Genomic DNA, 56400 nt, shown 5'->3' on the forward strand with positions numbered 1-56400 from the left:
ATCTCCAAAATGACCCAGTCTCTCCTGAGCGTCCAACCGTCTCTCCGGCTCGTTTCCCATCCCGTCCCGCGTCGCCGCCGTCCCGTCCGGTGTGTCTCAGCTGCGCCTCAGCGCCGCCGGTGAGGGGGCTTTTACGGTTACCCCCCAATACCCGCAACCCCAAAATCAACAAAATCCAAGAAATCCGCAAAGAAAAATCAAAAATGACGCGATATCAATGTCTTAACCCATGAAGAAACCAGGGAACCAAACCACACCACACATCCCAAAATCACCCAAACCCCAAACTCAAAACACCCAAACAACAACAAAACACACTTACCCACAGACCCAGAGCCCAAAACACAGGAATCAACCCCCGCAAACGCCCCGCATCCTCCTCAGAAACCCACCCGCATGCGCCGAAGCAGAGCAAAAGCCGCAACAGATCCACCGCACACCCGCCGCCAAAACCGCCCGCCAACCGTAATTAAACGCGGTTTCGCAGCGAAACCTATAATCTTAACAACAGGTTAAGCCCTGCCGCAGGGGGCCGGCCACACCCCAAAAAGAAAACACACCCAAAAATCGCGCGGATATACCCACTGCAAACCAAAACTCAGACCTGCTCGTCCAGGACCTTGCGGGCAGCGCGAAAGCATTCCAGCGCCTGGGGCACGCCGCAATAGATGCCGATCACGTGGATGATCGCGCGGATCTCCTCTTTGGTGACGCCGTTGTTGATGGCTCCACGGCAGTGCAGTTCCCATTCATGCATCTTGCCCAGCGCTCCGATCATCGAGAGGTTCATCATTGAGCGTGTCTTTGCATCGATCACCTCATCGCCCCAGCCAAAGCCCCAGCACCAGGCCGTCATGGCGTCCTGAAACGGTCGACTGAAGTCGTCGGCTGCAGCCAGGTTCTTCTCGACATACTCCGCACCGAGGGTTGCTTTCCTCTGCTCCAGCCCCTTCAGGAACAGATCTTCATCAAATGTGCTCATCTCAGCCTCTCCAGTCAGCTATTCGATTTCATCGCGGCAGTCTGGGCCTGCAGGTCCTTGCACAGCCTGCCGCGCGGTTTCACGGCCATACCGGGGCTTAGCCTAGCCGTCAAAAGACGTTTCTGCACCGCTGACGTACCATATGTTCACGAAAACCTGGCCTGCGCGGGTCTGGCGGGTCGGGCGACTGCCGCCACCTGCCCGACCGGCACCCTGCAGCAGGTCGCCGACATAATTGAAAGCAATGCGCTGAAACCGCGCCTGGATGCCGCTTTCCCGCTAGAGCAGCCAGCGCAGAGGCCGGAAGCTTTCCGTGAAAAGATCCCCATTCGGACACATTGAGGCCGCCCCATGAGCAAGACCCTTTTCGATCAAGCACTGACAGCCGCCAAAGCTTATCATGCCGCCCTGCCCGCCGTGGCCGAATTCCAGCCCTGGCCCGATGACATCACCTGGGCCGATCGCGCAGGCAACCAGATCCCCGGCGCGGCCTTGGTGCAATCCGATCCGGGCTTTGCCGCCGATGGTATCCCGGCAGTGGCTGAAGTCCACGCGCTGCAGCAGGCCATCATGGCGCTGGCGCCTTATGCGGAATGGCGCCACACCTATACCGAGGAGGAAGTCGGCCACGACTTCTTGCAGCGCTACGGCTGGTTCGAGCTGGTCGGCCCCACCGGCCATTTTCACTCTCTGCAGACCCGGATGACCATCGGCTACTGGGGGCCGGATCTGACCTACCCCTGGCACCAACATGCGCCGGAGGAGCTGTATGCCATTCTTTCCGGCAGTGCCGATTTCATGGCCAAGGGCGATGAAGACCGCCGACTGGTTCCGGGTGACACCAGAATGCACGGGGCAAACCAGCCGCATGCGATGATCACCCATGAGCATCCGATCCTCTGCTTTGTCTTCTGGCGCGGCGAAGGACTGGCGGATGATCCTGCAATGTCCGCGGACTGAGGCAGGAACTGATCGATGGAAATCACCTGCATCCGCATCTTTTCAGACCAGCCTGCCTAACGCGGCGGCGGCTGGGTTGGTCGACCAAGACCTGCGGGGCGTCAACGTCGCCGACCTGATGCGGCATGGCAGCGGCGCTGTTGATGCGCGCGGGCTGGTGGCATCTCTGATTGCGGACACCTCAGCGTGCCAGTGCCGGCATTTGGTGATGCCGGGCGACTGGCCTGATCTCCCTGATCTCCCTGACCTGCCCTGTCCTGTCTGGCGCGGCCCGGCTGCGGGCGGGCCGAAGTTGGGCAAATTTACCATCAGCAGATCCCTCGGGGCCGGACGCCGTGACGGCTGCAATGCTCTGCCAGAAAACTACGGTCCGGGCATGCGGATGGGCTGCACCGGCCCTGGGTGCTCCCGCAGCTGTGACTGGCTAATTTTTGACTTTTTGGTCAAAATACGCCCACCAATAGGCAAACCTCCCCAACAGGAACCGCAAATATGGAAAAGATCCTCTCTCAGGCTGAATGGATAGACCGCGCCCGCGCAGTGCTGCCCGCCGGCGGCTTTGGCAATTTTGACCCCGGCATCGTCATCCGCGAGGGCAAGGGCTCGCGCGTGTGGGACGAAGACGGCAGGGAGTACATCGACTATCTGATCGGTTCCGGCCCGATGATGCTGGGCCATGGCCACCCGGAGGTCATGGAGGCGGTGCTGGAGCAGCTCCCAAGGGGCATGACCTTCTTTGCCAGCAACGCCCGCGGCATTGCGCTGGCCGAGGAAATCTGCCGCGCCGTGCCCTGCGGCGAGCAGCTGCGATATGTCTCCAGCGGCGGCGAGGCGGACATGTATGCGATCCGGCTGGCGCGGGCCTTCACCGGCCGCACCAAGATTGTCAAATTCGAGGGCGGATATCACGGCATGTCGGCCGAAGCGCAGATGAGCCTGGCCCCTTCGGTGCGGGTGAACTTCCCGCAGGCAGTGCCGGACAGCGCGGGCATCCCCCCGTCGGTTGCGGCTGAGGTGCTGGTCGCGCCATTCAATGACTTTGAATTCATCAAGCAGCTGATGGCGGAGCACGGGCATGAAATTGCAGCAATCATCGCTGAGCCGCTGCAGCGTATCGTGCCGCCGCTGCCGGGTTTCCTGCAATTGCTGCGTGAAGAAACGCAGAAACATGGCAGCCTGCTGATCTTTGACGAAGTGGTGACCGGGTTCCGCTCCACCTATGGCGGCGGCCAGAAATTATATGGTGTGACGCCGGATCTGACCACGCTGGGCAAGGTGATCGGCGGCGGCTTCCCGCTGGCGGCCATTGTGGGACGCGCCGATATCATGCGGCATTTCGACAAGGCTGAGGTGGGCGCCGAGGGCTGGCTGATGCAGCTGGGTACGCTGTCGGGCAATCCGGTAGCGGCAGCTGCCGGGCTCAAGACCCTGGAAGTGCTGCGCCGGGAAGACACCTATGACCGGCTGAACGCCTCTGGGCAGCGGCTGATGCAGGCGACCAGCGCCGCATTGGAGGAGGCCGGCGTGCCGTTCCGGATTGTTGGCGAGCCAGCCTTGTTTGAAGTTGTGTTCACAGATGCAATAGTGCGGGACTACCGGGACACCCAGGCCGGCAATGCGGCGCGCACCAAACGCTATAATGCGGTGCTGCGTGCAGAAGGCATCTTCAAATCACCGGGCAAGACCTACCCAAGCCTTGCGCTGACCGAAGAGGATTTGGAGCAGACAGAGGCAGCGATCAGGAAGGCGGCCGCCGCTTTGGACTAGGCTGCCAACAGATAAGGCAGGCCAGCGGCCTGCCTGTTCCATTTGGGGCAAACTGGTCAGGCCAGTGCGGCCGTCAGGATCAGTTGGACAGCAGCCAGTCTTGGCCAGAAGGGCAGAATTTGCGGCGTAGCTGTTTTGGCTGCTGACTGTCTTTTACAAAGGCTTTGTGCTGCAGCAGCAGGCAGTCTCCTTCCTTGCCGCTGACCTGCACTTCACCATGAGCACCGCTGTCCGGATTGTTCCAGGCGGTCTGTTTGCCAGCCCCTCCGCCGGCCTCAGCCAGCAAGGACTGCTCTGCCTGACGCATCATGTCAGTGTCCTGCGGCGTCAGCCCGGATTTGGCCAGAATGCGGCTGAGCGAGTTGGCTTCGGCAGAAACCGCAACCAAGGCAACCACCGCAGCAGCGGTCAGAATTTGTGAATATCGCATTTGAAAACTCCTGCCTAAATGAAACCGGTTTGCCCCCAGCAGGGCACAAGCCGCAGACGATGTCGATGTCGATGTCGTTGCGCGGAAACATGAGCGCCTTAGCCTGATCAGGTGAACTTCCGGAACAGGCGGGTCATGTCGAACAGCTCATCCAAGCGGTCGTAGCGGTCCTTGGTCTTGTCCCAGCTTTCTTCCTGGGTTGCAGCAATCATTGCTTCCAGCAGCATCATGGTAGAGATATTTGAGTCCCAGGCCGAAGGGATTTCAACCCAGCAATTGAAAGTGTGTTCGGAAACCGAGGCAATCGGGCTGGCCCATTGGTCGGTGATCAGGACAATTTTCACGCCGCGTTCCGACGCCAATTCCGCCAACCTCTGCAGATTGGTTTCATAGCGGCGCACATCGAACATCAAAAGCGTGTCGCCTTCGACCATGTCCAGCACGTAGTGCGGCCATGTCGCGGAAGAGGAGGTCATATGTGTCACCCGCTGCCGGATCGCCTGGAAGTGGGTAAAAGCATAGTCCGCCAAAGCACGGGTAATCCGCCCGCCCACCACATAGAGACGCCCCTCTGTATTGGCGAGCTGATGCACAGCGGCGTCAAACTGAGCGGAATCGATATTGGAAAACGTTTGCTGCAGGTTGTCGGTAACGGCCTGCGAGAATCTGTTCAGCAGGTGGCCTTCCGGTGCCTCTGACGCCCAGTTGTCGCGCCGTTTGATTGGACCGGAAACCTTGGCCTCCAGCTCCTTGAGCAATGCCTGATGGAACTGCGGATAGCCTTTGAAACCAAGCTTCTGCACCATCCGGGCCACGGTGGGGGTCGAAACATCTGCATTGCCGGCCACGATGGTAATCGAAGCCAGGCCGGCTGCGGGGTAGTTCTCCAGAAGCAGATTGGCGAGCTTGCGTTCGGATTGCGTCAGAGACGAATAACTCTCGCGGATCAATTCGCGGACGGTGGCTGGCGGTTTGGTCAACGGAGCATCCCTGCAGTGAACAGATCAGTTTTACGCGGTCCGGCTCTGAAAAGAAAGTTTCAGAAACCCCTGTTCGAAACCGGTCATGAAAATATATTGACACAAATTTCTCTTCATGGAAAGATTTTTCCAAATCGCAGGGAGGCGACATATGCAGAGGGGCGATTCTCACGCTCGGAAGGAGGCAGTGGAGGTGGTGAACCGTGACGGTGCCGGCTCCGTTCTTTTGCTGTGCGAGCATGCCTCCAGCCACATTCCGGCGCGTTACAACGGGCTGGGGCTGCGGGATGAAGACCGGCTGAGCCATGCCGCCTGGGATCCTGGCGCACGGGCTGTTTCATTGCATCTGTCCCAGGCGCTGGATGCGCCGCTGGTGGCAAGCCGGGTGTCGCGGCTGGTTTATGACTGCAACCGCCCGCCCCATGTCGCCAGCGCCATGCCCGACCGGTCTGAACTGGTCGCGGTGCCGGGCAATTTCGGTCTGGATGCAGCTGCGCGGCAGGAAAGGGTGGACACGGTCTATGCCCCGTTTTGCCAGGCTGTGTCGGATATCATTGCGGCCCGCAAGCAGGCGGGGCTGCAAACTGTTCTGGTCACCATGCACAGCTTCACGCCGGTTTTTTTCGGCAAGGAGCGAGAGGTGGAAATCGGCGTCCTGCATGACGAAGATACACGGTTTGCAGATGCCGTGCTGGCAGCAGCGGACGCCCTGCCCCACCGCCAGATCGAGCGCAACAAACCTTATGGGCCGGCCGACGGCGTAACCCATTCGCTGAAAATTCACGGGCTGGCCAACCAGCTGGCCAATGTAATGGTCGAAATCCGCAATGATCTGGTGGCAACGCCGCAAGAAGAAGAAGCCATCGCAGAAGAAATGCTGACATTGCTGCGCCCGGCCCTGGCCGCGCTGGCGGCAGAAAGGGGGCAGGATGCCTAGTATGATCCGGGCCTACGTCCGTGGCATTGACGCGATGAATCGCGTGATCGGCCGCTTTGCCATGTATCTGATCTTTGCGCTCATCGGGGTGCTGCTGTGGTCGTCGGTCTCCAAAACGTTTTTCGACCCGTCGCACTGGACACTGGAGACCGCGCAATTCGTGATGGTGGCCTATTACATTCTGGGTGGTCCCTATTCGATCCAAATGGGATCAAACGTGCGGATGGACCTGTTTTACGGCGCCTGGTCAACCAAAACCAAAGCGCTGGTGGATGCTTTCACCGTGCTGTTCTTGATCAGCTACCTTGTGATCCTGATGTACGGCGCGCTGAGCTCTACCGCCTATTCCCTGGGGTATTTCGGCTTGGAACCCGTGCAGTTCTTTTGGGATCTGCTGAAGACACTGCTGAGCGAAGGCCCCGCCGCCGCCGCTGAGACGCTCGGTTATCTTGAGCGCAGTTCCACCGCCTGGCGACCATTTCTGTGGCCGGTCAAAACCATCCTCTGCTTCGGTGTCTTTCTGATGCTGCTGCAGTGTCTTGCCGAATTATTCCGGGATATTGGTCGTTTGCGCGGAGTGGAAATCTGATGTCCTACGAATGGATCGCCATCGTGATGTTTGCCGGCATGATGCTGATGCTGATGACCGGCCAGCGGGTATTTGGTGCCATTGGCTTTGTCGGCGCTGTCGCGGGCATGCTCTTGTGGGGCACCGGCGGGGTGGAGATCCCGTTCTCTGCCGCCATGAAGCTGATGAAGTGGTATCCGCTGCTGACACTGCCGATGTTCATATTCATGGGCTATGTGCTGTCGGAATCGAAGATCGCAGATGATCTGTACCGGATGTTTCACGTGTGGATGGGACCGGTGAAGGGCGGGCTTGCCATCGGCACGATCGGTCTGATGGTTCTGATCTCAGCCATGAATGGCCTGTCGGTTGCCGGCATGGCCATTGGTGCCACCATCGCGCTGCCAGAGCTTTTGCGGCGCGGCTATGACAAGATCCTGGTGACCGGCACCATTCAGGCGGGGTCCTCGCTTGGCATTCTGGTGCCGCCTTCGGTGGTGCTGGTGCTTTATGCGATGATCGCGCGCCAGCCGGTGGGGCAATTGTGGCTGGCCGGCGTGGTGCCGGGGCTCATGATGGCCAGTATGTTCATCCTCTACATCTATTTGCGCGCCCGCATGCAGCCTGATCTTGGCCCCGCCATGCATCCCGAGGATCTGGCCGAATACGAACGTGTGACCGACCATCCGCTGCGGCTGAACTACATCGTGCTGGGCGCATTGGCGCTGGTGCCGCTGCTGATTAAGGTCGGCATGCTGGAAGCCAAACCCGCGCTTGGCCTGGCGCTGGTGCTTGGTCTGTTGTCTTTCCTGACCCGCAAGAACGCGATGTTCTACAAAGACATCTTCATGAAGGAGAAGTACCGCCTGCTGTTTTCAGGTGTGCTGCCGCTGGCGATCTTTGCCGCGATGATGGTGCCGTTTGTGAACGGCTGGACCTCGCTGGTGGAAAGCTCTGCCATCGGCGCCATGACTGCCTTTGTCGCCGCGGTGCTGAAGGGGCGGATGACCAAAGACGTTTTCGAGACATCAGTGCGCTCGACCCTCGGCATCTCCTGCATGTTCATGTGGATCATCCTGGCCGCCCTTGCCTTTGGCGCCATCTTTGACGGTCTTGGCGCGGTCAAAGCCATCGAGAACCTGTTCACCTCTCGCCTGGGCCTGTCGCCCTGGATGATCCTGATCCTGATGCAGCTGAGCTTCATCGTGATGGGCACTTTCCTGGATGACACCGCGATGCTGGTGATCGTGGCGCCGCTGTATGTGCCGCTGGTGGGCGTACTTGGGTTTGATCTGATCTGGTACGGTGTCCTTTATACGATCACCACCCAGATCGCCTATATGACGCCGCCTTTCGGCTATAACCTGTTCCTGATGCGCGCCATGGCGCCGCCCGAGATCGGGCTGAAGGACATCTATGTCTCGATCATCCCCTTTGCCATGGTGATGGTGCTGGCGCTCGCCCTGATCATGATATTCCCGCAGATCGCCCTGTGGCTGCCGGAATATGTCTACGGAAAATAACCAAGCAAGAGTCCCGCCAAGGGGCCGGAATTTTCAACAAGGAGTGAGAAGAATGACGACAAGACGTAAGTTTCTGCAGTCCGCCGGCGTCGGTGCCATGGCGGCTCCGCTGGCCACACCGGCACTGGCACAATCCACCATCAAATGGCGGATGCAGACCTATGCAGGCGCCGCTCTGGCCGAACATGTTGTGAAACCCGCCATCGACATGTTCAACCAGATTGCAGGCGACCGCATGCAGATCGAGCTGTTCTTTGCCGATCAGCTGGTCCCGACCGGGGAATTGTTCCGCGCCATGCAGCGCGGCACCATCGATGCGGTGCAGTCCGATGATGACTCAATGGCGTCGCCCACCGAAGTCACCGTTTTTGGCGGCTACTTCCCATTCGGTTCACGCTACTCGCTGGACGTTCCGGTGCTGTTCAACCAGTACGGGCTGAACGAGATCTGGGACGCGGAATACTCCAAGGTCGGCGTCAAGCATATCTCTGCCGGCGCCTGGGACCCCTGCCATTTCGCCACCAAGGATCCGATCCGCTCGCTGGAGGATCTGAAAGGCAAACGTGTCTTCACCTTCCCGACCGCGGGCCGTTTCCTTGCGCAGTTCGGGGTGGTGCCGGTCACCCTGCCCTGGGAGGACATTGAAGTCGCGGTACAAACCGGCGAGCTGGACGGCATTGCCTGGTCCGGCATTACCGAAGACTACACCGTCGGCTGGGCCGATGTGACCAACTACTTCCTGACCAACAACATCTCCGGCGCCTGGGCCGGCTCTTTCTTTGCCAACCAGGGTCGCTGGAACGAACTGCCCGAAGACCTGCAGACCCTGTTCCGGGTTTGCTGCGACCAGTCGCATTACTACCGCCAGTGGTGGTACTGGGGCGGCGAGGCAAGCCTGCGTGTCAACGGCCCCAAAATGGAGTTGACCACCATTCCCGACGCAGAATGGGCGCAAGTGGAAGACGCGGCGGTCAAATTCTGGGATGAAATCGCCGCCGAGTCCGAAACCAAAGCAAAGGTTGTCGAGATCTTCAAGAAGTATAACGCTGACATGCAAAAGGCCGGACGCCCGTACCGTTACGGCTAAAAGATCAGTTAAACATGGAGTTTGGCCCGCAGCAGAGCAGGCCAAGCTCCTTACCCAAGGATTTTGCCAGAACTTTTGAGGAAAAGTTTTGCGCGCAACAGACAAAGGGCCGCTTATGCTCTCCTTCGACACTTTAAAGGACCAGGTTGCCGATGGCACCGTTGACACCGTTCTGGTCTGCCTTGTGGACATGCAGGGCCGCCTGATGGGCAAGCGGTTCCATGCCAAGCATTTCGTGGCCGGCGCCTGGGAAGAGACCCATTGCTGCAACTACCTGCTGGCCACCGATCTGGAGATGGCAACGCCGGACGGCTACGCCTCGACCAGCTGGGAAAAGGGCTATGGCGACTATGTGATGAAGCCGGATCTTGCCACCCTGCGCCCGGTGCCATGGCTGGAAGGCACCGTGATGGTCCTGTGCGATGTGCTGGATCATCACACACATGAAGACGTGCCCCACTCACCGCGTGCGGTCCTGAAAAAACAGGTAAACCGGCTGAAAGCCATGGGCTATGACGCGATGTGCGCCACCGAGCTTGAGTTTTTCCTGTTCGAGAAAAGCTTTGATGAAATCCGCCGCTCAGATTTCCGCGATCTGGCGCCGATCTCTGGCTATAACGAGGATTACAGCATCCTGCAGACCTCCCGCGAGGAGCATGTGATGCGCCCGATCCGCAACCACTTGTGGGATGCGGGGCTGCCGATCGAGAACTCCAAAGGCGAGGCGGAGACCGGCCAAGAGGAGCTGAACATCAAATACGCGGCAGCAATGGACACGGCGGAGTATCACACCATTGCCAAACACGCGGTGAAGGAAATCGCACATCAGCAAGGCCACGCCGTGACCTTTCTGCCAAAGTGGAGTCACGAAAAAGTGGGCTCCTCCAGCCATGTGCATCAGTCGCTTTGGCAGGACGGAAAGCCTGCGTTCTATGACGCGAGCGACGCGCTGGGCATGTCTGACCTGATGAAAGGCTATATGGCCGGCCTGCTGAAATACGCTCCCGACTACACCGCCTTCATGGCCCCCTACATCAACAGCTACAAGCGCTTCATGAAAGGGACCTTTGCCCCCACAAGGATCATCTGGTCGGTGGACAACCGCACTGCGGGCTACAGGCTCTGCGGGGATGGAACCAAGTCGATCCGTGTTGAATGCCGCATTCCGGGCTCTGACATGAACCCCTATCTGGCGATGGCGGGCATGCTGGCCGCCGGTATTGCGGGCATTGAGGAAGGGCTGGAGCTGCAGGCGCCCACCCGGGGCGATGTCTATCAGGGTGACACCGGCATGATCCCCGGCACCCTGCGTGATGCGGCGGCGGCGCTGAATGGCTCGGAGATGCTGCGCAGAGCCCTTGGCGATGACGTGGTGGATCACTACGTCCGCGCGGCGGAAGTGGAGATCGAGGATTTCGACCGGGTGGTTACAGACTACGAGATTGCCCGCGGGTTCGAGCGGGCATAACCCGGAGAGCGCCGGGGGCCAGCCCCCGGACCCCCGGAGTATTTTCAGAAAGATGAAGAGGGCACGGCCCTTGCTGAATGGAGTGAATGGCAATGGGCCAGGTATTGAAGTGCATCTCACCGGTTGACGGATCGGTCTTTGCAGAGCGCGCGGTGCTGTCGCGCGCGGACGCCTTTGCAGCAGCAGAGCGGGCCCGGTCCGCGCAAGGCCCCTGGGCGGCACGACCGCTGCAGGAGCGTATTGAGCTGGTCATGGCGGGTGTGGCAGCCGTCGGTGCAATGAACGATGAGATCGTGCCGGAACTGGCACATATGATGGGCCGACCAATACGCTATGGCGGCGAGTTCGGCGGCTTCAATGAGCGCGCAGGCCATATGGCGAAGATCGCGGCAGAGTCGCTGGCGGATATCGAGGTTGGCGAGGACGCCACATTTAAACGCTACATCAAGCGTGTTCCGCATGGCGTGGTCTTTGTGGTGGCGCCCTGGAACTACCCTTATATGACTGCCATCAACACCGTGGCGCCTGCGCTGATTGCCGGCAATACCGTGGTGCTGAAGCATGCGACCCAAACTTTGCTGGTGGGAGAGCGGATGGCACAGGCCTTCCATTCCGCAGGCGTGCCGGTGGATGTGTTCCAGAATGTCTTTTTGGATCACGACACCACTTCGGAACTGATTGCCCACAAGGCGTTCAACTTTGTGAACTTCACCGGTTCAGTGGGCGGCGGTCAGGCGATGGAGCGGGCGGCGGCGGGCACCTTTACCGGGGTCGGCACCGAACTGGGCGGCAAGGATCCGGGCTATGTGATGGAAGACGCCGATCTGGACGCGGCGGTCGACACGCTGATTGACGGCGCCATGTTCAACTCCGGTCAGTGCTGCTGCGGCATCGAGCGGATCTATGTGCATGAGAGCCTGTTTGACGCCTTTCTGGAAAAAGCCATTGCCATCGTCGAAAGCTACAGGCTGGGCAGCCCCCTGGATGCAGAAACCACCATTGGCCCGATGGCCAATGTACGCTTTGCCAATGAAGTGCGCCGCCAGATCGCCGAGGCGGTTGAGGCGGGCGCCGTGGCCCATATCGGGACCTTTCCGGAGGATGACGGCGGCGCTTACCTCACGCCGCAGATCCTGACCAATGTCACCCACGATATGCGGGTGATGCGCGAGGAAAGTTTTGGCCCCGTCGTTGGTATCATGAAGGTCACCTCGGATGAGGACGCCATCCGGCTGATGAATGACAGCGACTTCGGCCTCACGGCCTCGCTCTGGACACGCGACGTTGCGCGGGCGCAGGCCGTGGGCGACCGGATCGAAATCGGCACTGTCTTCATGAACCGCGCCGACTATCTGGATCCGGGCCTGTGCTGGACCGGCTGCAAGGACACCGGGCGCGGCGGCGGCCTGTCGGTCATCGGGTATCACAATCTGACCCGACCGAAGAGCTATCATCTGAAAAAACACACCGGCTGACCGGTTTTCATCTTTCCGGAAATACTCCGGGGGGCTTGCCAGCCTGGCAAGCGGGGGCAGAGCCCCCTCCCCGGGGGCAACCAGGATCAACACAGGAATACCCTTATGTCTCTCACTGGAAACTGGTCCTACCCGACCGCAATCAAATTCGGCGCTGGCCGGATCAATGAACTGGCCGCCGCCTGTGCTGCAGTCGGTATCAAGAAGCCACTCCTGGTCACCGACAAGGGACTGGCCGATTTGCCGGTCACTCAAGGCACCTTGGACATCATGGAAGCCGCAGGTCTGGGGCGCGGCATGTTTTCCGAGGTCGACCCGAACCCGAATGAGAAAAATCTGGACGCCGGCGTTGCCGCCTATAAGGCAGGCGGCCATGACGGGGTGATCGCCTTTGGCGGCGGCTCCGGTCTGGATCTGGGCAAGATGGTTGCCTTTATGTCCGGTCAGACCCGGCCCGTCTGGGACTTTGAAGACATTGGCGACTGGTGGACCCGCGCAGACAGCGATGCAATTGCCCCGATTGTGGCCGTGCCGACCACCGCGGGCACCGGTTCCGAAGTCGGTCGCGCCAGCGTGATCACCGACAGCGTCACCCATCAAAAGAAGATCATCTTCCATCCCAAGGTGCTACCCTCAGTGGTGATCTGCGATCCCGAGCTGACCGTTGGCATGCCCAAATTCATCACCGCAGGCACCGGGCTTGATGCCTTTGCCCATTGTGTCGAGGCTTTCAGCAGCCCGCACTACCATCCGATGTCCCAGGGGATCGCGCTGGAGGGCATGCGGCTGGTCAAGGATTACTTGCCGCGCGCCTATGCCGACGGCACCGATATCGAAGCCCGCGCCCAGATGATGTCCGCCGCCGCCATGGGCGCCACCGCCTTTATGAAAGGGCTTGGCGCCATTCACGCGATGAGCCACCCGATTGGCGCCCATTTCAACACCCACCACGGCACCACCAACGCCGTCTGCATGCCAGCTGTTCTGGAGTTCAACGCCCCGGCAATTGCGGACCGTTTCGATACGGCTGCGGCCTATCTGGGCATAGAAGGCGGATTTGACGGTTTCCGCAGTTTTGTCCAGAACCTGAACGACAGCCTGGGCATCCCGCGCAAACTGTCCGACCTGGGTGTGACGCAAGCGGCAATCCCCGACCTTGTCAAAGGGGCTGTCATCGACCCTTCCTGCGGCGGCAATCCCATTGAGCTGACCGAGGAAAACCTCACGGGGCTGTTCAAGGCAGCCTTGTAAACTCAGGCTGCACCGCCAGGTTTCCACGCTCTCCGCTCAGCGGGGAGCGTTTTTTTTGAAATTGGGGCAGGCTCAGCCGCTGACGTATACCTCGTCCTTGGGGTAATAGAATATCTTCTGATTGTGCAACCGCCCCAAAAGCTCATGAACGCGGCGCAGCGTGTCTTCCTCATTGCTGCCTGCTGCAGGATGGCTTTCCGACAATGTATCTATGGCGGTCTGAAGAGCGGTTTCGATCAATTCCATATCTGCGACGGACAGTTCAAACATGTCATTGTACTGGGGCATCGGGGCTCCTTCTCCGGCTGGCTTGACAGGACTGGCTGTCTACAGGCTGCCCCATGGCGCCTTGCAAAGCCACTGAAAACTGATCTTTCCTGCCCTGCGCTGGCGATGACAGGTGCTGCCCCAATCAGCGGCTGCAGATTACAGTGTCTCGCCCAGACTGATGGCCGGTGTCAGGCGATCGAACACCAGCCCCTCGACACCGCCCGGTTCCCGCGACTTTAGAATGATCTGTGCCGCGCGCGCGCCGATTTCGTGGCGGCAGGCATCTGTGGTCGCCAGAAGCTGCGGCAGCCCTTTCAGGATCTGCAGATTATTAAAACCTGCCAGCGCAATATCACCCGGCACCGAGAGACCCGCAGCCAGGCAATGCATCAGCCCGCCCACGCTCATGACGTCACTGGAATAGTAGATGCAGTCAATCTCCGGGCTGCGTGCCAGCATCTGTGCTGTCAGCTGACGGCCGGTCTGGATCGCGCTTTCGCCGGAGTAATGCTCAATGTCTCCAAGTGTGACGCCCTGCGCCGCCAGCCCATCCGTAAAGCCGTGAAAGCGTTTTCTGGCGCGAAAGTCCTGCGGCATCTTGGTGCCGATGAAGCCGATCTTGCGGTATCCGCGGGACAGGATCTGCTTTGCCATACCGCGGCCGGCCTGCAAATGCGAGATGCCGACGCAGTGGCGCACAGGATCACCATCGACATCCATTACTTCGACCACCGGGCAATCGGCTTGCTGCAGCATCCGCCGGGTTGCGTCCGTGTGTTCCAGCCCGGCCGCAATCAGCCCCGAAGGCCGCCAGCTGAGCATTTCGCGGATGACGCTTTCTTCTTCATCCAGGTCATAGCCAGAGACCCCGACGACCGGCTTCAACGGGCTGTCCCGCAGCACCGCTGAAACGCCCGAGAGAACTTCCGGGAAGACAAAACTGCTCAGAGATGGCACCACCACCGCTACAAGGTTGACCGACTGCGACGACAACGACCCGGCAATCCGGTTCGGCACATAGCCATGCTTGAGGGCGATGCCCTCGATCTTTGCCTTGGTTTTTTCGGACACATCCGGGGCGCCGCGCAATGCGCGGGAAGCGGTCATTTCGCTGACGCCGGCCAGTTTGGCGACATCTTTCAGCAGCAGTTTCTTCGTCATGCTCCCATGCTCCTGCAGATCGCCGGGCGCCGCAAGAGCCGCTCTGCCTGCAAGCGGGTTGATTTTTCATTTCGTTATCGATATCGGTATCGCAACCGTTATCGCTACCGGATATTTGCCGGAGCCACAGCCGGAGATCAGAGATGACCCTGAAGATTGCAATCAACGGATTCGGACGTATCGGGCGCGGGGTGCTGCGGGCCCTGCTGGAAAGCGACGCCAAAGATATCGAAGTGGTCGCCATCAACGACCTGTCGCCCCCGGAAACCCTGGTGCATCTGCTGAAATACGACAGCGTGCACGGGCGGTTGAAAACGCCGGTATTTCTGGCCGATGATGAGATCCGCGTCGGACATCACAGCATCCGGCTGACCGCAATCCGCAACCCTGAGGACCTGCCCTGGCAGGATGTGGACATCGCCTATGAATGTACCGGCCTGTTCACCACCCGCAGCGCGGCGGCGCGGCATTTGGAAAACGGCGCCAAGCGGGTGCTGATCTCGGCCCCTGGCAAGGACGCAGACCGCACAGTGGTTTTTGGCGTCAATCACATGGACCTGACGGCAGGCGACGTCATCGTTTCCAATGCCTCCTGCACCACCAACTGCCTGGCGCCGCTGGCCAAGGTTCTGGACGAGACCTTCGGCATCAAGACCGGCTACATGACCACCATCCACGCCTATACCGGCGATCAGCCCACTCATGACACCAGCCACAAGGATCTCTATCGCGCCCGCGCGGCTTCGCTGTCGATGATCCCCACATCCACCGGAGCGGCACGGGCCATCTCCGAAGTGCTGCCGCATCTGAAAGGCCGGCTGGAAGGCTCTGCCATCCGGGTGCCCACCGCCAATGTCTCAGTGGTGGATCTGAGCTTTGTGCCGCAGAAGACCGCCACGGTTGAGGCTGTCAATGACGCGGTCAAGACGGCGGCCGGGAACGGGCTGGAGGGCATTCTGTCCTATGAGGAAGATCCGCTGGTCTCTGTCGATTTCAACCACGACCCACATTCAAGCTGCTTTGCCGCTGCCCAGACATCCGTCACCGCCGAAGGGCTGGTACGCGTTGTCAGCTGGTATGACAACGAATGGGGCTTCTCCAACCGGATGGTGGATACCGGCCGCCGCATTGGCGCCGTGATGAAAGCCACAGAGGTTGCACTGGCCAGCTGACCGGGCCCTCCCGCCCGTCGCCACCCTTTCGGGCCGCCTCCCGTTGGGCCCGGCGCCGCGCAGACGCGCGGCGCTGTTGCGTTTGCCGCCAGGCTTTTGACCTTGAACAAGGCCAGCCTGCAGAAAAGCTGTCTCCAGAATGCGCGAAATCAAACTCCGGCCCCTGTACGGCTGGTATGAGCCGCTGATTTGGGTCAGAACAGGTGCAAGACATGACCAGCAACAGGAGACCGGCGTGACCGTCACCCGTGAAACCGTCCTTGAGGCGCTCAAGAACATCACCGACCCCGTCAGCGGCTCTGACATTGTGAGCGCGGGTGTTGCCCGCGCGGTAACAGTCGAAGGCGGCACCGTCCGGTTCGTGCTGGAGATCGATCCCGGCAAGTCTGACGCCTATGGCCCGGTGCGTGATCAAGCCGATGCCGACGTGGCAGCGCTGCCGGGGGTGGAGAAAGTCTCTGCAATGCTGACAGCCCATTCGGAGAAGGCGCCGCCGGATCTGAAGCCCAAGCAGGCAGCCCAGCCCCAACAGCAGGCGCCGCAGAAGGTTCCGGGCGTGGCGCGTATTCTGGCAGTGGCCTCGGGCAAGGGGGGCGTCGGCAAATCCACCGTCTCGGCCAATCTTGCCTGCGCCCTGGCGATGCAGGGGCGCAAAGTCGGCTTGCTGGATGCTGACGTCTATGGCCCTTCTCAGCCCAAAATGCTGGGGGTGAGCGGCCGACCTGCCAGCCCGGATGGCAAAACCATCCTGCCGCTGCGCAACCATGGTGTCACCATGATGTCGATGGGGCTGATGACCGGCGAGGACCAGGCAGTAATCTGGCGCGGCCCGATGCTGATGGGCGCACTGCAGCAGATGCTGCTGCAGGTGCAGTGGGGCGAGCTGGATGTGCTGATTGTCGATCTGCCGCCGGGCACCGGTGACGTGCAGATGACCCTGGCGCAGAAAACCCATGTGGACGGCGCCATCGTGGTCTCTACCCCGCAGGATGTGGCATTGATCGACGCGCGCAAGGGCATCGACATGTTCCGCAAGATGAACGTGCCGGTGCTGGGCATGATCGAGAACATGTCGACCCACATATGCTCCAACTGCGGCCACGAGGAACATCTGTTCGGCCATGGCGGCGTGGCGCAGGAAGCTCAGAAACTGGGGGTGCCACTGCTGGGCGAAGTGCCCCTGCATCTGGAAGTGCGCCTTGCCGGGGACAATGGCACCCCGATCGCAGCAGCCCAGCCCGGCAGCGCCCAGGCCAAGGTGTTCCTGGACATTGCAACCCAACTGGTTGACGCGGGCGCAGCATGACCCCGCGTGACCTCAAAAGGGCTGAGAAGCACCGATCCCCCACAGGACAGCTACGGGCCGGCTGAGAATTGAAAGGCGTTTGAAGGGCGGGTTCATCCTTCAAACGTCTCCACCCCACCAACGCCGCGCAGCGGCGCCACGCCCAACTGTGACTTGTATTCTTCGAATACAAGGGAGCAGGCGGGAGCCCTCCCCCTCGGATCAGGAATACTGCTGCGGGACCGCCTCGGCCCGCGGACCACGATCATCCGGCAGGGCAGCCTGCAGGGCGTCATGCCCAACCGCGCCCTCAGGCTTGGCCATCGCGCCAGGAGCCAAGCCAAATGTCATGGCCGAAATGCGCGATCGCCCCAACCCGGCGGGCAAGCAGCCTGCATCAACTTCGACATCGTCCCAGTTACTTGCGATACGCTAGGGGAATTGTTGCCGCGATGCCTTTTCTATCCCCTGAACCGACCCAATGATCGACACACAGCAGGGGGTATTGGCAATGCTGACGATTTCCGCTCAGACAATGCCGCAGGTCCGACTGCAATAGCTGCCGTCGCCAATCACCAAGCTTGCGACCTGGCCGTCAGCACCAATCTTTATGGGCGCTGAAACGGCTGCCGAAGATGGTGCGATCTGTGTAGATGAACGGTGCTTCTGCCCGTAACCGGGCCCTGTTTTCCCGTCCTTGTTTTGCAACTGGCCCAAAGCAGCTGAGACACGCTGCCTTCATCTGCCCTGCCAGCCCGGCGCGTCCCCCTGCTGCCCCAGCAGAGCGCAAGCCCAGTGGTTCCTTTGGAAAGTATTGCGCCTTCAGCTTTCGCTCACACATTGACAATCGAAATACTGGCGCCGCGGGTGACCGGGATCCGTTCTGATCGCCAGATTTCAGCTGGATCGCCCATAGCTGCCAAGCCTGCATCCTCGGCTTTGCACAGTGCCCCGCAATTGCGTCCATCTTCCCGTTTGCCCTGACCATCAGCACAGGTCGCGCCACCAAGTAGGACGCCGTTTTTGCCAGCAACGATTGTAAGCTCATGACCGCCAGTGAATTTCGCTTCACCAAGGCAATCGCCTGTTCCCATGGCGGTTTTGACCTGAGAAGCCATCGCCGCAAAGGGGGTCAGATGGCCTGAAATGGTGTTCGGGCCGCCACCCTAAGAACTTGCTCTTTACGATCTACCAAGAAAGTCACGCCGCTATCTTGGCGGGCAAAACCATTGGAGCAGCAGCCAATCAGGCCACCATTGTTGACCTTCGCCAAATTCGAGGAAACCGCTTCTGTATCTGCAATATACATGGTTGTGCAGGAAGTAGGCCCGTGCCTGCCAAATCGGTCGTCCCGCCAAACGTCCTTTGGATACCCCGCTGCAGTCAGTTGGTGCAACTATTCGTGGCTGATACGTCACGTTTCGCTTCAGTCAATTCTGCAAGGCAGTCGTCGCTGGCCAGACAGTCCTGTGCAGTTTCGCCGCCCAGGATGCCAATTCGGCAGCAATCAGCCTTTCTTCTCATTTCTCTCCGGTTGATCCTCCCCCAAGAGAGCCCTCTGGGGCTGGTAAGGACAATTCAAGCGCTATTCGGCGGGAAGAGCGGTGCGCAGGGCGCCCGTTTTTGCCAGCATATTGATCTCGGTTGGGAAGAAGTACCCAGAGACTTCGTCTCCGGCACCATAGATTTCGCGCGCCACGCCGGTCGTCAGATGTTCCGGCAGACCGTCAAACACGATGCGGCCGTCACGCATGCCGACAACCCGGTCGCAATAGCGGCGCACTGTGTCCAGCCTGTGCATGTTGGCGATGACGGTGCGCCCGTCCTCCTCATGGATGCGGCGTAGCGCTTCCATCACGGCCCGGGCGTTCATCGGGTCCAGAGAGGCAATCGGCTCATCCGCCAGAATGATCTTCGGCTCCTGCATCAGCGCCCGAGCAATCGCGACCCGCTGCTGCTGACCACGAGACAGCGCTCCGGCCCGCCGGGCCGCATGTTCGCCAATGCTCAGCCGGTCCAGGATGCCGATGGCCTTGCGGGTATCTGCCACCGGGTGCAGGTTGAACAGCGTCGCCATCGCGCTGCGGCGGTTCGGCGTGCCATGCAGCACATTTGAAACCACATCCATGCGCGGTACCAGGTTGAACTGCTGGACAATCATCGCGCATTCAGTTTGCCAGGCCCGTTTGTCCCTGCCCTTCAGCCCGGTGATCTCGCGGTCTCTGAACAGAATGCGCCCCTCACTTGCGTATTCCAGCCGGTTCAGCAACCGCAGCAGGGTGGATTTTCCCGCGCCGGAGCGGCCGATGACACCGATCATGCAGGGTTTGTCGATATCCAGCGTGGCGGCATCCACCGCGATCTTGCCACCAAACCGTTTGGTCAGTTTGTCAATGCGCAGCACCGGAGCGCTCCTTTGCCGTTAGGGAACCACCTACCGGCCCGGCGCAAAGCTCATGTGTCACTGCTGTGAAAGTTTTGTAACGCAGCCCGGCGCACCCTGTAATCCCGAGTGCCGAGGAAACATGTCTGCGGCGCAATCTGCCTCTGTCCACAACCGGCCGGACAGTCTATACGGCCTGCGACTCCCCCTTTCCCTTTGCAAAAGGAAGCTGCCAGATGTCCTTTGACCGCAAGATCAAGATTGCCCCCTCGATCCTTTCCGCCGATTTCGCCAACTTCGGCCAGGAAATCCAGGCGATTGAAGCCCAGGGCGCCGACTGGGTGCATGTGGATGTGATGGACGGGCATTTTGTGCCGAACCTCACCTTTGGCCCGCAGGCGGTAAAGGCGTTTCGCCCGCATGTGAAAACGGTGATGGATGTACACCTGATGATCGCGCCGGTTGATCCCTATATCGACGCTTACGCCGATGCTGGCGCGGATGTGCTGACCGCCCATGTCGAAGCCGGTTCGCACATCCACCGCACCCTGCAAGCGATCCGCGGGGCAGGCATGAAAGCAGGTGTCGCACTGAACCCCGGCACCCCGGCCGAGGCGGTTGAGCATCTGCTGGACCTGACCGATCTGGTCTGCGTGATGACCGTGAACCCAGGGTTCGGCGGCCAGAAATTCATCGACATGACCGCCAAGATCCGCCGCCTGCGCGCGATGATCGGTGACCGTCCGATCCATATCGAAATCGACGGCGGCGTTGACCCCGCAACGGCGCCCTTGGTGGCCGAGGCCGGCGCCGATGTGCTGGTGGCCGGTTCGGCTGTGTTCAAAGGCGGCTCGGTCAGCAATCCGGAAGTCTACGGCGAGAACATCCGCAAGATCCGCGCCGCGACCGAAGGCTCCTGGGCCTGAAACGCAGGTACTCCCGCCAATCGCCGGGCGCATCAAAGATGCACCGCTCTTGTTGGGCCGTGCGCCGCGCGTTCCGCGCGGCGCTGTTACGTGATACCGCCAATGTTCTGCGGATGAGCCCGGCATGGCCCGGGCTGCGCGCTGACGGCCCTCGACGGGCCAGAGGCGCGCACGCCTGCTTCAGGCACCCTGGTGCTCAAGCACTCTGGTTCAAGATCTCGAAACTTCTGCCCTCGGACACCAGTTTGTCCAGTAGCGGTGCTGGCTGCCAGAAGAAACCGTCTTCGGCCGCATAGCTGTGGATATCGGCGAGGATACCCTCCAGCCCCTGCAGGTCAGCCCATTTCAGCGGTCCGCCCCAGAACCGCGGAAAGCCGAAGCCAAACAGCATCACCATATCCACGTCCAGCGGGCGGCGGGCGATGCCCTCGCCGACCACCTTGGCGGCCTCGTTGACCATGGCGCACATATAGCGGCGCAGCACCTCTGCATCCGAAAACGCGCGCGGGGTGATCCCCTGCTGCTCCTGATCCTCGGCAATCAGTTCCGCCACCTGCGGGTTCGGCACGCCGCCCCGCTTGCCATCTTCGTAAATATAGAACCCCTTGCCTGTCTTCTGGCCAAAATCACCGCCTTCACACAGCATCTCGTAGAAGCGGGGCACCCGTTCACGCGGATCCCGCGTCGGCGCGCGGCGTTTGCGGGCGGCCCAGTTGATGTCGAGCCCGGCAAGGTCACCCATCGCAAAGGGCCCCATCGGGAAGCCGAAATCGGTCACAACCTTGTCCACCTGATAAGGCGAAGCGCCGTCCAGCACCACATATTCTGCGGCCTTGCGGTAAGTGTTCATGATCCGGTTGCCGATGAACCCGTCGCAGATCCCGGACCGGACCGCGACCTTCTTTAGCCGCTTACCAAGAGCAAACCCGGTGGCCAGAACCTCTGGTGTGGTCTGAGCGGCAACCACAATTTCCAGCAGCTTCATTACATGCGCGGGCGAGAAGAAATGCAGCCCGATCACATCCCCCGGACGAGAGGTCGCCGCGGCGATGTCATCCACATCCAGATAGGACGTATTGGTCGCCAGCACCACACCCGGCTTGCAATGGCTGTCGAGCTTGCCAAAGACCTCGCGTTTGACGCCCATGTCCTCGAACACGGCTTCGACCACCAGATCCACCTGCCCCAGTGCTGCATAATCCGTGGCCACAGTCAGCGCTTCACCAGTCAGCTGGCCGTATTGCGTCTGGGTGATTTTGCCCCGCATCAGGGCGCCCTTCAAATTACCTTCGATCCGGCCGCGCGCGGCAGCAACGCCCGCATCCGTCATTTCGATCAGCACCACCGGCAGCCCGGCCAGCAGCGCTGCAGTGGCGATCCCAGCCCCCATGGTGCCGCCGCCGATCACCCCCATTGAGGCAACTTCGCGTGGAGCAATCCCTGCCAGCTCCGGCAGCTTGCCGACTGCACGCTCCGAGAAGAAGGCATGGACCAGCCCCTGCCGCTGTGGCGACGCCATTAGCTCCTGAAACAACTCGCGCTCGCGCTTGAGACCCGCCCCAAAGTCCTCAGCCTCTGCGGCTGCCTGCACCGCACGCACTGCAGCTGCCGGAGACAGCTGGCCACGGCCTTTCTTCAATGCAGCCTTGTGGGCGGCATCAAAATCCACCATCCCCGGCGCGGGCATTTCCCCCACAGCCCGCCGGGGTGCTCCGGCATCCAGCAGCTCCTGCGCATAAGCCAGGCCGATTTCGCGCGGCTCACCTGCTTCGATGCGGTCGATAATTCTCTTGTCCAGCGCTTCCGCCGCGCCGATGTGGCGGCCCGTGGTGATCATCTCCAGCGCCGCCTCGGACCCGGCCAGCCGCGGCAGCCGCTGAGTGCCGCCGGCACCCGGCAGAATACCCAGGTTCACTTCCGGTAATCCCATTTTCGCCGCAGGCACTGCAATCCGGTAATGCGAGGACAAAGCCACCTCCAGCCCGCCGCCCAGCGCCGTGCCATGCATCGACGAGACCACGATCAGCGGCGAGGCCTCGATGCGGCTGCACAAGTCCGGCAGATAGGGGTCCTGCGGCGGCTTACCGAATTCGCGGATGTCAGCGCCGGAAAAATAAGTCCTGCCGTCGCCATAGATCAGAATTGCTCTGGCGCCTTCGCTCTCAGCCCGTTCGATCCCCGCCAGCAACCCCTTGCGCACATCAATTCCCAACGCGTTCACCGGCGGGTTCTGTGCTTTCAGAACAGCAATCTCCCCGACCCGTTCATATGCAATGGCTTCGCTCATCCGATTTTCCCTCTCTGTTCTGCGGCAGTGGGCGGTATCCGGCGATCAGACACAGCAACCGCGCAAGGGCCAGGCCCTCACGGCAGACAATCGGCCCCGTACCGCGCGTCACCGCGCCTGTTGCCCCTCCCGCCATGGCGCCTGTCACTCCGGCATTTACGTAACAGACATCAGACAAAATGAAACCATCCTGAAACTCGGCATCCGGTCCTGCATCGAAAGCCGGATCAGGCGAACCCGTCTTTGCCACACCGATGGGAAACCAACCCTCTGAGTTTCCGGTCCCCGACAGAGCAAGCAGCATCAGTGATGCGGCACTCCTGCTCATGCACTACAGGGTTTTGCGGATAGTTGCGGCGCCTATCCTCACTAAACCCCGCCAACGCGTCGCCGCCCTACCTGCGGATGACCTCGCGAGACAACTCGTCTTGTCATCTTTGGCGGCATAGATGCAGACGACAAGAACGGCCCTCTGCTGTTCATGAGGTCATCTTCTCGTTAGGTGGCCAAACAGGTTTCGGCCAGATCCAGGGCTTCGCCGCCCGGTCGAGCGAAACGATCCAGCCGCCCGGGTGCAACCATCCGCGCCATGCCTGCGCCAAGCGTTACCGCAATGAAGCCGATTGCCCGGCCCGGCAATGCGCGCCCCTTTGCTAGACAGCCCGACGCTCGCACTATCAGAAGATCTTTGCCGAAAGCCTTGCCTTCCTCTTGGAACAGGCCGTGCGACCCTGATATCGCGGCTTCTTTCTGGTCAAAAATACCCGCGCCGCAGGCAAGGGGCCGTCAGGCCTCGTTCTGTTCCGTCTGCCAGATCATTGCGCTGGCTTTGAGAGGTTTCCGGGCGATTCAGGCACTCTCCGCTGCTTGGCAAGTCGGGTCTGGGGCGCTGCCCCCGCCCTTGCGGGCTCCCCCGGAGTATTTGGGCAAATGTGAAATTGCATTACGCATCCTTCGGCGACAGCTCCGGAAATTTGCAGAGCGGCATGTTAGAGCAATCGGGTCCCGCATTTGCACATCCTCGCCAGAGCGGGCTTTCGCCGCACAGGAATTGCATCAAAGAGCGCCCATTTTCAGGATAGGCGGCGCGAGTGCACTGCCCGCAGCACCCTGGCGCGACCCCAAGGGTCAACGCCGCATTCTGGCTAACGCTCCCGATCAGGTGGTAGCCCGTGGCCGGAGGAGCAGCGGTCCGTTTGGTCCGGCATCCTCGACGTGCCGCAAGTCGGCGATTGCACATAGGCACAGATGAAACGCAACCCCCTCGCGGCCAAGGCATCAACATGCAGGTGTGCAGATGCGGATGGCCTGCGCAGGCCAGATAGTCGAACCGCAGCTGATCGAACACGATGCACAGAATGTTCGTAGGCGCGTGCAACGCACGGGCTGCTGCCGCATGAACATACAAGCAAAGCACTTTTTCGCTAGGGTAACTTCTTGACCGCAAGCCTGCCTGCCGGAACTATTGCGGCATTCAAGATCATATCCAAAAGGCAATTATGACCTGCTCAACCCGCCGGAAAACCGTCCGCCCCGCAAAGCCCGATGACGGTTCCAGCCTCGCGGCCCTGTCCATTGAAGTCTGGCTTGGCACGTATCTGCACCAGGGTGTCAGCGGGTTCTTTGCGGATTATGTGCTGGAACACTACACGCCGGAGCATTTTGCGGCAGCCCTGAAGAACCCGGCCGAACGCCTGCTGGTCTCGCAGAACCAGGATGGCATCGACGGGTACATCCGGATTTCCCATAACCGGCCCAGCCCGGCAGGGCGCGGCTCAAACACCGAGATTTCCACGCTCTATGTCCAGCCCCGGCACCATAGCACTGGCACCGGCAGGAGCCTGCTGGATGCCGGGCTGCAAACCTGCCGCAGTTGCGGCTGGGACGCGCCCTGGCTGGCAACCAATTCCGGGAATTCCGGTGCTATCGGCTTCTACCTCAGAAACGGATTTGAACAGGTTGGCCTGACCCAGTTCAGGATTGGCGATGCAGAATACCCCAACGACGTTCTGCAGTATTCTACTCTCTGAAAACCGACGCCGAAGATCTCCCGCCCGTCGTCGGTCTTTCTTGCAAAAGACCGCCTCCCGTTGGGCCCCGCCCCCCGCCCCACACCGGGGCCGGGCCCACCGCCCAGGCGCCAATTAATGGCAAACCACCGCCGCCGGTGGGCCGGGCCCCGGGCCACCGCCGGGTGCGGGGCCCAACGGCCATGGCGCATTTTCATGCGTCAGCAGCTGGCGGGAGCATCCGCCGCTGCCAACTGGCCGTTCCCGTCCGCATCAATATGTTACACAATGCGGCACAGATAAAATTATACGTTACATTTTAACTTGCCGCGAATCATCTTCCAGCATATCACCGACCCAACGGTCGGCTTTTCTTGTTGCCGCCACAGGAGACGCGAACACCCATGGATGCTTTCATCTGCGATGCCACCCGCACCCCGATCGGCCGCTACGGCGGAGCATTAAGCCAGATGCGTACCGATGACCTGGCCGCTTTGCCGATTGCCGCGCTGGCGGCGCGCAACCCGGACGTGGACTGGGGCGCATTGGACGATGTCATCATGGGCGACGCCAACCAGGCCGGCGAGAGCAACCGCAATGTGGCCCGCATGGCCGCCCTGCTGGCAGGACTGCCGTCCACAGTCCCCGGCACCACAATCAACCGGCTCTGCGCCTCTGGCATGGATGCGGTCGGCATGGCCTCGCGCGGGATCAAGGCAGGCGATTATGACATGGCCATCGCCGGCGGCGTCGAAAGCATGAGCCGCGCGCCTTTTGTGATGCCCAAGGCAACCAGCGCCTTTACCCGCGCCAATGCGGTTTACGACACCACCATCGGCTGGCGTTTCGTGAACAAGAAGATGCACGAGACCTACGGCACCGACTCGATGCCGCAGACCGCCGACAATGTGGCTGAGGATTACCGCGTCAGCCGCGCCGATCAGGACGCCTTTGCCGCCCGCAGCCAGGCCCGCTGGGCCGCTGCGCATGAAGCAGGCCTGTTCCAGGATGAGATCACCCCGGTCACCATCCCGCAGCGCAAGGGCGATGACATTGTGGTGGACACAGACGAACACCCCCGCCCGGGCACCACGGCTGAGAAGCTGGCGGGGCTCAAGGGGGTGAATGGCCCGGACAAAAGCGTGACCGCCGGCAATGCCTCCGGCGTCAATGACGGCGCGGCGGCGATCCTGATGGCCAATGAGGCCGCAGCCGCGCGGAACGGCCTGAAGCCGATGGCCCGTATCGTCGGAATGGCCGCCGCAGGAGTTGAACCGCGCATCATGGGCATCGGCCCGGTGCCCGCCACCCGCAAGGTGCTGACCCGGACCGGTCTCAGCATCGAACAGATGGACGTGATCGAACTGAACGAGGCCTTCGCGTCCCAGGGTCTTGCGACCTTGCGCGAGCTTGGCGTTCCGGACGATGCACCCCATGTCAATCCCAACGGCGGTGCGATTGCACTGGGCCACCCGCTCGGCATGTCCGGTGCGCGCCTGGTGCTGACCGCTGCTTATCAATTGCAGCGCACCGGCGGGCGCTATGCGCTCTGCACCATGTGCGTCGGCGTCGGGCAGGGCACCGCCCTGATCCTGGAACGCGTGTAGCGAAGGTTACGGAGGTCCCAGACATGTATGCTCAGATGGTCAAATCCGAAGCGGCCCAGGAGGATCCGGAACAGCTGGCGGCCTTTCAGGCGCGCATCGACGCCGGCGAAAAGATCGAGCCCAAGGACTGGATGCCCGAAGGCTACCGCAAGACGCTGATCCGCCAGATCGGCCAGCATGCACATTCCGAAATCGTCGGCCAGCTGCCCGAGGGCAACTGGATCACCCGCGCACCGACGCTGGAGCGCAAGGCGATCCTGCTCGCCAAGGTGCAGGATGAGGCCGGCCATGGTCTTTACCTGTATTGCGCGGCGGAAACCTTGGGCGTGTCGCGTGACGAGTTGACCGAAATGCTGCTGGATGGGCGAATGAAGTATTCGTCGATCTTCAACTACCCGACGCTGAACTGGGCCGACATCGGCGCAGTGGGCTGGCTGGTCGATGGTGCTGCGATCATGAACCAGGTGCCGCTGCAACGGACCTCCTTTGGCCCCTATTCCCGCGCGATGATCCGGATCTGCAAGGAAGAGAGCTTTCACCAGCGCCAGGGCTATGACGCCATCCGCAAGATGGCGGAAGGCACGCCCGCACAGAAGAAGATGGCCCAGGATGCGCTGAACCGCCTGTGGTACCCGTCGCTGATGATGTTCGGCCCGTCCGACAAGGATTCTGTCCATTCCGCCCAGTCGATGGCCTGGAAGATCAAGATGAACACCAATGACGAGCTGCGCCAGAAATTCGTCGATCAGACCGTGCCGCAGGCCGAATATCTGGGCCTCAGCGTCCCCGACCCGGATCTGAAATGGAACGAGGAGCGCGGCCATTATGACTACACCGATCCGGACTGGAGCGAGTTCTTTGAGGTGATCAAGGGCAACGGCCCCTGCAACACCGACCGTCTCGCGGCCCGCAACAAGGCCTGGGATGACGGTGCCTGGGTCCGCGACGGCCTCTTGGCACATGCCAAGAAGAAGGCCGCACGCCGACACGCCGCCGAATAACCCCCAGCCTTCCGGCGCTTCATCAGTTTTCGGACATTGCAGCGGCGCCCCCTCAGCCAGGAGGATTTGAGACATGAAAAACGAATGGCCCCTCTGGGAAATCTTCATCCGCGGCCAGCACGGGATGAGCCACCGCCACGTCGGCTCCCTGCATGCCCCGGACGCCGAGATGGCGATCAAGAACGCCCGCGACGTCTATACCCGCCGCAACGAGGGCGTGTCGATCTGGGCGGTCGAGGCCAACCACATCGCCGCGTCATCTCCCAGCGACAAGGGCCCGCTTTATGAGCCGTCGGAAAGCAAGGTCTATCGTCACCCGACCTTCTTTGACATCCCCGACGAAGTGGGGGCCATGTAATGACCACCCCGACAATCAAGAGCCCGGCATTTGCCCAGTTCCTGCTGCGGATGGGCGACAACCCCCTGATCCTCGGCCATCGGATCAGCGAATGGTGTGGCCATGCACCGGTGCTGGAAGAAGACATCGCGCTGGCCAATACCGCGCTGGACATGATCGGCCAGACTCGGATGTGGCTTGGCCTTGCTGCTGAAGTACAGGGAGACGGAAAATCCGCCGACGATCTTGCCTTCCTGCGCGACGCCTGGGAGTTCCGCAACCTGCTGCTGGTAGAGGTGCCAAACGGTGATTTCGGCCGCACCCTGATGCGCCAGTTCCTGTTTGATGCCTGGCATGCGATCCAACTGGGCCGGCTGATGAAATCCGCAGATGAGCGGGTCGCCGCGATTGCCGAGAAGGCCTCGAAAGAAGTGGCTTACCATCTGGAGCGCTCTGCCGACACCGTGGTGGGCCTGGGCGATGGCACCGAAGAAAGCCATCGCCGGATGCAGGAGGCTTTGGACTATCTGTGGCCCTATGTAGGCGAGATGTTCCAGTCCGACGATGTGGACGCAGAGATGGTCACGGCGGGCATTGCCCCCGATCCAGCCTCCTTGCGCGTTGAATACGACGCGCTGATCTCCCGCATCCTGACTGAGGCAACACTGACCATTCCGCAAAGCCGTTTTGCCCACAAGGGCGGCCGCACCGGTGCGATGCATACCGAGCATCTGGGCCATTTGCTGACCCAGATGCAATGGCTGCAGCGCGCCTATCCCGGCGCCACGTGGTAAGGCCACGGCCATCGCAATCCCGGGCGCCCCTCCTTTGGGCAAAGCTGAAGCCCTCCCGCGGGGGAGGTCGGGGGCTGCCCAGCCTATCGTCCGGGCGACACAGCTAATGAGGGCAACCGCATGCGCCAGGTAACAACTCAGCCCAGCACCACCCGGATCTGGGAGTGGCTTGACGCTGTGCCCGACCCGGAGATCCCGGTGATCTCGCTGGTGGACCTTGGCATTATCCGCGATGTGGCCTGGGAGAGCAGCACGCTGGTGATCACCGTCACCCCGACCTATTCCGGCTGCCCGGCAACCTCGGTGATCAATATGAATATCGAAACTGCCCTGCGGGACCGCGGCATCGAAGATCTGAAACTGAAAACGCAGATTTCACCTGCCTGGACCACCGACTGGCTGTCCGAAAAAGGCCGCACCAAGCTGGAGGATTACGGCATCGCCCCGCCCCAGCCCGCAGGCGGCCCCGAGAAATGCCCGCATTGCGGCAGCCCGCATGTCACCAAGGTCAGCCAGTTCGGCTCGACCCCCTGCAAGGCCCACTGGCGCTGCCAGAACTGCCTGGAACCCTTTGATTATTTCAAGTGCATCTGAGGAGACCCTGATGGCGCGCTTTCATGACCTAGAAGTCACCGACGTCCGCAAGACCATCCGCGATGCGGTGGTTGTGACCCTGAAGCCCGCGGGTGGTGCAACTGAGGAATTCGACTTTACCCAAGGCCAGTATCTGACCTTCCGCCGCGACTTTGACGGCGAGGAATTGCGCCGCAGCTATTCGATCTGCGCCGGCAGAGACGAAGGCATCCTGCAGGTCGGCATCAAACGCGTTGACGGCGGCGCATTTTCGACCTGGGCCAATACCGAGCTGAAAGCGGGTGATACCCTGCAGGCGATGCCGCCGATGGGCAGCTTCTTCACCCCGATCAATAGCGCGGCCGAAACCCATTATCTGGGTTTTGCCGGCGGCTCCGGCATTACGCCCGTGCTGTCGATCCTCAAGACCACGCTGGCGGCGGAACCCAGCTCCGCCTTTACGCTGGTCTACGCCAACAAAGGCGTCAACACGATCATGTTCCGAGAGGAGCTGGAGGATCTGAAGAATCTCTACATGGGCCGGTTCAACATGATCCACGTGCTGGAATCGGATGCGCAGGAAATCGACCTGTTCACCGGCCTGGTGACCGAAGAAAAATGCGCTCAGCTGTTCGCCCATTGGATCGACATCCAATCGGTCGACACCGCCTTTATCTGCGGGCCTGAACCGATGATGCTGGGCATCGCCAGCGCTCTGCGCACAGCAGGTCTCAGTGACGGCCAGATCAAGTTCGAACTGTTCGCTTCTGCTCAGCCGGGCCGCGCGAAACGCAAGGCCACCGCCGTGGACGCAGGCACCAGCGCCAACCAAACCAAGGCTGCGATCACCCTGGACGGTGCCACCCAGACCATAGAGATGGGCAAGGATATGACCCTGCTGGACGCCGCGCTGGAAAACGCGATGGATGCGCCCTATGCCTGCAAGGCCGGGGTCTGCTCCACCTGTCGCTGCAAGGTGCTGGCCGGCGAAGTCGAAATGGTCGCCAACCACGCGCTGGAGGATTACGAGGTCGAGAAAGGCTATGTGCTGTCCTGCCAGGCCTACCCGGTCACTGACAACGTGGTGGTCGATTACGACCAGTAACGCCTGCTTTTGGGAGATGAGACCATGGCGGATGACATGAACATCGAGACTTATCTGGCCCAGGGCGGCGTGCTGAGCAACCCGTCCAACGTGCCGCCGCGATATCGTGCCGAGCTGATGAAAATGATGGCGACCTTTGTCGACAGCGAGCTGGCAGGCGCTGCCGGTTTTGCCGACATCATCAACAAAGGCCCCGGCATCAAGGCACGCATCGCCGCCGCGAAAATCGTGCTGGAGAAATCCGACAGCGCTGAAAAGGTGCTCCGCATCATGGGCGACTTCGGTGCCGATACCGAACGCTATGCCGACCACCATCCCTGGACCGCCCGGCTGGAACGGGACGCGGACATCGGTCAGACCCGCAGCAAGCATGACATGCGGCTCGCGGTGTTCATTTACCCGCTAGAGGGCTGGGCCGACGCGGTGGTGATGAACCTCCTCATGGGCAGCGCGGTTGCCGTGCAGCTGCAGGAGCTGAGCCATGTTTCCTACCAGCCGCTGGCCGAAGCCTTCCGCGCTATCCAGCCCATCGAAGCGCATCACGCCGAATTGGCGGCGGAAGGGCTGATGGTGCTGGCAGAGACGCCGGAGGCCGGTGCTTTGCAGGCGCTGGCGGATTACTGGTGGCCGCGGGTCGCCGCCAGCTTTGGCTCCGGGAGTTCGCATAAGTTCGAGGTCCTGAAGGCCATGGGTCTGCGCCATACTCCCAATGCGGAATTGAAAGCCCGCTGGGAAAATACCGTCACGGCCGTTCTGGACAAAGCCGGCCTGAAGCCGACCGCTTGACTTCGTCCAGAAGCCTTCGCACAGGCACCAGCGCAGCGCCTTGCCGCAGCCACGTTGACCCATTCCAGCTTCCGCCACCCAGTGCTGGAGAGCGCAGTGGTGAACGCCAAGGCCGACTGCTTTTGTCCAAGTAACACCCGGATGCTGCGGAAGGCGCGCAGCATCCGGGCTCGCAACCTGCTGGTGCAGGTGCTAGTGCTGGACGCGACGGGCAATGTGACAGAAACAGCCACTACCAAGGTCTTCGAGGTCCACAATGGCAAGGATTTCATTCCAATCACCATCGTCACATCCTGCCAGAATGCTCCCGCCCGTTCCGGGTTTGCAAGCAAACCGGCTGCACGGTTGGGCATGGCACCGTGCAGCCGCACGGTGCCGCGCCGCGCGATTGCGCGGCGCGCGGGCCCAGGGCGCCCAGGGGTTTCCGGCGCCCCCCGAAGTACCGGCCGGCCCCGGCCCCCCCCCCCGGGCCCCGCCCCGGGCGCGCGCCCCCCCCGCGGCCCAAGGCCGCCAAGGGTGTTCCGGCGCAGCCGGAAGATCCTGCGGGCGCGGGAGCGCACCAGGCAGGCACGTCTGGCCGCCTGCACGTCTAGGGCCAGAAAACGCCGGGTTAACGGTGCTTTGGCTCTATTGCCTGATGGCGCCTCATGCGCCATGATCCGCGGTGCAACAACGAGAGAGCAAAGATGCGCAAATTCCTTGTGGTCCTGGACGACAGTCGCGAATGCCTGAATGCCATGCGCTTTGCAGCGATGCGGGCTGCGCATACCGGTGGAGGTGTGATTATCCTGTCGGTCATCCCGCCGGATGAATTCAACCATTGGATCGGCGTCGGCGAAGTGATGCGCGAGGAAGCACGCGAACGCATCCACGCTCATTTCGAAGTTTTCGCCAAATGGATGCGCGACCGCCAAGGCGTGGACCCGGAACTGGTGATCCGCGAGGGTGAGCCGGTGCCGGAAATCCTCGACCATATCGAGGCTGATCCGGAAGTCGGCGTCCTGGTGCTTGGAGCCGGCACTGGCCGCAAGGGACCGGGGCCGCTGGTGACCCAGCTGACCAAGAACTCGGGGGCCCTTCCGGTCCCGGTCACGATCGTTCCAGGCGATCTGAGCAAAGAGAAGCTGGAAGCAATCACCTGAGGGAAGGCAGGAGCAGAAGCGATGAGTGGCAGAATTGCATTCTGGTTCGACTTCGCCTCGACCTATTCCTATCTCAGCGTGATGCGGATCAGTGAATTGGCCGCCAGCCGCCAGATTCAGGTCATCTGGAAGCCGTTTCTGCTGGGACCGATTTTCGCCGCTCAGGGCTGGAACACGTCCCCCTTCAATGTCTATCCCGCCAAGGGCCGCTATATGTGGCGCGACATGGAACGGATTTGTGCGTCACGCGGCCTGCCCTTCTGCCAGCCCGCCGCGTGCCCGCAGAACGGGCTGATGGCGGCGCGGCTGGCTCTGGCTGCCGGACAGGACAGCATCGAAGCCTTTGCGAAATCCGTGTTTCAAGCGCAGTTTGGCGATGGCGCAGACATTGCAGAACAGACTGTCCTGCAAGACTGCCTACGCCGCGCGGGTTTGGATCAGGACCTTATGCTGCGGGCGCAATCCAGCGAAATCAAAGCAGCCTTGCGGGCGCAGACAGATGCGGCCAGTGCAGCGGGCATTTTCGGTGCGCCCAGCTTTACCAGTGGCCGGGAATTATTCTGGGGCGACGACCGTTTGGAGCAGGCTTTGGAATACGCCGGCGCCACATCAACTTAGAATCGTTCCAAATCTTGACTTGGCGGGCTGCAAGGCGCATATCGGGGGCACGCTTAACGGAGACCCGACATGTTCATTCAGACTGAATCCACGCCCAACCCGGCGACGCTGAAATTCCTGCCGGGCCAGACCGTTCTGGAAGTCGGCACCGCTGACTTCCCCAGCGCAGACGCCGCGGGCAAGTCGCCGCTGGCCTCCCGCATCTTTGCGGTTGATGGCGTGACCGGCGTGTTCTTCGGCAATGACTTCGTGACTGTAACCAAAGCGGACGGTGTCGAATGGGACCACATCAAGCCTGCTATTCTGGGCGCGGTGATGGAACATTACCAGTCCGGCCAACCGGTGATGGCGGACGGCTCTGAAAGCCCAGCGTCGGGTCATGCGGAACACACCGGTGAGGATGCCGAGATCGTCAACCAGATCAAGGAACTGCTGGACAGCCGGGTGCGCCCGGCAGTGGCCCAGGACGGCGGCGACATCACGTTTCACGGCTTTGACCGCGGCGTCGTTTACCTGCACATGCAGGGCGCCTGCGCCGGCTGCCCGTCCTCGACGCTGACACTGAAGATGGGCATCGAGAACCTGCTGCGCCATTACATCCCGGAAGTCACCGAGGTGCGCCCGGTTGCTGTCTGAGCCCCTGCGAAAGGACTTCCCATGACGTCCGAACCGCTGGTTCTGGGATTTGACACTTCGGCCGCGCATTGCGCGGCCGCTTTGCTGCGCGGTGATGCAGTGCTGGCCTCCCGGCTGGAGGAAATGTCGCGCGGCCAGGCCGAACGGCTGATGCCGCTCTTGGAGGAGGTGCTGGCCGAGGGAAGTGCCACATGGGCCGATCTTGATGCCATTGGCGTGGGTATTGGCCCCGGCAATTTCACCGGCATCCGCATTGCGGTCTCTGCCGCCCGCGGGCTGGCACTGGGGTTGGAGGTTCCGGCCGTGGGCGTCGACGGGTTTGAGGCCCGCACCGCTGAGGGGTCTTTGCCCGCTGTGCCCGCCCCGCGCGGCCAGGTCTATGCCGCCCTGCCCGGGGAGGCACCGCGTCTGATGCCCCACCAGGAAGCCGAAGACGCCGCCCGCGGTGACGGGCTAGCCTTTGCGCCCGAGGCAAGCCCTGCAACAATCGCCGAAACCGTTGGGCGAATCGCTGCAGGGCGCTTCAGAACCACGACGGAGCCGCCTGCCCCCCTGTACCTGCGCGCAGCTGACGCCGCGCCTTCGAGCGATCTGCCGCCGGCTCTGATTGATGAGTGATCCGCTGACGCCTGCGCAAATGGCCGCAACCCACGCCGCGGCCTTCACCCAGTCGCGCCCCTGGTCTGCACAGGAGTTTGCCACGCTGCTGGATAGCCCGCTGGTGTTTGCCACCGGTGACGCCCGCTGTTTTTCCCTGCTGCGCGTAATCGCGGATGAGGCCGAACTGCTGACCATCGCCACTGATCCCGCCTATCAGCGCCAAGGCCTGGCCCGGACCTGCATGTCCGACTGGGAAACACGGGCCCGCGCATGCGGCGCTGCCGAAGCCTTCCTGGAGGTGGCCCAGGACAACGCGCCCGCCCAAGCGCTTTACCGCACTTGCGGATTCGCGGAATGCGGGCGCCGGACGGGATATTACCGCCGCATGGATGCCAATCCGGTGGACGCAATCCTGATGAGAAAAGCCTTGCGCTAGGCCAGTTGCGCGGATTTCGCACCAAATGGTCAAAAAGCGGTTGACCCCCTCCCTGCCCTGCAGGCTAAATTGCCGCACCCTCTTAGGCCTGAACAGGGCCGGGCAGCGGACGATCCCCGCTGCATCCAACAAATAATGACAGTGGGAGTTAACCTGATGACCCTGATGAAACCGCTGCTGCTGGGCGCAGCCGCAACGCTGGCCCTGACCGCAGGTGCCGCACTTGCGGAACCCGCCCTGATCTTCGATCTGGGTGGCAAATTCGACAAGAGCTTCAACGAAGCCGCGCATAGTGGTGCCCAGCGCTGGGCCGAAGAGACCGGCGAAAGCTACCGCGAAATCGAGCTTCAGTCCGAAGCCCAACGTGAGCAGGCGCTGCGTCGCTTTGCCGAGGCTGGCGCCAACCCGATCGTGATGGTCGGCTTTGCCTTTGCTGATGCGCTGGGGCAGGTGGCTGCTGATTACCCGGAAACCAAGTTCACCATCATCGACATGGTGGTTGAAGGCGACAACGTGCGCTCGGTTGTCTTTAACGAACACGAAGGTTCGTACCTTGTGGGCATGATGGCTGCCATGGCATCCAAATCGAACACCGTTGGGTTCATCGGTGGCATGGACATCCCGCTGATCCGCAAGTTCGCCTGCGGCTATGCCGAGGGCGTCAAGGCCGCCAACCCCGACGCCGCAGTGATCGCCAACATGACCGGCACAACCCCGGCGGCCTGGAATGACCCGGTCAAAGGCTCGGAGCTGACCAAGGCACAGATCAGCCAAGGCGCAGATGTGGTGTATGCCGCGGCTGGCGGCACCGGTGTGGGCGTGCTGCAGACCGCAGCCGACGAAGGCATCCTGTCGATCGGTGTGGACAGCAACCAGAACCACCTGCATCCGGGGAAAGTGCTGACCTCGATGACCAAAAAGGTCGGCAACGCTGTGTTTGAAGCCTTCACTGATGGTGTCGACATGGAAACCGGCTTCTCTGTCATGGGTCTGGCCAATGGCGGTGTCGGCTATGCCATGGACGAGCACAATGCACCGCTGGTCTCTGCCGAGATGCAGGCGGCCGTGGATGATGCCGCAGCCAAGATTGCCTCGGGCGAGATCAAGGTACATGACTACATGTCCGACGACAGCTGCCCTGCGCTGAGCTTCTAAGAAGAAAGCCTCAGGCCATGACGGATTCACTTCATATTCTGTTTTCGGCCTGGGGCGACCCATCGCCCGAAACGCGTGCCGCAAAATCAGACGCGGCCCTCGGGCCAGATTTTTATTACTCCGATCCCAACACCCCCGTCCCCATCACCACCCGCGATGCCTATCTGCATTACCTTGCGCGGTTCAGCGCAATGATGCCCAAAGGCAGTGCCAAAATCGTTGCCGTCTCTGAACACCACGGCCATGCACGCGCCACGGTGGATTTCGAAAAGGACGGCAAACGCATGATGCGCAGCCAGTATTTTGCTGACCTGCAGGACGGCAAGGTGGTACGGCTGATCGGATTTACAGGCATGGGAGAGCCCGATTGACCGCCCCCGCCATTGAACTCAAAGGCATCTCCAAGGCTTTTGGCCCGGTCCAGGCAAACAAGGACATTTCCATCAGCGTCGCCCCCGGCACCATTCACGGTATCATCGGTGAAAACGGTGCGGGCAAGTCGACGCTGATGTCGATCCTCTATGGGTTTTACAAGGCCGATTCAGGCGAGATCTGGATCAAGGGCAAAAAGACCGCGATCCCTGACAGCCAGGCCGCCATTGCCGCAGGTATCGGCATGGTATTCCAGCATTTCAAGCTGGTGGAGAATTTCACGGTTCTGGAAAACATCGTACTGGGTGCCGAGGACAGCGGCATGCTGATGCCGTCGCTGCGCCGCGCCCGCAAGGAACTGAAGGCGCTGGAAGAGGAATACGAGTTGTTCGTCGATCCCGACGCCCGTATCGACGAGATTGGCGTCGGCATGCAGCAGCGCGTAGAAATTCTAAAGGCGCTGTACCGCAAGGCGGAGATTCTGATCCTGGATGAACCCACCGGCGTACTGACCCCGGCTGAGGCCGACCAGCTGTTCCGCATCCTCGACCGGCTGCGCGCCGAGGGAAAGACCATCATCCTGATCACTCACAAGCTGCGGGAGATCATGGAATACACCGACACCGTCTCTGTCATGCGGCGCGGCCAGATGACCGCGACCGTCAAAACAGCCGAGACCAGCCCAGAACATCTGGCGGAGCTGATGGTGGGCCGCAAGGTGCTGCTGCGTGTCGACAAGGTAGCCGCCCAGCCCGGCGCCCCGGTCCTGGAGATCGAGAACCTGCGAGTCGTGGACAGCGCCGGCGTCGAACGCGTCAAGGGCATCGACCTGACTGTGCGTGCTGGCGAGATCGTGGGCATTGCCGGCGTCGCAGGCAACGGCCAGTCGGAACTGCTGGAAGTGTTGGGCGGCATGCGTCACAGCTCTGGCAGCATCAAACTGCATGGGGCCCCCCTGCCACTGCATGGTCACGGCTCGGATGCCGCTGCCCGGCGCGCCGCCCATATCGGCCATGTGCCAGAGGACCGCCAGCGCGAAGGTCTGATCATGGACTTCCACGCCTGGGAGAACGTCGCCTTTGGCTATCACCGCGATCCGGCCTATCAAAGCGGGCTGTTGATGAACAATGCGGCCCTGCGTGCCGACACGGAAGCCAAGATAGAAAAATTCGACGTGCGCCCGCCCGATCCCTGGCTGGCCGCCAAGAGTTTCTCTGGTGGTAACCAGCAGAAAATCGTGGTGGCGCGTGAGATTGAGCGCAACCCCGACCTTTTGCTGATCGGCCAGCCGACACGAGGTGTCGACATCGGCGCTATTGAATTCATTCACAAGCAGATCGTCGAACTGCGCGACCAGGGCAAAGCGATCCTGCTGGTCTCAGTCGAACTGGAAGAGATCCTGTCGCTATCCGACCGGGTGGCAGTGATGTTTGACGGCGTGATCATGGGCGAACGCCCAGCAGATCAGACGGACGAAAAAGAACTGGGCCTCTTGATGGCCGGTGTCGCGGGGGAGGCCGCGTAAATGGAAAAAATGCCGAAATGGGCCGATGTGGTGCTGATCCCGTTGATCAGCCTGATCCTGGCCGCACTCTTGTCGGCCCTGGTGATCCTCGGGATCGGCGAAGACCCGGTGGCCGCGGTCAAACTGATGGTCGATGGCGCCCTGGGCTCCACCTATGGCTGGGGCTACACGCTCTATTACGCCACCAATTTCATGTTTACCGGCCTGGCTGTGGCGGTTGCCGCCCATGCGGGCCTGTTCAACATCGGCGGTGAAGGCCAGGCGATGCTGGGGGGGCTGGGCGTGGCTGTGATCTGCCTGTTCATTCCCTGGCCGCACTGGTCGCTGGCGCTGATCTTTGCCGCCCTTGGTGCGGGTCTGTTCGGTGCTGCCTGGGCTGCCATTCCGGCCTATCTGCAGGCCAAGCGTGGCAGCCATATCGTGATCACCACCATCATGTTCAATTTCATCGCAGCAGCGGTGCTGAACTATGTGCTGGTGAACCTTCTGCGCCCCGAAGGCTCAATGGACCCTGCCACTGCCCGTTTCCCTGAAACTGTGCATCTGCCCTCCCTGCATGAGCTGCTGGCCCCGGTTGGCATCGCGTTTTCGAAGTCCGCTCCTGCTAACGTCAGCCTGCTGGTCGCAATCGGTGCTTGCCTGTTTGTCTGGCTGCTGATCTGGCGCACCCCGCTGGGCTACGAAATCCGCTCTCTGGGCAAATCGGAGCCGGCTGCGCGTTATGCCGGCATTTCCTCAGTCCGCACCATCATGATTGCCATGCTCATTTCCGGTGCGCTGGCCGGCATGATGGCCGTGAACAACGTGATGGGCGAAGCAGAACGACTGGTACTGAACGCCACCGAGGGTGCAGGCTTCATCGGCATTGCGGTGGCCCTGATGGGACGCAACCATCCCTTTGGCGTGTTTCTGGCCGCGATCCTTTTTGGTTTCCTCTATCAGGGCGGCGCCGAACTGGCGCTGTGGACCTCGATCCCGCGCGAGTTGATCGTGGTGATCCAGGCCCTGGTGATCCTGTTCACAGGCGCGCTCGACAACATGGTCCGGATGCCGCTTGAGCGGGTCTTTCTGGCGATGCGGAAGGGGCAGAACTGATGGATTTCCTGACGATCATCCAGCTTCTGGACTCCACCGTCCGTCTGGCGACACCGCTGCTGCTGGCCTGCCTTGCCGGTCTGTTCTCGGAGCGCGCAGGCATTTTCGACATCGGCCTGGAAGGCAAGATGCTGATGGCGGCCTTTTTCTCCGCCGCGGTCGCCGCCGTCACCGGCAACGTCTGGCTGGGCTTGCTGGCTGGCATCGGCTCGTCGCTCTTGCTGGCCGGGCTGCACGGGGTTGCCTCGATCACGTTCCGCGGCAACCAGCTGATTTCCGGTGTGGCAATCAATTTTCTGGCCGCTGGCATGACGGTGCTGATTGCCCAGGACTGGTTCCAGCAGGGCGGCCGCACCCCCTCGCTGATCGGTGGCGGGCGGTTTACCCCGTTTGACCTGCCGTTTGCCGAAAGCCTTTCCGGCGTGCCGGGACTGGGCCCGGTCTATGCTGAACTGCTCTCTGGCCATTCGGTCCTGGTCTATATTGCATTCCTGGCCGTGCCCGCGACCTGGTGGGTGCTGTTCCGCACCCGCTTTGGCCTGCGCCTGCGCGCTGTGGGCGAAAACCCTGCTGCGGTTGATACCGCCGGCGTCTCGGTTGTCGGCCTGCGCTATGCAGCCGTCCTGATCTGCGGCCTTTTGTGCGGCATTGCCGGTGCCTATCTGGCAACCGCACTGCAAGCAGGTTTCGTCAAGGACATGACCGCCGGACGCGGTTTCATTGCGCTGGCGGCCCTGATTTTTGCCAAGTGGCGACCCTGGCACGCAATGGGGGCCTGTCTGCTGTTCGGCCTGCTGCAAGCCGTCGCCCTGCGCTTTCAGAACATCGAGCTGGGCGGCATCACCATCCCGGTGCAGGCAATGGACGCTTTGCCCTACGTGCTGACAGTGGTGATCCTGGCCGGTTTTGTCGGCAAGGCGATCCCGCCCCGCGCTGGTGGCGAACCCTATGTGAAAGAGCGCTGAACCGCACATCAACCTCAACTCTACACCCGGCCCTGCGCCGGGTGTTTCCGTTCCGGCTGGCGGTCTTTGGAACAAACGAAATACGCCGTGCCGTTCTGCTCTATGCGCAGGGCGCCTTGCTCTTAGGTCCAAACCGCCTCACTTTATCGATCCTGGTCTGTGCAATGTCGCCAGGCCGGTTGACCACCTGCGGCTTACTTGCTGTAAGGCCGCTATGCATATTTTCCTCCCCATCGCCGAAGTCTCGGTCAATTTCATGCTGCTGCTGGGCATCGGTGGTGCGGTTGGCGTGCTGTCAGGCATGTTTGGCGTTGGCGGCGGCTTCCTGATCACACCGCTCCTGTTCCTGATCGGCATCCCGCCGGGAGTGGCCGTGGCCACATCCGCCAATCAAGTGGTGGCCTCATCCGTTTCTGGTCTGATGGCACATTTCCGGAACCGCTCGGTGGATCTCAAAATGGGGTATGTGCTCCTGTGCGGCGGTCTTGCGGGTGCGGCCTTGGGGATGGTGGTCTTCAACCGGCTCAAGCAGCTGGGTCAGGTCGATCTGGCAGTGCAGCTTTGCTACGTGCTGTTTCTCGGCGTGATCGGCGCATTGATGTTTGTCGAAAGCATCAATGCTATCCGCAAGTCCCGTCAGGCCGGAGCCCCCCCGTCCCGAAAGCGGCGGCAGCGCTCCTGGATCCATGCCCTGCCCTACAAGATGCGGTTCAAGGCGTCCGGGCTCTACATATCAGTGCTTCCGCCTGCTCTGGTCGGCTGTGGCGTTGGCATTCTATCGGCAATCATGGGGGTCGGCGGCGGTTTCATCATGGTGCCTGCGATGATCTACATCCTCGGCATGCCCACCAAGGTGGTCATCGGCACCTCGCTGTTCCAGATCATCTTTGTCGCTGGCTTTACCACAGTGATGCACGCTACAACCAACCACACCGTGGATGTCGTGCTGGCGCTGTTTCTGTTGATCGGAGGTGTCGCTGGCGCCCAGCTCGGCACAGTGATTGGCGCCAGGCTCAAGGCGGAACAGCTGCGCGTGCTTTTGGCACTTCTGGTGTTGTCGGTCTCTGTCAAAATCAGCTTTGAGCTGCTGCTGCAACCGGCTGACCTGTTTACCCTGACGGTGCTGAGCCTGCCCTGACTGCCGGATAAACGGCCTAGCCGGGAATTTCTATAAGTCCAGTTTGCAACGGCAAATCAGTCCTGTGCGCTGCAGAGCGGCATAGATCATTGATTTTTGACATCACTGCGGTTTAACAAAGAACATGCAGATATACCTTCCCATAGCTGAGGTCTCAGTGAATGCCTTCCTTCTCCTGGGTCTCGGAGGAATGGTCGGCGTTCTCTCGGGCATGTTCGGAGTAGGCGGCGGCTTTCTTATGACGCCGCTTCTGTTCTTCATCGGCATCCCGCCGGCCGTGGCAGTGGCCACCGAAGCGAACCAGATTGTCGCGTCTTCCTTCTCTGGCGTGCTGGCGCATTTCCGAAGGCGCACGGTGGATATCAAAATGGGGATGGTCCTGCAGGTCGGCGGCCTGATCGGCGCGGCACTGGGGGTGGTGGTGTTCAACCATCTCAAGGCGCTTGGCCAGGTCGATCTGCTGGTCAAGCTCTGCTATGTCGTGTTCTTGGGCGTGGTCGGCGGGCTGATGTTCATTGAAAGCCTCAACGCCATCCGCAAGTCCAAGAAAACGGGCGGCGCCGCCCCTGCAGCGCACCGCCAGCGCGGCTGGATTCATGCGCTGCCGTTCAAGATGCGCTTTCGCACCTCCGGCCTTTACATCTCAGTGATCCCGCCAATTCTAGTCGGTGTCTGCGTGGGCATTCTGGCCGCCATCATGGGGGTCGGCGGCGGCTTTATTATGGTGCCGGCAATGATCTATATCCTCGGCATGCCGACCAAAGTGGTTGTCGGGACGTCGCTGTTCCAGATCATTCTGGTCACCGGTTTCACCACGATGCTGCACGCCACAACCAATTATACCGTCGACATTGTCCTGGCAGTGCTGCTGCTTATTGGCGGTGTGATCGGCGCCCAGATCGGCACGCGTATCGGGGTGTACATGAAGGCAGAGCAACTGCGCATTCTGCTGGCTCTGATGGTGATCGCTGTCTGCGCCAAACTGGGCCTTGACCTCTTGCTGCAACCGGCTGAGCTGTTCTCGCTCGGCGACACTGGAGGCCACTGACCATGCGCAAATTGCTGCTTTCTGCCGCAACCGCGGCCGCACTGGCACTGCTGCCGCACTCTGCGGCCCAGGCCGCCAAGGAAGAGGTCGTGCTGGGCCTGAGCCAGGACCGCGTGGCCATCACTGCCACGTTTGACGGCTCCGAAATCCTGATCTTTGGCGCGGTCAAGCGCGAGACTCCGATCCCTTCCGATGAGCCGTTGCAAGTGATTGTCACGGTGTCCGGCCCGGCACCTTCGGTCATGGTGCGCCGCAAGGAGAAGAAGCTGGGCATCTGGGTCAACGTTGACAGCGTTCTGGTCGATTCTGCCCCGGCGTTTTATGCGGTGGCCACCAGTGCGCCGTTTGACACCGTGCTGACCGATACCGAAGACCTGCGGTACCGCGTGTCGATTGAGCGGGCGATACGTTCAGTTGGTGCGGCAATGCACATCCGCGGAGCTCAGGATTTTGCTGATGCAGTGGTGCGTATCCGGGAGAAGGACGGTTTCTATTCTCTGCGCGAAGATACCGTCGCAGTGGATGAGCAAACCCTGTTCCGCACTGCAATCAAAATGCCCGCGGACTTGACCGAGGGCGATTATCAGACCCGCATTTTTCTGACCCGCGGCGGCGAAGTCGTGTCCCAGTATGAGACCACAATAGACGTGCGCAAAGTTGGCTTGGAACGTTTCCTGTTTGCACTGTCGCGCGAGCAGCCGTTCCTGTACGGCCTGATGTCACTGGCCATTGCCATTGCCGCCGGCTGGGGTGCCTCTGCGGCATTCAGCCTTCTGCGCAACCGGTAAAGAGGGGCGCTGCCCCTCTTGGCCTGCGGCCAATTCACCCCGGGGTATTGCGAACCAGAAAGAAGCCAAAGGCAACTGGCAAAGTCAGCCGACAGTTTCCAGATCTCAACGCTGCGCGCAGCGCCACGCCCAACGGGAGCGCTGCATCTTTGATGCTGCGGCGACGGGCGGGAGACCCTAGCCGCGGCCGATATAGGGCATTTTGGTTGCCATCACCGTCATGAACTGCACATTGGCCTCTGGCGGCAGGTCGGCCATGTGCAGCACCGAGCGCGCCGCATCCTTCACCGCAAAGCTCTGCATCGGCTCGGCGCCAGGATTAGCTTCGGCATGCCGGCGGCTCAGGTCCTCCACCATTGGGGTGCGGGCATTGCCAATGTCGATCTGGCCACAGGCGATGTCAAAGGGGCGACCGTCCAGCGACAGGCTTTTGGTCAGCCCGGTCATCGCCGCCTTGGTTGCCGCATAGGGCGCCGAATGTGGCCGCGGCACATGGGCGGCGATGGAGCCGTTGTTGATGATCCGCCCGCCCTGTGGCGCCTGATTGCGCATCTGGCGGAAAGCCGCACGGGCCGCCAGATACATGCCGGTCAGATTCACATTGACCGAAGCAAACCAGTCTTCCAGCGGGATCTCATCGATGGTGCCTGGCGGGGTAAAGATACCTGCATTGTTGAACAGCACATCCAGCCGGCCTACTGTACCGGCAAATCTGCTCATCACATGATCCACCGCCGCAGGATCGGTTACATCGGCGGGTAGCACATGGGCATTGGCATGGCCCGCAGCCACATCTTCCAGCCTGTCTGCCCGCCTGGCAGTCAGCCCAACCTGCCAGCCCTCAGCCAGAAACAGCTCCGCTGCAGCGCGGCCGATGCCGGAGCTGGCGCCAGTGATCAGAATGGATTTGCTCATGCCGGTGCATCCTCCTGTGTTTCCAGTGTCAGCGCCGCAGCGGGCACAGCTTTCAGATCATCCACCTGAAGTGGACCGGAGGGTTTTGCCAGACGATTGCGGACCACCCAGATCAGCCGCTCCTGGGCTCGGGTGATTGCCACATAGGCCAGCCGTTTCCACAGCGGCTGGCCTGCCTCGACCCGGCCCATCCGGGCGGCAGCGTAAATATCCGGAGCAAAGACCTGGGTGGTGTCCCACTGCGACCCTTGCGCCTTGTGTATGGTCACTGCCGCCCCATGCAGGAAAGTCGCGCCCATGCGGGCGGCATAGGGGATGAACGGTTCTTCCTCATCCGGCTTTTCGATTTTGACAATCGACGCGGCAGAGACCTGGGGGTCTTCTGCGCCCATCACATGCAGGCGGGAAAAGCCGGGCTTTCGGCCTGAGCCGAGAAAGACGACCTGTGCTCCCTTGATCAGCCCCCGCGCCTCAAGATCCAGGCGTTTCTTGCGGTGCTTCATCGGCAATTCGATACCGTCGCAGATCAGTGGTTCGCCCGCGATCAGCTCATCCTCCGGTGCGCCATGGACAGCCCGGAAGGCATTGATCAGGCGGATACGGGTATTGTTTCGCCAGACCAGAACCGGGGAACGCGCCATCAGATCGACCTCCACCCGCTGGCCCCAGACCACACGTTCGTCGCGGCGGGCGGTGTCCTCGATCATGCGCTCGAAATCCTCGAATCCCAGCTGCGGGTCGGCCAGTGCATGGGCCAGATCCAGGATCGGGTTGCCGGCCTCCTGCCGGTGGATGCGGTTCAGGACCAGTCGGCGCGGCTCTGGCAGGGTGTCGAACACCATCGACCCCGACTGATTGACCGGCGCCAGCTGCGCCGGGTCGCCAAACAGGATGAGATTCGGGAAAATCTCCTTGAGATCCTCGAACTGGCGGTCATCCAGCATCGAAGCCTCATCGACAAAGCCGATGTCCAAAGGGTCCTCGCGCCGTTTCCATCCAGTGATGAAATCGGAGCCGCGCAGCCCGGCCGCGGCCAGAGCACCGGGGATCGACTTGTTCTTTTCATAGAAGGCCGCGGCGCGGGCCAGTGCCTCCTCGGTCAAGCCTTCGATTTCCGGCTGCTCGCCCTGCCCGGCCAACCATTCGGCGATCTTCTCAAACTCGGGATCATAGACCGGAGTGTACAGAATGCGGTGAATGGTGGTGGCCGGCACCCCGCGCAGGCGCAGAACGCTGGCAGCCTTGTTGGTTGGCGCCAGAATCGCCAGGGTGCGGCGGTCATCGCTTTTCTTGCGGCTTTCATAGTCCCCCGAGACGACCTCGACTCCGGATTGCTCCAGCGCTTTGTACAGCTCCGCCAGCAGCAGGGTCTTGCCGGACCCTGCTTTGCCGATCACGGCCATTACCCCGGCATCGCCGCGGGGCGGATGCAGCAGCCCGTCATCAAGGTCCACCCCTGCTGCACGCAGGAGTTCGGCCACGCTGTCATAAGCGGTGGCCTGATCATCGGAAAACTGTACGGGCAGAGCTGTCATGGCGCGACCCTACAGCCGCGGGGCCGGGTCCGCCAGTGGCTCCGGCCCCGGAATGCGAATGCCTCAGGCGGTAAGCGCCATGGCCGCAGGAACGCTTGCGCCTCCGAAGGACCGGTCAAACCACAATTGCGAAAGCTCTGGCGGAATACCTGCCTTTGCAGCGACAGTCAGGTAGGTCTCTTCTGCGTATTCCCAGTACCCCATGCAGATCGGGTTTCTTGCCTGCCCGTCCGTGCTGACGATTTCCGGGCCAAAGCCGAGGTTGCGGAATGCTCTGGCCGTATGTCTGTAGAAAACCGCCGTATAGTGAGGAATGTTGAAATTGCGCATGATTTCCAAACTGCCCAGCATCAGGGCGGCACCGATCCGACCTTGCGCCTCGCGCGATAGGCAAAAGCGTGTGCACTCCCAGATCAGCGGGCTGCAGATCGGTACACCGTCACAAAGATCAAGGAACACCTCATTCACCATTACCCTGCCAGTCGTGGGCAGAAACCGCATGGACCCTCCATGGGTGCCATCTGGCTGCTCCCAGATCATGTAGAGCGGATTCAGATCATCATATTGATCCTTTTCCTCACCTCGACTGTTAACATGCACATCCCAGCCGAGCCGGGTCTTAAACTGGTCAGCTCGATCGCAGAACATTGAGTGGGCCAGACGGGAATGGTTGTGCAGCTCATGGCCGTAAACATAACGCAGCATGATTCAGTCTCCTTTTGATGGAAAAACAAAAGAAGATTACTGCTTTTAATTTTATTAACCGAGGGTCTCTGCAGGAGACTGCGCGCAGGTTCCGTTAAATTACAATCAAACCAAGGCTCAGAGCACGTGCAATCGCATGTGTTGTATTAATCGCACCCAACTTGAAGCGGGCGCTTTCGATGTAAACCCGCAGTGTATGCTCTGAGATCGTCAGAGTTTCGGCCACCTGCGCCCTGCTGTATCCGATTGCAAGAAGCGTCAAAGCATCAACTTCCCGCGGCGACAACGGCTGAGCCTCTTCAGCGCTCCTGGATGGCTCCAGTTCCAGAACCTTGCGGTTAAAATAATGCGCCATCAGAATGAGATCGCGCCCGTATTTGTCCGTGATCTTCTCCCAGGCGATATCGTCACAATTGTGACTCACCGTGAAGAGTGCAAACTGCCCGTTCGGCCCCCTGATAGGGATGGCATAACCTTGGTTGCCAACCCCGTGTTTCAGTGCATCTTTTAGAAACTCCCGGGCAGGTTTGGGCGACCAATCCAGCCGCTTCCAATCGACGGGGTGAAACCGCTGGTAACAGCCCACCACAACAGGATCCACACGCGCATAGGCCCGTTCCACATAACGATCAGTCCATTCACGGGAGTAAGACCCAAAGTAATAATGGTTGCCTGCAGTCTCGACCCATAAATACATGGCATGGTCCACACCGAAAACATCGCACACTTGGTGGATGATCTGATGAAGACCGTCCAGTGTCTCGATTGCATCGAGGCTTTCAAGAATGCGATCCAATTCTGCCTTGCTTGCCATTGTCCGATTGCCGCCATAGTCCGCTGGTATTCGTTTGGAATGCCGTAACACCCCTTTGCTTCAGGCATGGCATATAGTTCCTACCATTGCAGCGGCTAAGTTACTCTGGTCAATGGAATTTTTGATTTTTTGATCAAATTTTTCCGAAACCGCCCTTTCAGAGAGGCCCCAGGCTGGCCGCGCGCTACCTAAGGTTTATCATAGCTTTACCTTTTACCGCATACTGCCCCAAAAACAGAGAGAAAGCTGCAAGCAAGCTACTGAAACGTTGGAATTTTAAACAAAATTTCCCGCGAATAGCCGAGGCGATTCGCGGGAAACCGTGGTTTCTTCAAATTTCAGGCCAGACCGGCTTTAGGCGTCCAGCACATCCTGCAGTGTACGCAGGCCAGTCTTGGGCGCCTGCACCAACACCGACATGTTGCCTGGCAGATGTTCATTGCGCAGCATCTTCATATGGGCTTCCGGCAGGTCCGCCCAGGTGAAGACTTCGGACATGCAAGGGTCCAGGCGGCGCTCGACCATCAGCTGGTTTGCGGCGGCAGCCTGTTTCAGATGGGCAAAATGCGAGCCCTGCAAACGCTTTTGGTGCATCCACATATACCGCACGTCGAAGGTCAGATTATAGCCGGTGGTGCCGGCGCAGATCACGACCATACCGCCCTTCTTCACCACAAAGGTCGACACCGGGAAGGTGCTTTCGCCCGGATGCTCAAACACCATGTCGACATTGTTACCTTTGCCGGTGATGTCCCAGATCGCCTTGCCGAACTTGCGGGCTTCTTTGAACCATTCGGCATATTCCGGAGTGTTGACCGTCGGCAGCTGGCCCCAGCAATTGAAGTCTTTACGGTTCAGAACGCCCTTGGCGCCCAGCCCCATGACAAAATCACGCTTGCTCTCGTCGGAGATCACGCCAATGGCGTTGGCGCCGGCGGTGTTGATCAGCTGGATCGCATAGGAGCCAAGGCCACCCGAGGCGCCCCAGACCAGAACGTTCTGGCCCGGCTTCAGGTCGTGCGGTTCATGGCCGAACAGCATCCGGTAGGCAGTGGCCAGAGTCAGCGTGTAGCAGGCGCTTTCTTCCCAGGTCAGGTGCTTGGGGCGCGGCATCAGCTGCTGGGCCTGCACATTGGTAAACTGGGCAAAAGACCCGTCCGGAGTCTCATAACCCCAGATGCGCTGGCTGGTCGAGAACATCGGATCGCCGCCGTTGCAGTGCTCGTCGTCACCGTCGTCCTGGTTGCAATGGATCACAACCTCGTCACCGACTTTCCAGCGGGTCACTTTGGAACCCACTGCCCAGACGATGCCGGACGCATCGGAACCGGCGATGTGGAACGGCTGGCCGTGGCCGTCAAACGGCGAGATCGGCTTGCCCAGCGACGCCCAGACACCGTTGTAGTTGACGCCTGCTGCCATCACCAGAACCAGCACCTCGTTGCTGTCCAGCTCCGGAACATCGACCACTTCCTGTTGCATCGCGGTGTTCGGCTCGCCGTGACGCTCCTTGCGGATGGCCCATGCGTACATCTTCTTGGGCACATAGCCCATCGGAGGAATTTCCCCCAGTTCATAGAGATCTTTCTCGGGCGCCTCGTACGACATGACGTCAGTCTGGGTATCCAATGCCATGATGGCCTCCTTTGCATCCTGTTCTTTGCCGCAGTGCAGAATCGTCGCGGTTACCTGATGGATAGGATTGGCGAAGTAATATTGCAACCTCTTTTGGCATGTTTGAGTAACTTTATGACCCTGCAGTCGCAGCATTGCCCTTGGCGCATGCAGAAACACGCCCCTACATGCCCGGCAATTCACCTGTGTCCGGCAGCAGATGGCGGATCGAGTTGGCGTAAAAGGCAAGCAATTCCTGGCGGCCTTCAACAGGCAAAACCTTGCCGCCGGCTTCAGTGACAAGGCCCCGCCGCAGCAATTGCCGCAGCCCCGCCTCTGTCGCATAGGCCAGGTTGTCCCGCGGGATATGGACATAGGCCAGCGGCATTGCCGCGACCAATTGCTTCAGGCGGTGTTCGACCGCTGCCCGGCTAAGCGGTCCGTGCCGCAGCAGGATCGCGGCAATCAGCGGCACGGGCAGCACCGGCACTATCGCGCTGATCCTTTCCATAAGCTCCTGCGCCAGCATCTTGGTGATGTCCCCTTCACTTCCGGCGCCAAATCCTGCGAGGCTGAGCGGGCGGCCAAAATTCACCCCGGCATAACCGGACCGGTGATAGCGGCCGGTCACCCAAAGCCACAATTGCCGCAGCAGCCGCAAGGCCACCAGCCCGATACGGGCACGGAACCGGCGCTCTAGATCTCTGGCGGCCGACGTGAGAATCTTGTCTTCCAAGACCCTGTCGTAATTCAGGGCCACAGGCACAAAGACCACGTCGCGCCCTTCGGGATCATACCCTTGGACGATGTATTTCAGCAGGCCAAGCTTTGGCGGCGCCAGGCCACCATCCAGGCTAAGACCACCCTCGGGGAACATCGCCTGGGTGGAGCCGCCGCGGGTGGCCAGGCGCACATAGGCGGCCAGAACCTTGCGGTAGAGATCATTGCGCGACCGGCGGCGGATGAAATAGGCGCCCATCGCCCGGATCAGACGGGACAGGGGCCAGACCCGCGCCCATTCCCCCACCGCATAAGACAGCGCCGAGCGGTTTGCGGCCAGGTAAGTGACCAGCACGTAATCCATATTGGAACGGTGGTTCATCACAAAGATCACGGTGGCATTGGGGTCGATTGCCCGCAGCGCCTGTTCATCCTGATGCCCCAGCCGCACCCGATAGACCGCATTGGACAGCAGCCGTGCTGCCCGGATGGCAAAGCCGAAATAGGCAAATGCGGAAAACCCCGGAACGATCTCGCGGGCATAGCGGCGCACCTGTTCAAATGCCACATTGTCCGGAATACCCTCTGCTGCAGCATGATCTGCTGCTGCCTGCGCCACCTGCGGGTCATGGATCAGCCGTTGGATCATATCGTGGCGCCGGGCCAGCTTGAACGGCTCAATGGGGCGTTCCAGCCGCTTGTTCAACCGCGCCACCGCGCGCTCCAGCCGCCGCCGGAAGAACCAGCGCACCGAGGGGAACAGGAAATGCGATGCAAAGGTCACCGCAGCAAAGCCTACGATCAGCACAAAAAGCCACAGCGGCAGTTCCACGGTTTGCGTCATGGGTGAACAGTTGCGCATGGCAACCGCCATGACAAGCACCAAGCCAGCCGCGCGTCCCGTCGCACAAGCGGAATTGCCGCAACGCAGCGAATTGACATAGGTTGAAAATTGCAGTTTACATCTGCCTGACGAAATAAAATTACCGCCACACTGACTCGCGAGGCCCGCTCATGCCGCAGATGCAAAAAGACCGCCCCTGGCTGATCCGCACCTACGCCGGCCATTCCACGGCATCGGCATCCAACGCGCTTTACCGCGCCAACCTGGCCAAGGGGCAGACCGGCCTCTCTGTCGCCTTCGACCTGCCGACCCAGACCGGTTACGACAGCGACCATGTGCTGGCCCGTGGCGAAGTCGGCAAGGTTGGCGTGCCGGTCGGCCATCTGGGCGATATGCGGACCCTGTTCAATGAGATCCCGCTGGAGCAGATGAACACTTCGATGACCATCAACGCCACAGCCCCCTGGCTGCTGGCGCTGTACATTGCGGTGGCCGAGGAACAGGGCGCAGATGTATCAAAGCTGCAGGGCACGGTGCAAAACGACCTGATCAAGGAGTATCTGAGCCGCGGCACCTATGTCTGCCCACCTAAGCCCAGCCTCAAGATGATCGCGGATGTGGCGGAATACTGCTACACCAACGTGCCCAAATGGAACCCGATGAACGTCTGTTCCTACCACCTGCAAGAAGCTGGCGCGACGCCGGAACAGGAGCTGGCCTTTGCGCTGGCCACTGCGCAGGCGGTGCTGGATGAGCTGAAACCGCGCATCGCGCCCGAGGATTTCCCGGCGATGGTCGGCCGTATCTCCTTCTTTGTGAACGCAGGCATCCGCTTTGTCACTGAGATGTGCAAGATGCGCGCCTTTGTCGATCTGTGGGACGAAATCTGCGAACAGCGTTACGGCGTTGCCGACCCCAAGTTCCGCCGCTTCCGCTATGGCGTGCAGGTGAACTCGCTGGGCCTGACTGAGCAGCAACCGGAAAACAACGTCTACCGTATCCTGATCGAGATGTTGGCGGTGACCCTGTCGAAAAAGGCTCGTGCCCGCGCGGTGCAGCTGCCCGCCTGGAACGAGGCGCTTGGCCTGCCCCGCCCTTGGGATCAGCAGTGGTCGATGCGGATGCAGCAGATCCTCGCCTATGAGACTGACCTGTTGGAATACGGCGACCTGTTCGACGGCAACCCGGCGGTCGATGCCAAGGTCGAGGAGCTGAAGGAAGGCGCCCGCGCCGAGCTGGCCAACTTGGAATCCATGGGCGGCGCCGTAGCCTCGATCGAATATATGAAAGGCCGCCTGGTCGACTCCAATGCCGAACGCTTGAACCGGATCGAGAAGAACGAAACCGTCGTGGTCGGCGTCAACAAATGGACCGAGGGCGAGCCTTCGCCACTGCAGACCGAAGACGGTGGCATCATGGTGGTTGATCCTGCGGTTGAACAGGAACAGATCAACCGCCTGAATGCCTGGCGCGACGCACGCGATGCGACAGCTGTCGAAAAGGCACTGGCCGCACTGCGCGCAGCCGCACAAAGCGGTGCCAATATCATGGGGCCCTCGATTGCCGCCGCCAAGGCCGGCGTCACCACCGGCGAATGGGCCGAGGAAATGCGCAAGGTCCATGGCACCTACCGCGGCCCGACCGGCGTTTCGGCTTCGGTGTCGAACAAGACTGAAGGCCTGGACGACCTGCGCGATGCGGTGAACGCTGTCAGCGATGTACTGGGCCGCCGCATCAAGTTCGTGGTCGGCAAACCCGGCCTCGACGGCCATTCCAACGGCGCCGAGCAGATCGCCTTTCGCGCCCGTGACTGCGGCATGGACATTACTTACGATGGCATCCGCATGACACCCGCCGAACTGGTGGACGCAGCGCAAAAAGATGACGCCCATGTGGTCGGCCTGTCGATCCTGTCAGGCAGCCACCTGCCGCTGGTCGAAGAAATGATGTCCCGTATGAAAGACGCCGGCCTGGCGCATGTGCCGGTGATTGTCGGCGGCATTATCCCCGATGACGACGCTGAACGGCTGAAATCCTTGGGAGTCGCCCGTGTCTACACACCCAAGGACTTTGAGCTAAATTCAATTATGAGCGACATTGTCGACTTGGCAAAGCCACCGGAAATTGCAGTAAGCTGACTATATATCGGAAGTTTCCTGCAAAGACCTAAAAAAGATGCTGTAACGCGTCTGGCAATCAGGCAACAAAGAATGACATACAGGATTTTCCAGTATGTCATTTTTTGGAGTGCCTAATGACCATCGACCTTTCATTAATGAGCAGAAAAGAACTTCTTAAGCTGCAAAGCGACGTTGAAAAGGCGCTGCAAGACGCAGAGCTGCGTGAACGCCAGGAAGCTTTGAAAGCGGCTGAAGAAGCTGCAGCGAAATTCGGTTTCTCGCTGGAAGAAATTACCGATGCCGCACGTCAAGTCACCAAGAAAGCCAAAGCTGCACCGAAGTACCGCAATCCCAGCAACCCTGAGGAAACCTGGACCGGCCGCGGTCGCAAACCGCATTGGGTGCATGCCGCGCTGACCGCGGGCATGGATATCTCCGACCTGGAAATCTGACGCCGTAGCGGAGCAAAGCTGTGACCATTCATATCGGCGCCGCACCCGGCGATATTGCTGAAACCGTATTGATGCCCGGTGATCCTTATCGCGCCAAATGGGCGGCAGAGACCTTTTTGCAGGACATCCGGCTGGTCAATGAAGTGCGCGGCATGCTGGGCTACACCGGCCTCTGGAATGGTCACCCTGTCACGATCCAAGGCAGCGGTATGGGCATGCCTTCGCTGTCGATCTATGCCAATGAGTTGATCCGCGACTATGGCGCGCAAACCCTGATCCGCATCGGCTCCTGCGGGGGGATGCAGGACAAGGTGAAAGTGCGCGATATAATCCTGGCGATGACTGCCAGCACCGTTAACAGTCCCTCCAGCGGTATTTTCCGCGAGCTGAATTTCGCGCCCTGTGCCGATTGGAGCCTCTTGCAGGCGGCAGCCCAGGCCGCGTCCAAACGCAGTTCTGCCGTGCATATCGGCGGCATCTATTCTTCGGATGTGTTCTATGATGAACGCCCTGATCTGAACGAACAGATGGTGCGTCACGGCATTCTCGGCGTCGAGATGGAGGCTGCGGAGTTATACACATTGGCTGCCCGTCACGGGCGTCGGGCCTTGGCGGTGCTGACCGTCTCCGACCACTTGGCAACCGGTGAGGCATTACCAGCTGATCAGCGTGAACGCAGTTTTGGCGATATGGTCGAAATAGCGCTGGAAGCCGCTTTTAGCTGACGCCTGCAATATTCAGTTTTTCAAGGCAGCGGTTAATCCGCTGCCTTTTTTTCGGCATTTTCAATCTTTGGAAACGTGTCTTTGAATTCAGCAGAAAAGCACAGGCCGGAAATCCGCTCCAGCGCTTGGCCGTAACCTTCTTGGCCTGCCAAATCAGCCGTGTCCGTGGCTGCGATCGTATCCATTTGGTGGCGGGCTTTGCCAATTGCCAAGCGCACTGTCAGCCGGGGCAAAAATCTCAACCAGCAGCGGATAACAGGCCGCCGTGTCGCTGGAATGCTCTGACGAACAATTCCCGCCCGGGCAGGCGCTGAGACAGCCCAGCAGGTCAATCTCCGCAAAGAATTCCAGATAGTCGCCTGGCCGCACAGGGCTGGCCTTCATGAAATACTGCCCTGTGTCGCGGGTGAACCCGGTGCACATGAACACGTTCAGCACGTCATGCACATGCGGCTCGGCCTCTTCCGGCGGCACCCCCAGATGATCCGCCAGCGCCCGGGTCAGGTTGGAGTGGCAGCAGTGATGGTACTGGCTGCCTGCCAGGAGGTTGCCGGTGTAAGGGTCACAGCGAGTGCCGATCACGTCATGCACCGAACCGCCGTATTCATCTATGCCGTACCAGCCAAGCGTATCCGCCACCACGGTTGCCATCGGGCGCAGATACGGGAAACTGGTCCACATCCGCTCACCGGTGGTGATATGGGTGCCATGTAGGGCGCGGGTCTTGCCGGAATAGAACCGTTCCGACAGATCATTGCGGTTCCACAGGTTGAGATCGCCAACCTGCGGCCCATCCACTGAACTGATGCGGAAGAAATGCCCGGCAGGAACTTCGAAACAGGCAGCGTCGCGCGGCGGCACACGCATTTCGCCGGTTTTCACAGCACTCTCCCGCGCCCGGCTGTAAAGCGCCAGGTCCGGCACAGGCAATGTCTCATTCGGGTAGCAGATCACCGGCTTGACGGCGCGTCGGGCCGCCGCATCGGCGGGGGCTGCGGGACTACGGGACATGAGCGCAAACCTTCCTGTTCATTTGCCCCATCAAGACCGCATCGCAGCCACAGCGCAAGCCCATTGCACCGCTTGTACAGGATTACCCTGTTCCCGACGGAACTATACGGCGCAGGCCGCAAAGCTCCCGCCTGAAATCGGTGCTTTTGTCAAAAGCACCGATGCAGTTGGGCCTGGCACCGCGCTGTGCGCGGTGCCAGGCCTAAGGCCGCACAAAAGGCGCTTCGGCGCAGCCGTGGCGCCTGCGGGCGCGGGAGAGCTTGGTCAGGGTGTGCCGCGCCGCGGGTTTCGGCAGATACGCGGCCCTTCGGCGCCTACCTCCACCGCCCCACAATAGCTGCAGCGCCAGTGACCTTCGGATTTCACCTGCCGCCAGCGGCAGTTGCGGGTCAGAGCCATCGCATTGTGGCGCCACAGAAAATAACAGAAGACACCGATCGCCAGGACAACAAGTAATACCATGCGGCCTGTCTAGCCCTGCCCTTTATGCGCTTCAAACATAAATGCTGCCCAGGCCTGCAGCGCAGGCCTCCTCTGGCCGCCTCTGGTCGCCTGACGATATTGAAACAACTGCGCCTGGCCTGGTTCCGGCGCGGCCAGCACGTTCCAGTCTTATCAGGATCAGCAGATGCCTGGTCGGCCCCAGTGCCAAGCCGACATGGAAATGCGCTTTTACTTCAGATAATCTGGATCGGCTTGCAAAGCCGCGCAACCTGCTTGCATCAGGTATTGATACAGGAAGTCGCCTGCATCGCTTGCGCCGCTGTCACATTCGGCCCCGGCTGCACATTGCGCAGCACCGTGGCACCGGCGCCATGCCCCAGGAACTCAGTGCTGAGCCGAACTTCTCCGGAAATGCCCGCAGCCTCGATGCAGCCCGGGGTTTTGGCATCCACTTCTGCCAACTGACCGCCAATCCGGTCGTGGTCAGCTGCCGTCATGCAACCCGACAGAACAGCCAGCGCACCCGCCGCGCATCCAAGAAATCTCATGCCCAAATCCATTGCTTGCCAAAAAGATACCCCCCGGTTTCGCAGGAAACCGGGGGGTATGCAATTTTCATCCCAAGAAGCGGCGGATCCTTGCAGGCCTCCCGCAGCGATCAGACCGCGCGCTCAACCATCATCTGTTTGATATGCGCAATCGCCTTGGCCGGGTTCAGACCTTTGGGGCAGGTCTTGGCGCAGTTCATGATCGTGTGGCAGCGGTAGAGCTTGAACGGATCTTCCAGGTTATCCAGACGCTCACCCGTGGCTTCGTCGCGGCTGTCGATAATCCAGCGGTAGGCGTGCAGCAGCGCGGCCGGCCCCAGATAGCGGTCGCCATTCCACCAGTAGCTCGGACAGGAGGTCGAGCAGCTGGCGCACATCACGCATTCATACAGCCCGTCCAGTTTCTTGCGATCCTCGATGGACTGCTTCCATTCTTTCGCCGGGCGATTGGTCTTGGTCTCCAGCCACGGCATGATCGAGGCATGCTGGGCATAGAAATGCGTCAGATCAGGAATGAGATCCTTGACCACCGGCATATGCGGCAGCGGGTAGATCGCCACATCGCCTTTGATTTCATCCATGCCATAAATACAGGCAAGCGTGTTGATACCATCGATGTTCATCGCGCACGACCCGCAGATCCCCTCGCGGCAGGAGCGGCGGAAGGTCAGTGTCGGGTCGATCTCGTTCTTGATCTTGATCAGCGCGTCCAGAACCATCGGGCCGCAGCTGTCCATATCCAGGAAATAGGTATCGACCTGCGGGTTCTTCCCGTCATCCGGGTTCCAGCGATAGATCTTGAACTTGCGCACATTGCTGGCGCCTTCCGGCTTGGGCCAGGTCTTGCCAGTGGTGATCTTGGAGTTCTTCGGGAGGCTGAATTGTACCATGATCTGTCTCCTTAGAACGTCCGCGCTTTGGGCGCGATTTTCTTGAGGCTGATGCCGCCTTCGGCCTCGGTGGACAAGGGATCGGTGATCACCGGGCGGTAGCTGAGATCCACATTGTTGCCGTCCACGCGGGACACGGTGTGGACACGCCAGTTTTCATCATCACGCGCGGTGAAATCCTCATGCGCATGGGCGCCGCGGCTTTCCTTGCGGGCTTCGGCGCCAACAATGGTGGCCAGCGCGTTCGGCATCAGGTTGGTCAGTTCCAGTGTCTCCATCAGGTCGGAGTTCCAGACCAGCGAGCGGTCGGTCACCGCCACATCATCCATCTTAGCGGCGATCGCGGTCATCTTCTCCACACCCTCGGCCATGGTTTCCGCAGTACGGAACACCGCCGCGTCAGCCTGCATGCATTTCTGCA

The 56400-nt window shown here is 60.8% G+C and carries 59 protein-coding genes and 1 pseudogene (1 of these 60 only partly in view); 36 read left to right on the top strand and 24 right to left on the bottom strand.

All coding sequences use genetic code 11. The features are described from left to right. Positions 1-598: 598 nt before the first annotated feature. The gene (locus ACP151_RS14955; RefSeq protein ID WP_424979707.1) at positions 599-982 is read right to left on the bottom strand and encodes a carboxymuconolactone decarboxylase family protein; all 384 of its coding nucleotides are present in this window, start codon (positions 980-982) and stop codon (positions 599-601) included. Positions 983-1333: 351 nt separating this feature from the next. Here ACP151_RS14955 and ACP151_RS14960 point away from each other — a divergent pair, with 351 nt between their 5' ends. Continuing rightward, complete coding sequence (locus ACP151_RS14960) at positions 1334-1942, top strand: dimethylsulfonioproprionate lyase family protein (protein WP_424979708.1); 609 nt, start codon at positions 1334-1336, stop codon at positions 1940-1942. Positions 1943-2434: 492 nt separating this feature from the next. Further along, the gene (locus ACP151_RS14965) at positions 2435-3709 is read left to right on the top strand and encodes an aspartate aminotransferase family protein (RefSeq protein WP_424979710.1); all 1275 of its coding nucleotides are present in this window, start codon (positions 2435-2437) and stop codon (positions 3707-3709) included. A 79-nt stretch (positions 3710-3788) separates the two neighbouring features. Here ACP151_RS14965 and ACP151_RS14970 read toward each other — a convergent pair whose 3' ends face one another. Further along, positions 3789-4139 carry a hypothetical protein gene (locus tag ACP151_RS14970; RefSeq protein ID WP_424979711.1) on the bottom strand — a complete coding sequence of 117 codons (351 nt, stop codon included), beginning with the start codon at positions 4137-4139 and terminating at the stop codon, positions 3789-3791. A gap of 107 nt (positions 4140-4246) precedes the next feature. Beyond that, positions 4247-5119, bottom strand: coding sequence for a MurR/RpiR family transcriptional regulator (locus ACP151_RS14975; RefSeq protein ID WP_424979712.1), 873 nt, complete (start codon positions 5117-5119; stop codon positions 4247-4249). 151 nt (positions 5120-5270) lie between these two features. On the opposite strand from ACP151_RS14975, the gene ACP151_RS14980 reads away from it, so the two are divergent. The 7 genes from ACP151_RS14980 (at position 5271) to ACP151_RS15010 (ending at position 13428) form a co-directional block, all read left to right on the top strand. Beyond that, positions 5271-6056: an N-formylglutamate amidohydrolase gene (locus ACP151_RS14980; protein WP_424979713.1), complete on the top strand. Its 786-nt coding sequence runs from the start codon at positions 5271-5273 to the stop codon at positions 6054-6056. Next, positions 6049-6645 carry a TRAP transporter small permease subunit gene (locus tag ACP151_RS14985; protein ID WP_424979714.1) on the top strand — a complete coding sequence of 199 codons (597 nt, stop codon included), beginning with the start codon at positions 6049-6051 and terminating at the stop codon, positions 6643-6645. Before ACP151_RS14980 ends, ACP151_RS14985 begins: the two co-directional genes overlap by 8 nt. Then, positions 6645-8147 carry a TRAP transporter large permease gene (locus tag ACP151_RS14990; RefSeq protein WP_424979715.1) on the top strand — a complete coding sequence of 501 codons (1503 nt, stop codon included), beginning with the start codon at positions 6645-6647 and terminating at the stop codon, positions 8145-8147. Before ACP151_RS14985 ends, ACP151_RS14990 begins: the two co-directional genes overlap by 1 nt. Positions 8148-8199: 52 nt before the next feature. Further along, positions 8200-9234, top strand: coding sequence for a TRAP transporter substrate-binding protein (locus ACP151_RS14995; protein WP_424979716.1), 1035 nt, complete (start codon positions 8200-8202; stop codon positions 9232-9234). 115 nt (positions 9235-9349) lie between these two features. Then, the gene (locus tag ACP151_RS15000) at positions 9350-10702 is read left to right on the top strand and encodes a glutamine synthetase family protein (protein WP_424979717.1); all 1353 of its coding nucleotides are present in this window, start codon (positions 9350-9352) and stop codon (positions 10700-10702) included. Between the two features lie 92 nt (positions 10703-10794). Further along, a complete protein-coding gene (locus ACP151_RS15005) occupies positions 10795-12177 on the top strand; it encodes an aldehyde dehydrogenase family protein (RefSeq protein ID WP_424979718.1) in 1383 nt (460 codons plus the stop codon). A 105-nt stretch (positions 12178-12282) separates the two neighbouring features. Beyond that, positions 12283-13428, top strand: a complete 1146-nt coding sequence (locus ACP151_RS15010) for an iron-containing alcohol dehydrogenase (RefSeq protein ID WP_424979719.1) — start codon at positions 12283-12285, stop codon at positions 13426-13428. Between the two features lie 72 nt (positions 13429-13500). Here ACP151_RS15010 and ACP151_RS15015 read toward each other — a convergent pair whose 3' ends face one another. Both ACP151_RS15015 and ACP151_RS15020 read right to left on the bottom strand, forming a co-directional pair. Then, a complete protein-coding gene (locus ACP151_RS15015) occupies positions 13501-13716 on the bottom strand; it encodes a hypothetical protein (RefSeq protein ID WP_424979720.1) in 216 nt (71 codons plus the stop codon). Positions 13717-13854: 138 nt separating this feature from the next. After that, complete coding sequence (locus tag ACP151_RS15020) at positions 13855-14859, bottom strand: LacI family DNA-binding transcriptional regulator (RefSeq protein WP_424979721.1); 1005 nt, start codon at positions 14857-14859, stop codon at positions 13855-13857. A gap of 143 nt (positions 14860-15002) precedes the next feature. Between ACP151_RS15020 and gap the strand changes: the two genes are divergently transcribed. Beyond that, entirely contained in the window at positions 15003-16031 is a 1029-nt protein-coding gene (gap, locus tag ACP151_RS15025) for a type I glyceraldehyde-3-phosphate dehydrogenase (protein ID WP_424979722.1), read from the top strand. A 235-nt stretch (positions 16032-16266) separates the two neighbouring features. Then, on the top strand, positions 16267-17337 hold the full coding sequence (locus ACP151_RS15030) for an Mrp/NBP35 family ATP-binding protein (RefSeq protein ID WP_424979772.1): 1071 nt from the start codon (positions 16267-16269) through the stop codon (positions 17335-17337). Between the two features lie 201 nt (positions 17338-17538). Here the strand turns inward: ACP151_RS15030 and ACP151_RS15035 are convergent, their stop codons facing one another. The 4 genes from ACP151_RS15035 to phnC all read right to left on the bottom strand — a co-directional run bounded on the left by ACP151_RS15035 (position 17539) and on the right by phnC (position 19720). Beyond that, entirely contained in the window at positions 17539-17667 is a 129-nt protein-coding gene (locus tag ACP151_RS15035) for a hypothetical protein (protein WP_424979723.1), read from the bottom strand. Positions 17668-18149: 482 nt separating this feature from the next. After that, complete coding sequence (locus tag ACP151_RS15040) at positions 18150-18434, bottom strand: hypothetical protein (RefSeq protein ID WP_424979724.1); 285 nt, start codon at positions 18432-18434, stop codon at positions 18150-18152. 14 nt (positions 18435-18448) lie between these two features. After that, positions 18449-18625, bottom strand: a complete 177-nt coding sequence (locus ACP151_RS15045) for a hypothetical protein (protein WP_424979725.1) — start codon at positions 18623-18625, stop codon at positions 18449-18451. 276 nt (positions 18626-18901) lie between these two features. Further along, complete coding sequence (gene phnC, locus ACP151_RS15050) at positions 18902-19720, bottom strand: phosphonate ABC transporter ATP-binding protein (protein ID WP_424979726.1); 819 nt, start codon at positions 19718-19720, stop codon at positions 18902-18904. Between the two features lie 215 nt (positions 19721-19935). On the opposite strand from phnC, the gene rpe reads away from it, so the two are divergent. Then, positions 19936-20625: a ribulose-phosphate 3-epimerase gene (rpe, locus tag ACP151_RS15055; RefSeq protein WP_424979727.1), complete on the top strand. Its 690-nt coding sequence runs from the start codon at positions 19936-19938 to the stop codon at positions 20623-20625. A gap of 196 nt (positions 20626-20821) precedes the next feature. On the opposite strand, the gene ACP151_RS15060 is transcribed toward rpe, so the two are convergent. The 3 genes and pseudogenes from ACP151_RS15060 to ACP151_RS15070 all read right to left on the bottom strand — a co-directional run. Beyond that, positions 20822-22912, bottom strand: coding sequence for a 3-hydroxyacyl-CoA dehydrogenase NAD-binding domain-containing protein (locus ACP151_RS15060; protein WP_424979728.1), 2091 nt, complete (start codon positions 22910-22912; stop codon positions 20822-20824). 498 nt (positions 22913-23410) lie between these two features. Beyond that, the gene (locus ACP151_RS15065) at positions 23411-23551 is read right to left on the bottom strand and encodes a hypothetical protein (RefSeq protein ID WP_424979729.1); all 141 of its coding nucleotides are present in this window, start codon (positions 23549-23551) and stop codon (positions 23411-23413) included. 530 nt (positions 23552-24081) lie between these two features. Continuing rightward, a pseudogene (locus ACP151_RS15070) lies at positions 24082-24290 on the bottom strand (phosphonate monoester hydrolase); the annotation flags it as partial. 121 nt (positions 24291-24411) lie between these two features. Here ACP151_RS15070 and ACP151_RS15075 point away from each other — a divergent pair. The 21 genes from ACP151_RS15075 to ACP151_RS15175 all read left to right on the top strand — a co-directional run bounded on the left by ACP151_RS15075 (position 24412) and on the right by ACP151_RS15175 (position 42642). Next, the gene (locus ACP151_RS15075; RefSeq protein WP_424979730.1) at positions 24412-24942 is read left to right on the top strand and encodes an N-acetyltransferase family protein; all 531 of its coding nucleotides are present in this window, start codon (positions 24412-24414) and stop codon (positions 24940-24942) included. 383 nt (positions 24943-25325) lie between these two features. Beyond that, positions 25326-26528, top strand: coding sequence for a 3-oxoadipyl-CoA thiolase (pcaF, locus tag ACP151_RS15080; protein WP_424979731.1), 1203 nt, complete (start codon positions 25326-25328; stop codon positions 26526-26528). Positions 26529-26551: 23 nt separating this feature from the next. Then, a complete protein-coding gene (paaA, locus tag ACP151_RS15085) occupies positions 26552-27529 on the top strand; it encodes a 1,2-phenylacetyl-CoA epoxidase subunit PaaA (RefSeq protein ID WP_424979732.1) in 978 nt (325 codons plus the stop codon). A gap of 73 nt (positions 27530-27602) precedes the next feature. Further along, complete coding sequence (gene paaB, locus ACP151_RS15090; protein ID WP_424979733.1) at positions 27603-27887, top strand: 1,2-phenylacetyl-CoA epoxidase subunit PaaB; 285 nt, start codon at positions 27603-27605, stop codon at positions 27885-27887. After that, positions 27887-28660, top strand: coding sequence for a 1,2-phenylacetyl-CoA epoxidase subunit PaaC (gene paaC, locus ACP151_RS15095; protein ID WP_424979734.1), 774 nt, complete (start codon positions 27887-27889; stop codon positions 28658-28660). The genes paaB and paaC overlap by 1 nt, the downstream gene beginning before the upstream one ends. A 120-nt stretch (positions 28661-28780) precedes the next feature. Continuing rightward, on the top strand, positions 28781-29254 hold the full coding sequence (paaD, locus tag ACP151_RS15100; RefSeq protein WP_424979735.1) for a 1,2-phenylacetyl-CoA epoxidase subunit PaaD: 474 nt from the start codon (positions 28781-28783) through the stop codon (positions 29252-29254). 10 nt (positions 29255-29264) lie between these two features. Beyond that, the gene (locus tag ACP151_RS15105; protein ID WP_424979736.1) at positions 29265-30338 is read left to right on the top strand and encodes a 2Fe-2S iron-sulfur cluster-binding protein; all 1074 of its coding nucleotides are present in this window, start codon (positions 29265-29267) and stop codon (positions 30336-30338) included. Positions 30339-30362: 24 nt separating this feature from the next. Further along, positions 30363-31124, top strand: coding sequence for a Phenylacetic acid catabolic protein (locus tag ACP151_RS15110; RefSeq protein ID WP_424979737.1), 762 nt, complete (start codon positions 30363-30365; stop codon positions 31122-31124). A 686-nt stretch (positions 31125-31810) separates the two neighbouring features. Then, positions 31811-32266, top strand: a complete 456-nt coding sequence (locus tag ACP151_RS15115; protein ID WP_424979738.1) for a universal stress protein — start codon at positions 31811-31813, stop codon at positions 32264-32266. A gap of 21 nt (positions 32267-32287) precedes the next feature. Beyond that, positions 32288-32884 carry a 2-hydroxychromene-2-carboxylate isomerase gene (locus tag ACP151_RS15120; protein WP_424979739.1) on the top strand — a complete coding sequence of 199 codons (597 nt, stop codon included), beginning with the start codon at positions 32288-32290 and terminating at the stop codon, positions 32882-32884. Positions 32885-32953: 69 nt separating this feature from the next. Further along, positions 32954-33520, top strand: a complete 567-nt coding sequence (locus tag ACP151_RS15125; RefSeq protein ID WP_424979740.1) for a NifU family protein — start codon at positions 32954-32956, stop codon at positions 33518-33520. Positions 33521-33541: 21 nt separating this feature from the next. Then, the gene (gene tsaB / locus ACP151_RS15130; RefSeq protein WP_424979741.1) at positions 33542-34138 is read left to right on the top strand and encodes a tRNA (adenosine(37)-N6)-threonylcarbamoyltransferase complex dimerization subunit type 1 TsaB; all 597 of its coding nucleotides are present in this window, start codon (positions 33542-33544) and stop codon (positions 34136-34138) included. 19 nt (positions 34139-34157) lie between these two features. After that, on the top strand, positions 34158-34556 hold the full coding sequence (locus ACP151_RS15135; protein WP_424979742.1) for a GNAT family N-acetyltransferase: 399 nt from the start codon (positions 34158-34160) through the stop codon (positions 34554-34556). 156 nt (positions 34557-34712) lie between these two features. After that, complete coding sequence (locus ACP151_RS15140; protein ID WP_424979743.1) at positions 34713-35711, top strand: BMP family lipoprotein; 999 nt, start codon at positions 34713-34715, stop codon at positions 35709-35711. A 17-nt stretch (positions 35712-35728) separates the two neighbouring features. Further along, positions 35729-36082, top strand: coding sequence for a nuclear transport factor 2 family protein (locus tag ACP151_RS15145; RefSeq protein ID WP_424979744.1), 354 nt, complete (start codon positions 35729-35731; stop codon positions 36080-36082). Beyond that, the gene (locus ACP151_RS15150) at positions 36079-37608 is read left to right on the top strand and encodes an ABC transporter ATP-binding protein (RefSeq protein ID WP_424979745.1); all 1530 of its coding nucleotides are present in this window, start codon (positions 36079-36081) and stop codon (positions 37606-37608) included. The genes ACP151_RS15145 and ACP151_RS15150 overlap by 4 nt, the downstream gene beginning before the upstream one ends. Further along, positions 37609-38703 (top strand): ABC transporter permease, encoded by a 1095-nt coding sequence (locus ACP151_RS15155; protein WP_424979746.1) that lies wholly within the window; start codon positions 37609-37611, stop codon positions 38701-38703. After that, the gene (locus ACP151_RS15160) at positions 38703-39668 is read left to right on the top strand and encodes an ABC transporter permease (RefSeq protein WP_424979747.1); all 966 of its coding nucleotides are present in this window, start codon (positions 38703-38705) and stop codon (positions 39666-39668) included. Before ACP151_RS15155 ends, ACP151_RS15160 begins: the two co-directional genes overlap by 1 nt. A 214-nt stretch (positions 39669-39882) precedes the next feature. Next, positions 39883-40806, top strand: coding sequence for a sulfite exporter TauE/SafE family protein (locus ACP151_RS15165; protein ID WP_424979748.1), 924 nt, complete (start codon positions 39883-39885; stop codon positions 40804-40806). A 124-nt stretch (positions 40807-40930) separates the two neighbouring features. Next, a complete protein-coding gene (locus ACP151_RS15170) occupies positions 40931-41854 on the top strand; it encodes a sulfite exporter TauE/SafE family protein (RefSeq protein WP_424979749.1) in 924 nt (307 codons plus the stop codon). Positions 41855-41856: 2 nt separating this feature from the next. After that, positions 41857-42642 (top strand): TIGR02186 family protein, encoded by a 786-nt coding sequence (locus ACP151_RS15175; protein WP_424979750.1) that lies wholly within the window; start codon positions 41857-41859, stop codon positions 42640-42642. A 177-nt stretch (positions 42643-42819) separates the two neighbouring features. Here the strand turns inward: ACP151_RS15175 and ACP151_RS15180 are convergent, their stop codons facing one another. From ACP151_RS15180 to ACP151_RS15205, 6 genes are all read right to left on the bottom strand, one after another. Continuing rightward, positions 42820-43557, bottom strand: a complete 738-nt coding sequence (locus ACP151_RS15180) for an SDR family oxidoreductase (protein WP_424979751.1) — start codon at positions 43555-43557, stop codon at positions 42820-42822. Next, positions 43554-45092: an ATP-dependent DNA helicase gene (locus ACP151_RS15185; protein WP_424979752.1), complete on the bottom strand. Its 1539-nt coding sequence runs from the start codon at positions 45090-45092 to the stop codon at positions 43554-43556. The genes ACP151_RS15180 and ACP151_RS15185 overlap by 4 nt, the downstream gene beginning before the upstream one ends. Before the next feature lie 63 nt (positions 45093-45155). Then, positions 45156-45797 carry an acyl-homoserine-lactone synthase gene (locus ACP151_RS15190; RefSeq protein WP_424979753.1) on the bottom strand — a complete coding sequence of 214 codons (642 nt, stop codon included), beginning with the start codon at positions 45795-45797 and terminating at the stop codon, positions 45156-45158. Positions 45798-45891: 94 nt separating this feature from the next. Next, positions 45892-46611, bottom strand: a complete 720-nt coding sequence (locus ACP151_RS15195; protein ID WP_424979755.1) for a helix-turn-helix transcriptional regulator — start codon at positions 46609-46611, stop codon at positions 45892-45894. 354 nt (positions 46612-46965) lie between these two features. Beyond that, on the bottom strand, positions 46966-48246 hold the full coding sequence (gene ccrA / locus ACP151_RS15200; protein ID WP_424979756.1) for a crotonyl-CoA carboxylase/reductase: 1281 nt from the start codon (positions 48244-48246) through the stop codon (positions 46966-46968). A gap of 163 nt (positions 48247-48409) precedes the next feature. Beyond that, on the bottom strand, positions 48410-49789 hold the full coding sequence (locus ACP151_RS15205; protein WP_424979757.1) for a 1-acyl-sn-glycerol-3-phosphate acyltransferase: 1380 nt from the start codon (positions 49787-49789) through the stop codon (positions 48410-48412). Between the two features lie 170 nt (positions 49790-49959). Between ACP151_RS15205 and ACP151_RS15210 the strand changes: the two genes are divergently transcribed. From ACP151_RS15210 to deoD, 3 genes are all read left to right on the top strand, one after another. Next, a complete protein-coding gene (locus ACP151_RS15210; RefSeq protein WP_424979758.1) occupies positions 49960-51927 on the top strand; it encodes a methylmalonyl-CoA mutase family protein in 1968 nt (655 codons plus the stop codon). 116 nt (positions 51928-52043) lie between these two features. Then, positions 52044-52361 carry an H-NS family nucleoid-associated regulatory protein gene (locus ACP151_RS15215; protein WP_424979759.1) on the top strand — a complete coding sequence of 106 codons (318 nt, stop codon included), beginning with the start codon at positions 52044-52046 and terminating at the stop codon, positions 52359-52361. A 20-nt stretch (positions 52362-52381) separates the two neighbouring features. Next, a complete protein-coding gene (gene deoD / locus ACP151_RS15220) occupies positions 52382-53086 on the top strand; it encodes a purine-nucleoside phosphorylase (protein ID WP_424979761.1) in 705 nt (234 codons plus the stop codon). A gap of 32 nt (positions 53087-53118) precedes the next feature. Here the strand turns inward: deoD and ACP151_RS15225 are convergent, their stop codons facing one another. The 6 genes from ACP151_RS15225 to sdhA all read right to left on the bottom strand — a co-directional run. Beyond that, positions 53119-53271, bottom strand: coding sequence for a hypothetical protein (locus ACP151_RS15225; protein ID WP_424979762.1), 153 nt, complete (start codon positions 53269-53271; stop codon positions 53119-53121). After that, positions 53240-54097 carry an urea carboxylase-associated family protein gene (locus ACP151_RS15230; protein WP_424979763.1) on the bottom strand — a complete coding sequence of 286 codons (858 nt, stop codon included), beginning with the start codon at positions 54095-54097 and terminating at the stop codon, positions 53240-53242. Before ACP151_RS15230 ends, ACP151_RS15225 begins: the two co-directional genes overlap by 32 nt. Before the next feature lie 264 nt (positions 54098-54361). Next, positions 54362-54559, bottom strand: coding sequence for a hypothetical protein (locus ACP151_RS15235; protein ID WP_424979764.1), 198 nt, complete (start codon positions 54557-54559; stop codon positions 54362-54364). A 260-nt stretch (positions 54560-54819) separates the two neighbouring features. After that, positions 54820-55089 carry a hypothetical protein gene (locus tag ACP151_RS15240; RefSeq protein ID WP_424979765.1) on the bottom strand — a complete coding sequence of 90 codons (270 nt, stop codon included), beginning with the start codon at positions 55087-55089 and terminating at the stop codon, positions 54820-54822. Positions 55090-55199: 110 nt separating this feature from the next. Then, a complete protein-coding gene (locus tag ACP151_RS15245) occupies positions 55200-55979 on the bottom strand; it encodes a succinate dehydrogenase iron-sulfur subunit (RefSeq protein WP_424979766.1) in 780 nt (259 codons plus the stop codon). A gap of 11 nt (positions 55980-55990) precedes the next feature. Then, positions 55991-56400, bottom strand: the end of a protein-coding gene (gene sdhA, locus ACP151_RS15250) for a succinate dehydrogenase flavoprotein subunit (RefSeq protein WP_424979767.1). The gene runs 1399 nt beyond the window's last position; only the last 410 of its 1809 coding nucleotides appear in the window; its start codon lies beyond the right edge, outside the window — the gene reads right to left on this strand; its stop codon occupies positions 55991-55993.

This window comes from Leisingera sp. S232, from assembly GCF_049800895.1.
Taxonomy (GTDB): domain Bacteria; phylum Pseudomonadota; class Alphaproteobacteria; order Rhodobacterales; family Rhodobacteraceae; genus Leisingera.

Coding starts and splice junctions, on each gene's coding strand:
- ACP151_RS15020 (WP_424979721.1), bottom strand. CDS start 14,859: ATGACGAAGAAACTGCTGCTGAAAGATGTCGCCAAACTGGCCGGCGTC.
- ACP151_RS15175 (WP_424979750.1), top strand. CDS start 41,857: ATGCGCAAATTGCTGCTTTCTGCCGCAACCGCGGCCGCACTGGCACTG.
- ACP151_RS14955 (WP_424979707.1), bottom strand. CDS start 982: ATGAGCACATTTGATGAAGATCTGTTCCTGAAGGGGCTGGAGCAGAGG.
- ACP151_RS15045 (WP_424979725.1), bottom strand. CDS start 18,625: ATGTATATTGCAGATACAGAAGCGGTTTCCTCGAATTTGGCGAAGGTC.
- ACP151_RS15165 (WP_424979748.1), top strand. CDS start 39,883: ATGCATATTTTCCTCCCCATCGCCGAAGTCTCGGTCAATTTCATGCTG.
- pcaF (WP_424979731.1), top strand. CDS start 25,326: ATGGATGCTTTCATCTGCGATGCCACCCGCACCCCGATCGGCCGCTAC.
- ACP151_RS14995 (WP_424979716.1), top strand. CDS start 8,200: ATGACGACAAGACGTAAGTTTCTGCAGTCCGCCGGCGTCGGTGCCATG.
- paaA (WP_424979732.1), top strand. CDS start 26,552: ATGTATGCTCAGATGGTCAAATCCGAAGCGGCCCAGGAGGATCCGGAA.
- ACP151_RS15205 (WP_424979757.1), bottom strand. CDS start 49,789: ATGACGCAAACCGTGGAACTGCCGCTGTGGCTTTTTGTGCTGATCGTA.
- ACP151_RS15005 (WP_424979718.1), top strand. CDS start 10,795: ATGGGCCAGGTATTGAAGTGCATCTCACCGGTTGACGGATCGGTCTTT.
- ACP151_RS14965 (WP_424979710.1), top strand. CDS start 2,435: ATGGAAAAGATCCTCTCTCAGGCTGAATGGATAGACCGCGCCCGCGCA.
- ccrA (WP_424979756.1), bottom strand. CDS start 48,246: ATGGCATTGGATACCCAGACTGACGTCATGTCGTACGAGGCGCCCGAG.
- ACP151_RS15060 (WP_424979728.1), bottom strand. CDS start 22,912: ATGAGCGAAGCCATTGCATATGAACGGGTCGGGGAGATTGCTGTTCTG.
- paaC (WP_424979734.1), top strand. CDS start 27,887: ATGACCACCCCGACAATCAAGAGCCCGGCATTTGCCCAGTTCCTGCTG.
- paaD (WP_424979735.1), top strand. CDS start 28,781: ATGCGCCAGGTAACAACTCAGCCCAGCACCACCCGGATCTGGGAGTGG.
- ACP151_RS14980 (WP_424979713.1), top strand. CDS start 5,271: ATGCAGAGGGGCGATTCTCACGCTCGGAAGGAGGCAGTGGAGGTGGTG.
- ACP151_RS15170 (WP_424979749.1), top strand. CDS start 40,931: ATGCAGATATACCTTCCCATAGCTGAGGTCTCAGTGAATGCCTTCCTT.
- ACP151_RS15185 (WP_424979752.1), bottom strand. CDS start 45,092: ATGACAGCTCTGCCCGTACAGTTTTCCGATGATCAGGCCACCGCTTAT.
- ACP151_RS15000 (WP_424979717.1), top strand. CDS start 9,350: ATGCTCTCCTTCGACACTTTAAAGGACCAGGTTGCCGATGGCACCGTT.
- ACP151_RS15035 (WP_424979723.1), bottom strand. CDS start 17,667: ATGACATTTGGCTTGGCTCCTGGCGCGATGGCCAAGCCTGAGGGCGCG.
- ACP151_RS15210 (WP_424979758.1), top strand. CDS start 49,960: ATGCCGCAGATGCAAAAAGACCGCCCCTGGCTGATCCGCACCTACGCC.
- ACP151_RS15040 (WP_424979724.1), bottom strand. CDS start 18,434: ATGGCTTCTCAGGTCAAAACCGCCATGGGAACAGGCGATTGCCTTGGT.
- gap (WP_424979722.1), top strand. CDS start 15,003: ATGACCCTGAAGATTGCAATCAACGGATTCGGACGTATCGGGCGCGGG.
- ACP151_RS14970 (WP_424979711.1), bottom strand. CDS start 4,139: ATGCGATATTCACAAATTCTGACCGCTGCTGCGGTGGTTGCCTTGGTT.
- paaB (WP_424979733.1), top strand. CDS start 27,603: ATGAAAAACGAATGGCCCCTCTGGGAAATCTTCATCCGCGGCCAGCAC.
- ACP151_RS15110 (WP_424979737.1), top strand. CDS start 30,363: ATGGCGGATGACATGAACATCGAGACTTATCTGGCCCAGGGCGGCGTG.
- ACP151_RS15140 (WP_424979743.1), top strand. CDS start 34,713: ATGACCCTGATGAAACCGCTGCTGCTGGGCGCAGCCGCAACGCTGGCC.
- ACP151_RS15240 (WP_424979765.1), bottom strand. CDS start 55,089: ATGAGATTTCTTGGATGCGCGGCGGGTGCGCTGGCTGTTCTGTCGGGT.
- ACP151_RS15215 (WP_424979759.1), top strand. CDS start 52,044: ATGACCATCGACCTTTCATTAATGAGCAGAAAAGAACTTCTTAAGCTG.
- ACP151_RS15075 (WP_424979730.1), top strand. CDS start 24,412: ATGACCTGCTCAACCCGCCGGAAAACCGTCCGCCCCGCAAAGCCCGAT.
- ACP151_RS15105 (WP_424979736.1), top strand. CDS start 29,265: ATGGCGCGCTTTCATGACCTAGAAGTCACCGACGTCCGCAAGACCATC.
- ACP151_RS14985 (WP_424979714.1), top strand. CDS start 6,049: ATGCCTAGTATGATCCGGGCCTACGTCCGTGGCATTGACGCGATGAAT.
- ACP151_RS15125 (WP_424979740.1), top strand. CDS start 32,954: ATGTTCATTCAGACTGAATCCACGCCCAACCCGGCGACGCTGAAATTC.
- ACP151_RS15180 (WP_424979751.1), bottom strand. CDS start 43,557: ATGAGCAAATCCATTCTGATCACTGGCGCCAGCTCCGGCATCGGCCGC.
- rpe (WP_424979727.1), top strand. CDS start 19,936: ATGTCCTTTGACCGCAAGATCAAGATTGCCCCCTCGATCCTTTCCGCC.
- ACP151_RS15145 (WP_424979744.1), top strand. CDS start 35,729: ATGACGGATTCACTTCATATTCTGTTTTCGGCCTGGGGCGACCCATCG.
- ACP151_RS15245 (WP_424979766.1), bottom strand. CDS start 55,979: ATGGTACAATTCAGCCTCCCGAAGAACTCCAAGATCACCACTGGCAAG.
- tsaB (WP_424979741.1), top strand. CDS start 33,542: ATGACGTCCGAACCGCTGGTTCTGGGATTTGACACTTCGGCCGCGCAT.
- ACP151_RS15120 (WP_424979739.1), top strand. CDS start 32,288: ATGAGTGGCAGAATTGCATTCTGGTTCGACTTCGCCTCGACCTATTCC.
- ACP151_RS15190 (WP_424979753.1), bottom strand. CDS start 45,797: ATGCTGCGTTATGTTTACGGCCATGAGCTGCACAACCATTCCCGTCTG.
- ACP151_RS15135 (WP_424979742.1), top strand. CDS start 34,158: ATGGCCGCAACCCACGCCGCGGCCTTCACCCAGTCGCGCCCCTGGTCT.
- ACP151_RS15225 (WP_424979762.1), bottom strand. CDS start 53,271: ATGGATACGATCGCAGCCACGGACACGGCTGATTTGGCAGGCCAAGAA.
- ACP151_RS15010 (WP_424979719.1), top strand. CDS start 12,283: ATGTCTCTCACTGGAAACTGGTCCTACCCGACCGCAATCAAATTCGGC.
- ACP151_RS15160 (WP_424979747.1), top strand. CDS start 38,703: ATGGATTTCCTGACGATCATCCAGCTTCTGGACTCCACCGTCCGTCTG.
- ACP151_RS15015 (WP_424979720.1), bottom strand. CDS start 13,716: ATGCCCCAGTACAATGACATGTTTGAACTGTCCGTCGCAGATATGGAA.
- ACP151_RS15155 (WP_424979746.1), top strand. CDS start 37,609: ATGGAAAAAATGCCGAAATGGGCCGATGTGGTGCTGATCCCGTTGATC.
- ACP151_RS15235 (WP_424979764.1), bottom strand. CDS start 54,559: ATGGTATTACTTGTTGTCCTGGCGATCGGTGTCTTCTGTTATTTTCTG.
- ACP151_RS15115 (WP_424979738.1), top strand. CDS start 31,811: ATGCGCAAATTCCTTGTGGTCCTGGACGACAGTCGCGAATGCCTGAAT.
- ACP151_RS15195 (WP_424979755.1), bottom strand. CDS start 46,611: ATGGCAAGCAAGGCAGAATTGGATCGCATTCTTGAAAGCCTCGATGCA.
- ACP151_RS14960 (WP_424979708.1), top strand. CDS start 1,334: ATGAGCAAGACCCTTTTCGATCAAGCACTGACAGCCGCCAAAGCTTAT.
- ACP151_RS15230 (WP_424979763.1), bottom strand. CDS start 54,097: ATGTCCCGTAGTCCCGCAGCCCCCGCCGATGCGGCGGCCCGACGCGCC.
- ACP151_RS14990 (WP_424979715.1), top strand. CDS start 6,645: ATGTCCTACGAATGGATCGCCATCGTGATGTTTGCCGGCATGATGCTG.